Origin of the sequence: Streptomyces sp. NPDC032198, from assembly GCF_040636975.1 — a bacterium.
In the GTDB taxonomy this organism is placed as follows: domain Bacteria; phylum Actinomycetota; class Actinomycetes; order Streptomycetales; family Streptomycetaceae; genus Streptomyces.
Genome location: NZ_JBEZVL010000001.1, coordinates 823,199 through 880,481, shown reverse-complemented (window position 1 = coordinate 880,481; position 57,283 = coordinate 823,199). Strand labels below are relative to the sequence as shown.

At 71.8% G+C, this 57,283-nt stretch carries 44 protein-coding genes and 3 tRNA genes (2 of these 47 cut by a window edge); 19 read left to right on the top strand and 28 right to left on the bottom strand.

What is annotated here, in order from left to right:
- Positions 1 to 249, top strand: partial view of a pyruvate, phosphate dikinase gene (gene ppdK / locus AB0E78_RS04110; protein WP_361827917.1) — the 3' portion only. It extends 2,499 nt beyond the left edge of the window; the window shows 249 of its 2,748 coding nt (coding positions 2,500-2,748); its start codon lies off the left edge, out of view; its stop codon occupies positions 247 to 249.
- Positions 250 to 419: 170 nt separating this feature from the next.
- On the opposite strand, the gene AB0E78_RS04105 is transcribed toward ppdK, so the two are convergent.
- The 4 genes from AB0E78_RS04105 to AB0E78_RS04090 all read right to left on the bottom strand — a co-directional run bounded on the left by AB0E78_RS04105 (position 420) and on the right by AB0E78_RS04090 (position 8,020).
- A complete protein-coding gene (locus AB0E78_RS04105) occupies positions 420 to 974 on the bottom strand; it encodes a hypothetical protein (RefSeq protein WP_361827915.1) in 555 nt (184 codons plus the stop codon).
- Between the two features lie 10 nt (positions 975 to 984).
- Positions 985 to 5,445, bottom strand: a complete 4,461-nt coding sequence (locus AB0E78_RS04100; protein WP_361827913.1) for an RHS repeat-associated core domain-containing protein — start codon at positions 5,443 to 5,445, stop codon at positions 985 to 987.
- Positions 5,446 to 5,796: 351 nt separating this feature from the next.
- A complete protein-coding gene (locus tag AB0E78_RS04095; protein ID WP_361827910.1) occupies positions 5,797 to 6,162 on the bottom strand; it encodes a hypothetical protein in 366 nt (121 codons plus the stop codon).
- 10 nt (positions 6,163 to 6,172) lie between these two features.
- The gene (locus tag AB0E78_RS04090) at positions 6,173 to 8,020 is read right to left on the bottom strand and encodes an APC family permease (RefSeq protein ID WP_361827908.1); all 1,848 of its coding nucleotides are present in this window, start codon (positions 8,018 to 8,020) and stop codon (positions 6,173 to 6,175) included.
- A gap of 232 nt (positions 8,021 to 8,252) precedes the next feature.
- Between AB0E78_RS04090 and AB0E78_RS04085 the strand changes: the two genes are divergently transcribed.
- On the top strand, positions 8,253 to 8,822 hold the full coding sequence (locus AB0E78_RS04085; RefSeq protein WP_361827906.1) for a hypothetical protein: 570 nt from the start codon (positions 8,253 to 8,255) through the stop codon (positions 8,820 to 8,822).
- Positions 8,823 to 9,014: 192 nt separating this feature from the next.
- Here AB0E78_RS04085 and AB0E78_RS04080 read toward each other — a convergent pair whose 3' ends face one another.
- The 6 genes from AB0E78_RS04080 to AB0E78_RS04055 all read right to left on the bottom strand — a co-directional run bounded on the left by AB0E78_RS04080 (position 9,015) and on the right by AB0E78_RS04055 (position 15,754).
- A complete protein-coding gene (locus AB0E78_RS04080) occupies positions 9,015 to 9,953 on the bottom strand; it encodes an oxidoreductase (RefSeq protein ID WP_361827904.1) in 939 nt (312 codons plus the stop codon).
- An 81-nt stretch (positions 9,954 to 10,034) separates the two neighbouring features.
- Positions 10,035 to 10,829 (bottom strand): glucose 1-dehydrogenase, encoded by a 795-nt coding sequence (locus AB0E78_RS04075; protein ID WP_361827901.1) that lies wholly within the window; start codon positions 10,827 to 10,829, stop codon positions 10,035 to 10,037.
- Positions 10,830 to 10,932: 103 nt separating this feature from the next.
- Positions 10,933 to 11,517, bottom strand: a complete 585-nt coding sequence (locus tag AB0E78_RS04070) for a helix-turn-helix domain-containing protein (RefSeq protein ID WP_361827899.1) — start codon at positions 11,515 to 11,517, stop codon at positions 10,933 to 10,935.
- 49 nt (positions 11,518 to 11,566) lie between these two features.
- Positions 11,567 to 11,890 (bottom strand): nitrite reductase small subunit NirD, encoded by a 324-nt coding sequence (nirD, locus tag AB0E78_RS04065; RefSeq protein WP_361827897.1) that lies wholly within the window; start codon positions 11,888 to 11,890, stop codon positions 11,567 to 11,569.
- Positions 11,890 to 14,496: a nitrite reductase large subunit NirB gene (nirB, locus tag AB0E78_RS04060; RefSeq protein WP_361827895.1), complete on the bottom strand. Its 2,607-nt coding sequence runs from the start codon at positions 14,494 to 14,496 to the stop codon at positions 11,890 to 11,892. Before nirB ends, nirD begins: the two co-directional genes overlap by 1 nt.
- Position 14,497: 1 nt before the next feature.
- Entirely contained in the window at positions 14,498 to 15,754 is a 1,257-nt protein-coding gene (locus AB0E78_RS04055; RefSeq protein WP_361827892.1) for an FAD-dependent oxidoreductase, read from the bottom strand.
- Between the two features lie 471 nt (positions 15,755 to 16,225).
- Between AB0E78_RS04055 and AB0E78_RS04050 the strand changes: the two genes are divergently transcribed.
- The 3 genes from AB0E78_RS04050 (at position 16,226) to AB0E78_RS04040 (ending at position 18,754) form a co-directional block, all read left to right on the top strand.
- Complete coding sequence (locus AB0E78_RS04050) at positions 16,226 to 17,668, top strand: ferredoxin reductase family protein (protein ID WP_361827890.1); 1,443 nt, start codon at positions 16,226 to 16,228, stop codon at positions 17,666 to 17,668.
- Between the two features lie 11 nt (positions 17,669 to 17,679).
- Positions 17,680 to 17,871, top strand: coding sequence for a hypothetical protein (locus AB0E78_RS04045; RefSeq protein ID WP_361827887.1), 192 nt, complete (start codon positions 17,680 to 17,682; stop codon positions 17,869 to 17,871).
- 100 nt (positions 17,872 to 17,971) lie between these two features.
- Positions 17,972 to 18,754 carry a TSUP family transporter gene (locus AB0E78_RS04040; protein WP_361827885.1) on the top strand — a complete coding sequence of 261 codons (783 nt, stop codon included), beginning with the start codon at positions 17,972 to 17,974 and terminating at the stop codon, positions 18,752 to 18,754.
- A gap of 37 nt (positions 18,755 to 18,791) precedes the next feature.
- Here the strand turns inward: AB0E78_RS04040 and AB0E78_RS04035 are convergent, their stop codons facing one another.
- The 3 genes from AB0E78_RS04035 to AB0E78_RS04025 form a co-directional block, all read right to left on the bottom strand.
- Positions 18,792 to 19,556 carry a class F sortase gene (locus AB0E78_RS04035; RefSeq protein WP_361827882.1) on the bottom strand — a complete coding sequence of 255 codons (765 nt, stop codon included), beginning with the start codon at positions 19,554 to 19,556 and terminating at the stop codon, positions 18,792 to 18,794.
- A gap of 126 nt (positions 19,557 to 19,682) precedes the next feature.
- Positions 19,683 to 20,234 carry a hypothetical protein gene (locus tag AB0E78_RS04030; RefSeq protein ID WP_361827880.1) on the bottom strand — a complete coding sequence of 184 codons (552 nt, stop codon included), beginning with the start codon at positions 20,232 to 20,234 and terminating at the stop codon, positions 19,683 to 19,685.
- A 352-nt stretch (positions 20,235 to 20,586) separates the two neighbouring features.
- On the bottom strand, positions 20,587 to 21,372 hold the full coding sequence (locus AB0E78_RS04025) for an aminotransferase class IV family protein (protein ID WP_361827877.1): 786 nt from the start codon (positions 21,370 to 21,372) through the stop codon (positions 20,587 to 20,589).
- 124 nt (positions 21,373 to 21,496) lie between these two features.
- On the opposite strand from AB0E78_RS04025, the gene AB0E78_RS04020 reads away from it, so the two are divergent.
- Entirely contained in the window at positions 21,497 to 22,162 is a 666-nt protein-coding gene (locus AB0E78_RS04020) for an NAD(P)H-dependent oxidoreductase (RefSeq protein WP_361827875.1), read from the top strand.
- A gap of 19 nt (positions 22,163 to 22,181) precedes the next feature.
- On the opposite strand, the gene AB0E78_RS04015 is transcribed toward AB0E78_RS04020, so the two are convergent.
- Together AB0E78_RS04015 and AB0E78_RS04010 are read right to left on the bottom strand one after the other, a co-directional pair.
- A complete protein-coding gene (locus AB0E78_RS04015; protein WP_361827872.1) occupies positions 22,182 to 23,468 on the bottom strand; it encodes a HAMP domain-containing sensor histidine kinase in 1,287 nt (428 codons plus the stop codon).
- Positions 23,468 to 24,271, bottom strand: a complete 804-nt coding sequence (locus tag AB0E78_RS04010; RefSeq protein WP_361827869.1) for a hypothetical protein — start codon at positions 24,269 to 24,271, stop codon at positions 23,468 to 23,470. The genes AB0E78_RS04015 and AB0E78_RS04010 overlap by 1 nt, the downstream gene beginning before the upstream one ends.
- 174 nt (positions 24,272 to 24,445) lie before the next feature.
- Between AB0E78_RS04010 and AB0E78_RS04005 the strand changes: the two genes are divergently transcribed.
- Together AB0E78_RS04005 and AB0E78_RS04000 are read left to right on the top strand one after the other, a co-directional pair.
- The gene (locus AB0E78_RS04005) at positions 24,446 to 24,886 is read left to right on the top strand and encodes a gamma-glutamylcyclotransferase family protein (protein WP_361827866.1); all 441 of its coding nucleotides are present in this window, start codon (positions 24,446 to 24,448) and stop codon (positions 24,884 to 24,886) included.
- Between the two features lie 209 nt (positions 24,887 to 25,095).
- Positions 25,096 to 25,392: a DUF6355 family natural product biosynthesis protein gene (locus AB0E78_RS04000; protein ID WP_361827864.1), complete on the top strand. Its 297-nt coding sequence runs from the start codon at positions 25,096 to 25,098 to the stop codon at positions 25,390 to 25,392.
- A 68-nt stretch (positions 25,393 to 25,460) separates the two neighbouring features.
- On the opposite strand, the gene AB0E78_RS03995 is transcribed toward AB0E78_RS04000, so the two are convergent.
- A complete protein-coding gene (locus AB0E78_RS03995; RefSeq protein WP_361827861.1) occupies positions 25,461 to 27,587 on the bottom strand; it encodes a molybdopterin oxidoreductase family protein in 2,127 nt (708 codons plus the stop codon).
- 214 nt (positions 27,588 to 27,801) lie between these two features.
- A complete protein-coding gene (locus AB0E78_RS03990; RefSeq protein WP_361828537.1) occupies positions 27,802 to 28,413 on the bottom strand; it encodes an ElyC/SanA/YdcF family protein in 612 nt (203 codons plus the stop codon).
- Positions 28,414 to 28,741: 328 nt separating this feature from the next.
- On the opposite strand from AB0E78_RS03990, the gene AB0E78_RS03985 reads away from it, so the two are divergent.
- The 5 genes from AB0E78_RS03985 (at position 28,742) to AB0E78_RS03965 (ending at position 35,855) form a co-directional block, all read left to right on the top strand.
- A complete protein-coding gene (locus AB0E78_RS03985) occupies positions 28,742 to 29,668 on the top strand; it encodes a sirohydrochlorin chelatase (RefSeq protein WP_361827858.1) in 927 nt (308 codons plus the stop codon).
- Between the two features lie 56 nt (positions 29,669 to 29,724).
- Complete coding sequence (locus tag AB0E78_RS03980) at positions 29,725 to 31,062, top strand: deoxyguanosinetriphosphate triphosphohydrolase (RefSeq protein ID WP_361827855.1); 1,338 nt, start codon at positions 29,725 to 29,727, stop codon at positions 31,060 to 31,062.
- A 144-nt stretch (positions 31,063 to 31,206) separates the two neighbouring features.
- A complete protein-coding gene (locus tag AB0E78_RS03975; protein WP_361827853.1) occupies positions 31,207 to 32,469 on the top strand; it encodes an FAD-dependent oxidoreductase in 1,263 nt (420 codons plus the stop codon).
- A 43-nt stretch (positions 32,470 to 32,512) separates the two neighbouring features.
- Entirely contained in the window at positions 32,513 to 34,420 is a 1,908-nt protein-coding gene (gene dnaG / locus AB0E78_RS03970; RefSeq protein WP_361827850.1) for a DNA primase, read from the top strand.
- Positions 34,421 to 34,538: 118 nt separating this feature from the next.
- The gene (locus AB0E78_RS03965) at positions 34,539 to 35,855 is read left to right on the top strand and encodes an RNA polymerase sigma factor (RefSeq protein WP_361827847.1); all 1,317 of its coding nucleotides are present in this window, start codon (positions 34,539 to 34,541) and stop codon (positions 35,853 to 35,855) included.
- Between the two features lie 22 nt (positions 35,856 to 35,877).
- Here AB0E78_RS03965 and AB0E78_RS03960 read toward each other — a convergent pair whose 3' ends face one another.
- The 4 genes from AB0E78_RS03960 to AB0E78_RS03945 all read right to left on the bottom strand — a co-directional run bounded on the left by AB0E78_RS03960 (position 35,878) and on the right by AB0E78_RS03945 (position 41,494).
- A complete protein-coding gene (locus AB0E78_RS03960) occupies positions 35,878 to 37,788 on the bottom strand; it encodes an ABC transporter ATP-binding protein (protein WP_361827844.1) in 1,911 nt (636 codons plus the stop codon).
- Between the two features lie 14 nt (positions 37,789 to 37,802).
- The gene (locus tag AB0E78_RS03955; RefSeq protein WP_361827841.1) at positions 37,803 to 39,536 is read right to left on the bottom strand and encodes an ABC transporter ATP-binding protein; all 1,734 of its coding nucleotides are present in this window, start codon (positions 39,534 to 39,536) and stop codon (positions 37,803 to 37,805) included.
- A 153-nt stretch (positions 39,537 to 39,689) separates the two neighbouring features.
- Positions 39,690 to 41,129 (bottom strand): FGGY family carbohydrate kinase, encoded by a 1,440-nt coding sequence (locus AB0E78_RS03950; RefSeq protein ID WP_361827838.1) that lies wholly within the window; start codon positions 41,127 to 41,129, stop codon positions 39,690 to 39,692.
- A 62-nt stretch (positions 41,130 to 41,191) separates the two neighbouring features.
- Positions 41,192 to 41,494 (bottom strand): YtxH domain-containing protein, encoded by a 303-nt coding sequence (locus tag AB0E78_RS03945; RefSeq protein ID WP_361057864.1) that lies wholly within the window; start codon positions 41,492 to 41,494, stop codon positions 41,192 to 41,194.
- Between the two features lie 189 nt (positions 41,495 to 41,683).
- Between AB0E78_RS03945 and AB0E78_RS03940 the strand changes: the two genes are divergently transcribed.
- The 4 genes from AB0E78_RS03940 (at position 41,684) to AB0E78_RS03925 (ending at position 42,509) form a co-directional block, all read left to right on the top strand.
- A tRNA-Asn gene (locus AB0E78_RS03940) sits at positions 41,684 to 41,756 on the top strand.
- A gap of 5 nt (positions 41,757 to 41,761) precedes the next feature.
- Positions 41,762 to 41,834, top strand: a tRNA-Asn gene (locus tag AB0E78_RS03935).
- A gap of 176 nt (positions 41,835 to 42,010) precedes the next feature.
- Positions 42,011 to 42,084 (top strand) — tRNA-Ile (locus AB0E78_RS03930).
- Between the two features lie 191 nt (positions 42,085 to 42,275).
- Positions 42,276 to 42,509: a hypothetical protein gene (locus AB0E78_RS03925; RefSeq protein ID WP_361827835.1), complete on the top strand. Its 234-nt coding sequence runs from the start codon at positions 42,276 to 42,278 to the stop codon at positions 42,507 to 42,509.
- A 43-nt stretch (positions 42,510 to 42,552) separates the two neighbouring features.
- On the opposite strand, the gene AB0E78_RS03920 is transcribed toward AB0E78_RS03925, so the two are convergent.
- Genes AB0E78_RS03920 through AB0E78_RS03910 form a run of 3 tightly spaced genes read right to left on the bottom strand, consistent with a single transcriptional unit; the run spans position 42,553 to position 45,480 of the window.
- Positions 42,553 to 44,154 (bottom strand): GAF domain-containing protein, encoded by a 1,602-nt coding sequence (locus AB0E78_RS03920; RefSeq protein WP_361827832.1) that lies wholly within the window; start codon positions 44,152 to 44,154, stop codon positions 42,553 to 42,555.
- Positions 44,151 to 44,411, bottom strand: a complete 261-nt coding sequence (locus AB0E78_RS03915) for a hypothetical protein (RefSeq protein ID WP_361827829.1) — start codon at positions 44,409 to 44,411, stop codon at positions 44,151 to 44,153. Before AB0E78_RS03915 ends, AB0E78_RS03920 begins: the two co-directional genes overlap by 4 nt.
- Positions 44,412 to 44,442: 31 nt before the next feature.
- Positions 44,443 to 45,480 carry a rod shape-determining protein gene (locus AB0E78_RS03910; protein ID WP_361827826.1) on the bottom strand — a complete coding sequence of 346 codons (1,038 nt, stop codon included), beginning with the start codon at positions 45,478 to 45,480 and terminating at the stop codon, positions 44,443 to 44,445.
- Positions 45,481 to 45,730: 250 nt separating this feature from the next.
- On the opposite strand from AB0E78_RS03910, the gene AB0E78_RS03905 reads away from it, so the two are divergent.
- Positions 45,731 to 46,993, top strand: a complete 1,263-nt coding sequence (locus tag AB0E78_RS03905) for an MFS transporter (RefSeq protein WP_361828534.1) — start codon at positions 45,731 to 45,733, stop codon at positions 46,991 to 46,993.
- Between the two features lie 3 nt (positions 46,994 to 46,996).
- Here AB0E78_RS03905 and AB0E78_RS03900 read toward each other — a convergent pair whose 3' ends face one another.
- From AB0E78_RS03900 to AB0E78_RS03885, 4 genes are all read right to left on the bottom strand, one after another.
- Entirely contained in the window at positions 46,997 to 51,139 is a 4,143-nt protein-coding gene (locus AB0E78_RS03900) for an SAV_2336 N-terminal domain-related protein (protein ID WP_361827824.1), read from the bottom strand.
- 113 nt (positions 51,140 to 51,252) lie between these two features.
- Positions 51,253 to 52,269, bottom strand: a complete 1,017-nt coding sequence (locus AB0E78_RS03895) for a MoxR family ATPase (protein WP_361827821.1) — start codon at positions 52,267 to 52,269, stop codon at positions 51,253 to 51,255.
- A gap of 51 nt (positions 52,270 to 52,320) precedes the next feature.
- A complete protein-coding gene (locus AB0E78_RS03890; protein ID WP_361827818.1) occupies positions 52,321 to 54,030 on the bottom strand; it encodes a trypsin-like peptidase domain-containing protein in 1,710 nt (569 codons plus the stop codon).
- A complete protein-coding gene (locus AB0E78_RS03885; RefSeq protein WP_361827816.1) occupies positions 54,027 to 54,404 on the bottom strand; it encodes a CU044_2847 family protein in 378 nt (125 codons plus the stop codon). Before AB0E78_RS03885 ends, AB0E78_RS03890 begins: the two co-directional genes overlap by 4 nt.
- Before the next feature lie 252 nt (positions 54,405 to 54,656).
- Between AB0E78_RS03885 and AB0E78_RS03880 the strand changes: the two genes are divergently transcribed.
- On the top strand, positions 54,657 to 57,283 hold the 5' portion of the coding sequence (locus AB0E78_RS03880) for a S8 family serine peptidase (protein WP_361827813.1). Its footprint extends 1,099 nt past the window's final position; only the first 2,627 of its 3,726 coding nucleotides appear in the window; it begins with the start codon at positions 54,657 to 54,659; its stop codon lies beyond the right edge, outside the window.

Genomic DNA, 57,283 nt, shown 5'->3' with positions numbered 1-57,283 from the left:
TCGCCCTTCGAGACCATCGACAAGGACGGCGTGGGCAAGCTGGTGAAGGACGCGGTCAAGGCCGGCCGCGCCACCCGCCCCGACCTGAAGCTCGGCGTCTGCGGCGAGCACGGCGGCGACCCGGAGTCCGTGCACTTCTTCCACGAGGTGGGCCTGGACTACGTCTCCTGCTCCCCGTTCCGCATCCCGGTGGCCCGCCTGGAGGCGGGGCGCGCGGCGTCGGAGTCGGCGGGCAGCGACCACCGGTAGGTCTCTCCCGGCCACCGGTCGAACTCCGGGGCCGACGCCGTGTCCCCGACCCTCACCGATGCGGCATCGGCTCCGGTTCACCAAGAAGGGGCAGCTCCCTGTGCGGGGGAGCTGCCCCTTCGGGCGTTCTCCGAGGGGGCAGCCCAAGGCCCCTACCGGCCCCCACCGGCTCATTCCGTTCTCAGCTCGCGGCTTCCGGCCCGGTTCTTCGCGATGTTGCGTGTCTTCTTGGTGCGGGCCGAATCGGCGACCACGGCGAGTACCGCCGGCGACGTCGACCACTCGGCGAGGTGGCGCTGCATCCAGTCCGTGACCTCCGCCAACTCGGCCGGTGTCGGCACGTGACCGTCCTTGACGGACAGGTAGAACAGCCAGTCGTGGATACGGCGGCGGATGAACTCGCGGTGTCCCTCAACAGGAAGCCGGTCGATCTCCGGCAGGAGTCCGTCCGACCACTGCCGGAACTCGTCAGGACCGGTCACCTCATACGCGATCTCGTCCACGAGGGCGACCACCGCCGTCCTGGCCCCATGGTCGTTGGGGTCGCGCAGGATCGTGGCCACGATCGCTCGGTCCCGGTCGCGGCTCGGCGAGGCGGCGATCGCCGAGACGACGCGCAGGTACGCGGACGTGCGGGCGTGCTCGTCCGCGACGGCCTCGTCGACGTCCACGTCGTCGATGCCGGCCTCCGCCAGCAACGCGGCCACATCGGAATGCAATGTCATCGCTTCATCCCTACTTGCAGGGTTTCTTGGCGGCATCGGCGGCCTCGCGCTGCTCCTTCGCAGCCCGCTCCTCCGCCTGACTCCGCTTGCCGAGCTTCCTGACGGCGGTCCTGATCTGCGGCTTGAAGTGCTCCACCGCCTGTCGCTGCTTGCTCGAAAGCTCCGGTTGATTGTGGAGGGGCTTGCCGTTCGGTCCGATTCTGACCTCGCGACCCCCGCCGCCGGTGACATGGGCGTGCGCCGGCTTGTCGACGTCGTACTCGTGCACGACGATCTTCACGCCGTTCTTGCTCACGTCGAGGAGGGAAAGGCCGAGCGGGTCGATCCACGTGAACGGGTTGGGCACGTAACTGTGCGGCGCGAAGCCACCGGCGAGACCGATCGGGTCCGAGGAGAGGTAGCGGGCGGTCTCGGGGTCGTAGTGCCGGAAGTAGTTGTAGTGCAGCCCCGTCTCGGGGTCGTAGTACTGGCCGGGGAAACGCAGGGGGGTGTAGGCGGTGGCGCCCCGGTTCCAGACCGTGGTGCCCCAGAGGGTGGTTCTGCTGCGCCAGGCGATGTCGCCCTGCTCGTCGAGGAGTTCGGTCGGGGTGCCGACGAGGTCGGTGACGATGGCGTAGAAGCGGGCGTCCACTTCTTCGTCGGTGAGGTGTTTGCGCTCTGTCTGGGCCAGGGGGAGCAGGCCGTCGTGGTCCCAGGTGAGGGTCACTGATTCCGGTGCGCCCGGGGTGTGGCTCGTCTGTTCGCAGAGGGTCATGTCGTCCCAGGTGAAGTGGACCTGTTCCGCCACCCCCTGTTCCGTCAGGCGCTCCTTGGACACGCGGCGGCCCAGGGGGTCGTAGACGTAGCGCCACCTCGTGCCGTCGGGGGTCACCACGGAGGTGAGGCGGTCCTCCGCGTCCCACGTGTAGTGCCAGGTGTCGGGCTTGCGGGACAGGCGGGTCTTCTGGCGCAGGGTGGTGCGGCCCGCCGTGTCGTGTTCGTAGCGGACGTTGCCTGCCGCGGTGATGCGGGTGCCGGTGTAGGTGCGGGGGCCCGTCGCCTCTTGGCCCGGCATGGGGGCCGGCCAGGAGGCGTCGGTCTGGTTGCCCGCGTCGTCGTAGGCGTAGGTCTCCGTCCAGCCTGCCGCGCGGACCGCTGTGACGCGGCCTGCCGCGTCCAGGTCGAAGCGCCGCGCGCCGTTGAGCTGGTCCTCCATGCCGGTCAGATGATCGTCGGCACGGTACGTGTACGCACGGCGCTGGATACGCGTGCGGGCCGGGCCCATCAGCTCCTGTTCCGCCAGGCGCCCCACGACGTCGTACGCGTTCGTCAGCGTCAGGGCCTCGCCGACCGTGCGGGTGAGTTCCCGTCCCGCCCCGTCGTGCGTGAACGCCAGCCTCTGCCCGGCCGTGGCCAGTTCGGTGACGTGGCCTGCCGCGTCGTACGTCCAGGTGCTCGTCGCGCCGGACGGCGTGGTGCGGCTGGTGCGGCGGCCCAGCACGTCGTAAGTGTGGGTCAGGGTACGCCCGTTGACCGTTTCGGAGAGCAGACGGCCTGCCCCGTCCCTCGCCAGGGTCAGTGTCACGTCGGGGCTCACCGCCTCGGTGAGGGCCCCTGTCGCGTCGTAGGTGTAGCGCGTGATCGCGGTGCCTGCCACGTTCTGCGTGACCGTCCGGCCCAGCGCGTCCCGTTCGAAGGTGATCACGTCGCCCATGGCCGTCGTACGGGCAGCCAACTGCCCCGCCGCGTCCAGGGTGTACGTCAGTGTGTGGTCGTCGAAGTCCGTCTCCGCCACCAGGCGGCCCGCCGGGTCGTACTCGTAACTCCAGGTCAGGCCCTGCGGGTTGGTGACCTTGCGGAGCTTGAGCTCGGTGTCGTGGTCGAACTCGTAGCGGGCGCCGTCGGGGTCGGTGCGGGCCGCGATCAGGTCGAAGTGCGTGTACTTGTGTGTCGTGGTCGCGCCCATCGCGTCCGTGTGCGAGACGCAGTTGCCCTCGATGTCGTACGTCCACGACTCCGACGAACCGTCCGCCTCCATGCGCCGCGCAAGCTTGCCCTCCGCCGTCCACTCGAGGCGCGTGGTCGCGCCCGTCGGGTCCGTGATGGCGCGCGGGCGACCGAAAGCGTCGAGGCCGTAGCGGGTCACGGCGCCCAGCGGATCCGTGACGTCCAGTGGCAGGCCCGCCGCGTTGCAGCGCAGCCCGGTGGTGTGTCCGAGGGGGTCCGTGATGGTGGCCACGGCTCCGGTGGCGTCGTGGGTGAAGTGGTGCGTCGTGCCGTCGGGGGCGGTCACGCTGGTGCGGTTGCCGCGCTCGTCCCATGTCTGACGCTGGACGGCGCCGTCCGGGCCGACGAGCTCGACCAGCAGGTTGAGGTCGTTGTACGCCGCGTTGGCGCTGGTGCCGTCCGGGCCGCGTGTGGCGGTCAGATTGCCGTGCTCGTCCCAGGTGTTCTCGGTGCGGTGCCCCAGCGCGTCGGTGCGGACGAGCAGGTTGTTCCACCTGTCCCACTCGGTGTGGACGGCGCCGCCCAGCGGGTCCGTCTCGGACAGGAGCTGGTCGAGGTCGTTGTAGCGGTAGACGGTGGTCTGGCCGAGGGCGTCGGTATAGCGGGTTTCCTGCTCGTCGGGGCGGTACTCGATGGTGCAGGACAGGTGCCCGGCGGTGCTCTCGCCACGGACGCAGCGGTCTTCGGCGTCGTAGGTGAAGCGGTACCAGGTGCGGTTGCTGTCGGTCCAGGACGTGATGCGGGCGCGGTCGTCGTAGTCCAGGTGCAGCTTCGGCCCGGCTGAGTTGTGGACTTCGGTGAGATTGCCGAGGTTGTCGTAGGTGTAGGCGGCTACGAGGGTGGCGGCGGGGGCGTCCTTGGCGGTGGTGACGGTGGTGGTGCCGGGTTCGGCGCCGGTGCCGGTTTCGGTGGCGGGGGTGAGCAGGCGCAGGGCGGTGATGCGGCGGTCGTCGGTGTCCACCTTCAGGTGGTAGCCGCCGGTGTGGCGTATCGCCGTGGGGGCGCCGGTGGGGTCGATGTCTATGTCGATGCGGTTGCCGTTGCGGTCCGTGATGGCTCGCAGGGGCAGGGTCTCGGGTCCCTCTCCGGCGGGGGCAGCAACAGGGGCGGGGAGGAAGTGGCGGGTGTGGCCGGTGTGCGGGTCGGTGATGCGCAGGGGGGTCCCGGGGGCGCCGTCCCAGTCCAGCGGCCAGCGCGGGCCTGCCACCGGCAGCACCGAGGCGCCGGGGGTGGGCGCCGGATAGAGCAGGATCATGCCGTCCTCGGTGGCGAACGCGGCGCCCTCGTGGTCGAGTTCGAGGCGCTCGTCGAGCGTGGAGGCCCAGGACGGACCGAACCAGCGGCCCGACTCGTACGTGGAAAGGTGCGTGCGCCGCAGGATCAGCGGGAGCAGACCCGGCAGTTCGACGTCGGTCTTCTCCATGATCATCTCGCCGGAGACCATGTCGATGGGGTCGCCGTTCTTGCAGCGGCTCTTGGCGGGCTTGCTGGTGGCCAGGTCGTCCCCGCCGCGCCGCAGACCGTTCTTGAGGCCCTTGCCAAGCCCCTTCATCCCGGCCTTGAGGCCCTTCATACCCTTGGCGAGCTTGCCCAGGCTGGTGAGGCCCTTCATGCCGGGGATGCAGTCGAGGGCGGCGAAGGCGACGTCGAGTAGGCCTGCTTCCCCCTTCGCGTATTTATTGAGGGTGTCGGCGAGGACGACGAGGGCGGCGATGAGGACGATCGCGCCGAGGATCGGGCCACCGATGATCATGGCGATGACGCCGAGGACGGCGACGACGACCTTGCAGACGGCGACGATGGTGTCCCAGTTGTCGGTGACCCAGTCCCCGACCTCCTCCCACCACTTGCGATTCTGGATACCGGCGTCGGAGGCGTCCTCGAGCTTCTTCTTCGCCGTTCCGGCCGCGTCCTGACGCATCTTGCGGGCGTCCTCGGCCATCTTCTTGGCGGCGTCGAGGGAGCTCTGGGCGGCGTTGACGTCGGACTTCGCCGCCGTCTGGGCCTTCTCGGCGGAGTTGGCGTTGCGGGTGGCGGCCTTGACCTTGTCGGGGTCGGGCTTGGGAACGTCCTTCTTGCCCTCGTCGTCCTTGTACTTGTCGGCTTCCTTGCCCGCCTTGTCCATCCAGGAGTCGGCGGAGGTCAGGCGGGACTGGGCGGCGGAGAGGCTCGTCTGCGCCTCACGGCCCTTCGCGAGAGCCTTGTCGGCCAGGGCCTGGGAGCGTTCGAGTTCGGGCCAGTAGGTGGACAGGGCGTCGCCGGCCATCTCGTAGCTCTTCTTGAGCTTCTTCAGCTTGCCCGGCGCGGACTCGAACTCCGAGGTGAAGGACTCGGCGGTCTTGCCCGCCCAGGTGAGGATGGCGTCCTCACCGGCCATGCCCTTGATGTCCCGCAGGACCTTCGAGACGTCGTCGGCGAAGTCGTGCAGGTTCTTCGCCAGGTTGCGAACTCGGTCCGGATCACCGGGGGTTGGGTCCTTGTCCAAGTCAAGGACATGCCAATCCGCCGGACGATTCCCCGCCATGTTGCAACCCCCGTCGCGCGTACATCACCATCAGCCTTGTGCGCAGATGAAAGTACAAGGCGCAGCTGTTCAGCGGAAACATACCTCGGGCAGCGATCGCGCCCGGCCCGTGGCAGCCGTTGCCGGCTGGCCCGCGAACGCGCCGGTTGTGGCGAATACTGACGACTTGGCCGACTGGGGGCACCAAACGGCCGACCCACCTCCGTCGTGCCGTCGTGCCGTCTAGCCGTCGTGCGAAGGGGGCTGAGATCCGCCCCCAGGGCTAGTCCCCCCAGAGCTGGTCGGTGCTCTCCAGCAGGGCCTTCAGCTCCGTCAGGCGTTCGTGCCAGAACTTCTTGTACGCGGCCACCTCCGCCGCGTCCCGCAGTTTCTCGTGGCCGACGGCCACCGTCGGCCCGTGCTGCTCTGGCCCGCCTCGCGAAGGCCGCGCTCCTGTTCGTAGCCGACGGCCACGGACTGGGCGTACCAGCCGTCGGTGCCGTGCTCCTCGCGGATGTGGCGGGCGACCTCCGTGTGGTTGTGGGAGGTGCCGTCCCAGGCGTCCAGCAGCGCGAACCACTGCGTCCAGGTCTTGCCCGTCGCCTCGCGCAGGGCCTCCGCCGACAGCTTCTCCGTGATCCGCTTGCCCGCAGCCCCCGCACCGCCCCCCTTGCCCGCGTCGCCCGTGCCTCCGCTCATGGCGCCGACGCTAGGACCGCGTGCGCCCCGTCGCAAGGCGGAACCGCAGGCGGCAGATCACCGCGTCCGTGTCCCGGCGGACCGCGTGGGCGAGGACCGTGCCGCGCTGGTTCTGGAGCAGGCGCTGCCAGGCGTGGGCCGGTTCCACCTCGGGGATCAGGACGGTGACGCGGGTGGTGGGGTGGTACGTGTAGATCCTCTGTACGTACGCCGACACCGGGCGGCCGACCGAACGCGTCAGGGACGACAGCTCCACCAGGTCGATGCCCGGGTTCCACAGCTCCCAGTCGCGGCGCAGCGCCTCCGTGGCGCGGCGGTCATCGGGGTCGGGGTGGGTGACCGTGACCGCGCGCACCTCGTCGCCGAGGGACACCGCCGCGTTCAGGGCCTCGCCGGTGAGGCGGGACAGGTTCGAGACGGGGACGATGACCAGGGAGTGGTCGCGGTGCGGGGGCGCCGGGACGCGGCCCAGGCCCAGTTCGTCGCCGATCCGGCCGTAGGCGCGGTGCACGGCCTCGAAGCAGAGCACGATCGCGGGCAGCGCGAGCACGATCAGCCAGGCGCCCTCGGTGAACTTGGTGGCCGTGACGACCACCGCCGAGATGCCGGTCAGGACCGCGCCGAAGCCGTTGAGCAGGGCCTTGGCGGGCCTGCCCGCCTTGCGCCAGTGGAGCACCATTCCGGTCTGGCAGAGCGTGAAGCCGACGAAGACACCGATCGCGAAGAGCGGTACGAGCGTGTTGGTGTCGCCGCCGGAGAAGACGAGCAGCCCGGCCGACACGGCGGCAAGCGCGAGGACGCCGTGCCGGTGGACCTGGCGGTCGGCCTTCAGCGCGAAGACGTGCGGGAGGTAGTTGTCCCGGGCGAGCAGGCTCATCAGGACCGGCAGGCCGCCGAAGGAGGTGTTGGCGGAGAGGGCGAGCAGGATCATCGTGGCGAACTGCACCACGTAGAAAGCCCAGTTGTGGCCCAGTGACGCGTCCGCCAGCTGCGCGAGGACCGTGACGCCCTCCACCGGCTGGAGCCCGAAGCGGGAGATGAGGACGGACAGGCCGATGAGCATCACGCCGAGCAGCGCACCGAGCGCCACCTCCGCGTGCTGGGCGCGCCTGACGCGCGGCGCGCGGAAGGACGGCACGGCGTTGGCGATGGCCTCGACGCCGGTGAGTGCCGAGCAGCCCGAGGCGAACGCCCTGAGCAGGAGCAGCGCGCCGACGGTCGTGGCGTTGTCGGCGAGGACGGAGGCGTGGCCCCCGGCGGCGGCCGTGCTGACCGGTCCTTCGCGGAACAGGCCGACGGCGACCATGGTCAGGATCGCGCCGACGAATATCGCGGTCGGGGCGATGAAGACGCGCGCCGAGTCGACGATGCCGCGCAGATTGACGCCCGTCACGACGACGAGGACGGCCAGGCACAGCGCCACCCGGTCGCCGTACAGCTCCGGGAACGCCGAGGTGAGCGCCGCGACGCCCGCGGTGACGGCGACGGCGACGTTCAGGACGTAGTCAAGGACGAGTGAGGCCGCGGCGACCAGACCCGCGCGGCGGCCCAGGTGGGCCTTGGCCGCCGCGTAACTGCCTCCACCGTCGGGGAAGGCGGCGATCACCTGACGGTAGGAGGCGACGAGCACGGTGAGCAGCGCGGCGATCCCCAGGGTCACCGGCAGGGTGAAGCCGAGGCCGTGGGCGCCGGCCGCCGCGAGGACCAGGACGATGGCCTCGGGACCGTAGGCGACCGAGGCCATCGCGTCCAGGGAGAGCGCGGCGAGGCCCTGGAGGGCGGTCAGGCGGTGGCGGTCGCCGGGGCTACCCGGGTCCGGGGTCCTGAGGGCTTCCGGGGTCTCGGAGACGGTGGTCATGGGCGGGCCCCTCCAGGCGGGTTCGTTCGCTTGAGCGATGCCCAGCCTGGGCGGGCCCCGGACGGACCGCGTGCCCTATTGGCGGCTCCTTGGCGCGTACGGCGTGGATCTTCACGCCCCTTTGACGGGGCGCCGACCGAGGCGTCAGCGGTCCGTCAAGGGGAGCGGGGGAGGAGTATGCGGGCCGTCAACACCGATGACTCCGCGCGCAGTCCGTCCTACGGTGCCGCACATGCGACATGAGATGTACGGGGACCGGGGCGGGGACGGGGATGTGCGCGCCGGGGGTGTACGGGACGGGGACGGTGTCGTGGCCGACCGGCGCTGGGCGGCCGATGTGCGGGCCGCCGTCTTCTGCGCCCTCGCGCTCTTCGTGCTGATCGTCCTCGTCGACTGGGCGAACGGCACGTTGGGAGTGCTGCGGGGCGTGCTGTGGGCGGGGCTCTCGGCGCTGCTCTATCTGATCCTGCACCCGGTGCGGGTGACCGCGGGGCCGGGGTGGCTCGCCGTCCGGGGTCTGCTGCGGCACCGGCATGTCTGTACGGGGCTGTTGACCGCCGTGCGGCACAGCGAGGGGGTCGCGGCGCGGCTCGTGCTGTGCGACTCGCTCGGGAACCGGGTGGAGGTGGATCCCCAGGTGCTCGCGGAGAATCCGCTGCTGCTGCATCGGCTGGACGCGGGGGCCCGGGATGCGCGGGCGTGCGGCCTGCTGCGGACCGGCGCGGAGGTGCTCGGACGGCTGGTGGCCCGGCTCGACGGGGATGGGGCCAAGGGGGTCTTTGAGGTGTCGGGGCTGCGGTGAGGGGCGGCGCCGCCGGGGCGTTTACCGTCCGGTGCGAACTCCGGCCGTGGGTATCCGGTGCGAACTCCGGCCGTGCGTATCCGGTGCGCAATCCGGCCATGGGTCATGCCTTTGCCGTTCTCCGGAGCCGGTGTGCAGTTCGCCTTTTCCGGCAGGCATTTCCCGTCCTTTTCGGCGGGCATTTCCCGTCGCTCACCCCTTCAGCGCCGGATACCGCACCCCCGTCAACCCCTCCGAAGCCACCCACAGCCGCTCCGCCGCCGTGTCGTTCAGCGTCCACTTGGCCCGCCAGGACCGTCCCGGCGCCCCCTGCCAGCCCAGCACCCGAGGCCCGGTGAACGAGTCGGGGCGGACGCCCGGCGCCGTGGCCGCGTACAGCGTCGGCAGTGCGCCGGACGTCGCGGGCTGGGCCAGGACGCGGTTGCCAAGCCACATCACGCGCTCGGCGATCTTGCGCCCCTCCATCTTGGGCCCGGCGGCCTGGAGGTTCGTCTCCGCGTAGCCGGGGTGCGCCGCGGCGGCCACGACGTCGGAGCCGGCCGCCGCGAGGCGCCGCGCCAGCTCGTGGACGAAGAGGAGATTCGCCGACTTGGAGCGGCCGTAGGCGATCCAACGCCGGTAGTTGCGCTCGCTGTTGAGATCGCCCATGTCGATGTTCCCCAGGGCGTGGAACGCGCTGGAGACCGTGACGATCCTGGCCCCCGGCGTCCTGAGGAGCCGGGGCAGCAGCAGACCGGTGAGCGCGAAGTGGCCCAGGTGGTTGACGCCGAACTGCGTCTCGAAGCCGTCCGCCGTCTGCCGGTAGGGCAGCGCCATCACGCCCGCGTTGTTGACGAGGAGATCGAGGCCGCCGCCCTCGTCGTCACGCTCGTACGCCTCCGCGAACAGCCGCACCGATCCCAGGTCCGCCAGGTCGAGGCGCCTGAACTCCGCCTCAGCCGACGGCACTTCGGAACGCAGCTGCTCCAGCGCCCGCGTGCCCCGCTCCTCGCTGCGGCAGGCGAGGACCACGCGCGCGCCACGGCGGGCGAGTTCGCGTGCGGTGACATAGCCGATGCCGCTGTTGGCGCCGGTGACCACGGCGCCGCGGCCGCTCTGGTCGGGGATGTCGCTCGCGTTCCAGCCCGTCATGACACAGCTCCTCTGCTCCCTCTGCCTGGGTGCACGCCTGTTCCTACTCAAGAGTAGGTAGGGCGAGCCTAGGGCAGGGCGTCAGGCTGCGGCACCCCCGTCGATCACCAGATCCGCGCCGACCACCGAAGCCGATTCGTCCGAGGCGAGGTAGAGCACGGCCGCCGCGACCTCTTCGGTCGACGAGACGCGGCCGAGCGGCGTCGCGCCCCTCATCCGCTCGGCGCGCTCGGCCTCGCTCTCGCCCGGGCGCAGGGACATGGTGGTGTCCGAGGAGCCGGGGCTCACCGCGTTGATCCGTATGCCGTCCCCGATGTACTCGATCGCGGCGCCCTTGGTCAGTGCGGAGACGGCTGCCTTGGTGACGCCGTATCCGATGGCGCCCGGAAGGCTGGTGTGGGCGCCCAGGTTGGAGGAGATGTTGACGATCGCCCCGCCGTCCGGCTGCGTGCGCATCTGCTTCACCTCGGCCTGGAGGGCCAGCAGCACGCCGGTGACGTTGATGTCGAGCATCGTCCGCCAGTCCTTCTCCGGCAGCGCCGCGACCGGCTGCCCGGCGCGCAGGACGCCCGCGTTGTTGACGGCCACGTCCAGGGAGCCGAACCGCTCGACGGTGGCGCCGACGAGCGCCGCGAGGTCTTCGGAGCGCGAGACGTCGGCGGTGACGGCGAGCGCCGTGCCGCCCGCCTCCTCGATGAGCCCCACGGTCTCCTTGAGCGTGACCTCGGTGCGCCCGGCGACGACGACGTTCGCGCCTTCGGCGGCGAAGGCGAGCGCCATGGCACGGCCGAGGCCGGAGCCGCCGCCGGTCACGAGGGCCGTGCGGCCGGCGAAACGGGTACGTGCCGCAGAAGTCGCTGAAGTCGCTGCAGTCATGGCAGAATCCTTTTTCTTGAACGATCGGTTCAGTATGAGGACAGGAAAAAAGAAGGCCAGGGGAGGGGCCGAGCGGAAAGGCCGGTCGAGCAGTGCTCAGTGCTCAGTCGAGCAGGCTCAGCGCCTGCTCCGTCGCGTCCCGCACCCGCGCGGGGTCCTTCGACGCCTTGCCGATCACGCGCAGCCCCTGCATCAGGGTCAGCAGCATGCGCGCGAGGGCGAGCGGGTCGCGCTCCTCCGGGAGTTCACCCTGCGCCTGTGCGCGGACGAGCGCCGAGTGCAGCAGCGTTTCCATGTACTCCCAGTTGCGCTCGACGCAACGGGTGGCGGCCTCGTCGTGCGGGCCCAGTTCAGCTGCCGTGTTGGTGATGAAACAGCCGTTCAGGCGCTTCTCGTCGGAGGCCGCCTCGCCCCCGAACCGGCGCACCACCTCGCGGACGGCGGGCAGCGCGGGCCCCGGCTGCGAGAGCTCACCGAGCAGGCGCGGGTTCTGGAGCGCGGCGTACCGGTCCAGCGCCTTCAGGTACAGCTCGTGCTTGTTGCCGAACGTCGCGTAGATGCTGGCGCGCCCGATGCCCAGCTCCTCGACGAGGTCCGCCATCGACGTCGCCTCGTAGCCGCGCCGCCAGAACAGCTCTAGGGCCGACTGGAGCGCGGCGTCCGGATCGAATTCCTTGGTCCTGGCCACGAGAGGAGAGTAAGCAATACTGGAACGGTCGGTCAAGTAAAGTTTCTGGTCAGGCGAGCCGGACCCTGTGGGTCTCCACCGTCACCGAGTCGTCGTCCAGGCACCGGCCCGTCTCCAGGTCGAACCGCTGCTTCAGGAGCGGTGACGCGACGAACGGCCGGCCCGCCGCCGCGCCGAGCAGCCCGCGTGAGAGCACCGCCGCCCCCGTGAACGGATCGCGGTTGTCGATCGCGTACGCGCGGCCCGCGCGGTCGATGAAGAGCGCGGCCTGGCGGCCGTCGGGGAGCAGTGCGGCGATGCCGCGTCCAGGCGTCAGGTGCGCGCGGTCGCAGACCTCGAACCAGTCGTCTTCCAGGTGGAGTTGAATGCTCATCAGAATGCAGCACCTTCCAGGTCGCGAGGGCGGGAGCCGATGGAGAGCAGCGGCAGGTCCGGCTTGATCTGGTCCCGTTCCGGGACGAAGCTCACGGTCGGGTCCGGTACGTCCGGCGCGTTCACGAAGGACACGAACCGTGCCAGGCGCTCGGGGTCGTTGATGGTCGCGGACCACTCGTCGCGGTAGTGCGCGACATGGTCGGCCATCAGGGCCTCCAGCTCGTCGCAGAGCCCGAGCGAGTCATGGACGACCACGTCCCGTACGTGATCGAGGCCGCCCTCGATCCGCTCCAGCCACGTCGAGGTGCGCTCGAGGCGGTCCGCCGTACGGATGTAGAACATCAGGAACCGGTCGATGAGGCGCACCAGTTCGGCGTCGGACAGGTCCTGCGCGAGCAGATCCGCGTGGCGCGGGGTGGCGCCGCCATTGCCGCCCACGTAGAGGTTCCAGCCGCTCGACGTGGCGATGACGCCGAAGTCCTTGGACTGGGCCTCCGCGCATTCGCGGGCGCAGCCCGACACGGCCGACTTGAGCTTGTGCGGGGAGCGCAGGCCGCGGTAGCGCAGCTCCAGGTCGATCGCCATCCGGACCGAGTCCTGGACGCCGTAACGGCACCAGGTCTGTCCGACGCACGACTTCACCGTCCGCAGCGACTTCCCGTACGCGTGGCCCGACTCGAACCCCGCGTCCACCAACCGCGTCCAGATAAGCGGCAGTTGTTCGACGCGCGCGCCGAACATGTCGATGCGCTGGCCACCGGTGATTTTGGTGTAGAGGCCGAAGTCCCTTGCCACCTCACCGATCACGATCAGCTTGTCGGGGGTGATCTCGCCGCCGGGGATGCGCGGCACGACCGAATAGGAGCCGTTCTTCTGGAGGTTGGCGAGGAAGTGGTCGTTCGTGTCCTGGAGGGAGGCCTGCTCGCCTTCGAGCACGTAGCCGTCGGCGCCGATCGTCGGGGCCAGCGAGGCGATGATCGAACCGACCGTCGGCTTGCAGGTCTCGCAGCCCTCCGTGCCACGGGCGGACTCGCGGCCGTGGGAGTCCAGGAGCCGCCGGTAGGAGGTGATCCCCAGGGTGTGGACGATCTCGTACAGCTCCTGGCGGGTCTGGGCGAAGCAGCCGCACAGGCCCTTGTCGACCTCGACGCCCGACGCCTCCAGCTCGTCGTTGACCAGCTGGCCGAGCACCTTCACACAACTGCCGCAGCCCGTACCGGCCTTGGTGCACTTCTTCACCTCGGGCACGGTGGTGCAGCTGTGCTCGGTGACGGCGCCGCGGATCGAGCCCTTGGTGACGTTGTGGCAGGAACAGATGACCGCGGAGTCCGGCAGCGAGGACGGGCCGAGCGCCACCGGGCCACCCGCGCCCGCGGGGAGCACCAGCTGCTCGGGCGAGACCGGCGGGACGCTGCCGGTCATCGGCCGCAGCACGCCGTACGCCTCCGCGTCGCCGACCAGGACTCCGCCGAGCAGCTCGCCGCCCGAGCCGATGACCAGCTTCTTGTACGTGCCCGAGCGCGAGTCCGAGTAGACGACGTCCAGGCAGTCCGGGGTCGCGCCGTGCGCGTCACCGAAGGAGGCGACGTCCACACCGAGGAGCTTCAGCTTCGTCGACAGGTCGGCGCCGGTGAAGCTCGCCTCCTCCGTGGCGATCGCGGCGGCGACGGTCTCGGCCATCTCGTAGCCGGGCGCGACGAGTCCGTAGACCCGGCCGTCCGACGCCTGGGCGCACTCGCCGATCGCGTACACGGCCGGATCGCTGGTGCGGCACCGCTCGTCGACGGTGATGCCGCCGCGCTCACCCACCGACAGGCCGCAGTCGCGGGCGAGTTGGTCGCGGGGCCGGACTCCGGCGGAGAACACCACCAGATCGGTGGCGAGTTCACTTCCGTCCGACAGCTTCATCCCGCTGACGGCACCCTCCGTGCCGACGATCTCCTGGGTTCCGACGCCGGTGTGCACGGTCAGGCCCATGCCGGTGATGGTGCGCAGGAGGGCCGCGCCACCACCCTCGTCGACCTGTACGGGCATCAGCCGCGGCGCGAACTCCACGACGTGCGTGGCGAGTCCGAGGCCGCGCAGTGCGCCCGCCGCCTCGAGCCCGAGCAGCCCGCCGCCGACGACGGCACCCGTCGTGGCGTACGTCTTGGCGTACTCCTCGATGGCGAGCAGGTCCTCGATGGTGCGGTAGACGAAACATCCGGTGGTGTCCTTGCCCGGCACCGGCGGCACGAAGGGGAAGGAGCCGGTCGCGAGGACGAGGGTGTCGTACGCGAAGGTCTCACCGGAGCGCGAGGTGACGGTCTTCGCCTCGCGGTCGACGGCCTCGGCGGGCTCGCCGACGCGCAGGTCGATGCCGTGCTCGGCGATGAACTCCATGTCGGTGAGGGAGAGTTCGTCGGGAGTGCGGCCCGCGAAGTACGAGGTGAGCTGTACGCGGTCGTAGGCGGGCCTCGGCTCCTCGCACAGGACGACCACGCGGTGCGTGTCGGTGAGTCCGCGAGCGGCGAGGGCCTCCAGGAAGCGCTGGCCGACCATGCCGTGCCCGACCAGCACGATGGTGTGGTCGCGCGCGCCGTGGCGGGGGGTGTCCGTGGGCATCTCAGAGGCCTCCGTCGTTGGTGAGCAGGTGGAGCAGGGGGCTGCCGTCGTCGGGCAGCAGGTCGTCGGCCTCCCAGGCGCGGGCGAGCGCGCCGACGGCGGTGAGCTCGCCGAGCAGTACGCCGCCGACGAGCCGGTCGCCGCGCACGACGACCTTGCGGTACGTGCCACGGGTGGCGTCCGCGAGCTGGACGACGTCGTCGTCGGGCCGGTGCTCGGGGTCGCCGAAGGCCGCCAGGTCCAGGGGAGCGGAGCCGGGGTGTCCGTTGTGCAGGGTGAGACGGGTGAGGGCGCGGGTGCCGGAGTAGGGGCGCGCGTCCCGCGGGGAGATCAGGGCGTCCGCGAGGGCGTCGGCCTGTTCGAGCGCGGGCGCCGCCAGGCAGCGGGCCTCACCGGAGTGCTCGGCGCAGTCGCCGATGGCGCGGATGTGCGGGTCGGAGGTGCGCAGCTCGTCGTCGACGACGATGGCGCGGCGCACGTCGAGGCCCGCGGCCTGCGCGAGCCCCGTGCGGGGGCGGACGCCGCAGGCCAGGACGGTGAGGTCGGTGCCCAGTACGTAGCCGTCGGCGAGCTCCACCGACCGTACGGCCCTGCCGGCCTGCCGCACCCCGCGCACACGGCACTCGGTGTGCACCTCCACCCCGAGCTCGGTGAGATGCCGGTGGACCAGCGCGCTCGCGGCCGGGTCGAGCTGCCGCTCCATGAGGCGGTCGCCCTGCTGGGTGAGGACGACCTGGGCGCCACGGACGGCGAGTGCGCGGGCCGCCGATACGCCGAGGAGTCCGCCGCCGATGACGACGACGCGGGTGCCCGGCCCCACGGCCTCGGACAGGGCGAGGCAGTCGTCCATGGTCCGGAACGGGTGCACGCCGCGCGGCAGTTCGGCGGCGCCGGGTTCGAAGAGTCCGCGCAGGGGAGGGAGCACCGGGTTCGAGCCGGTCGCGAGGACGAGGGTGCCGTACGGGACGACGCTGCCGTCCGCGCAGTGCACGAGCCGGTCCGCGGGGTCCACGCGGACGGCGCGGGTGCGGAGGAAGTCGCCGGTGGCGGGCGGGAGTCCGATGACCTCGGGGCCGAGCCGTCCGGAGAGGACGTCGGCGAGGAGCACGCGGTTGTACGGGGCGTGGGGTTCCTCCCCGATGAGGGTGAGGGTGGTGTCGCCGGACGCCCCGAGCCGCTGGGCCAGGCGGACACCGGCCAGTCCGCTGCCGATGACCACCACGGGGGCGGTGCTGGGGCTCGGGGTGGAAGAGGTCATGTACGGCAGAGTGCGGGGGCGGTGTTACCCGGCGGCATCTTGACTGTTTCCCAGGAGGAACGCTGCCCTCAGCGGGCGCCGGGGCGGGATGTGAGGCTGCCGGGGGCGGCCCCTGGGGTGCCACTCGCCCCGCAGTCACCTCGGCCCGAACAGGCCTTTCCCGCCCACTCGCCCGATCGCCCCGCATCCGACCGTTGCCGAACAGGCCTTTCCCGCCCACTCGCCCGATCGCCCCGCATCCGACCGTTGCCGAACAGGCCTTTCCCGCCCACTCGCTCGATCGCCCCGCATCCGACCGTTGCCGAACAGGCCTTTCCCGCCCACCCGTCCGATCGCCCCGCAGCGTCATCGATCAGCCGAATACTGCCCGGGCTTAACCCCCGTTGAGCCGATCCTCAAGCCCGCCTTAAGGATCAACCATAACTCGCTGACCAGCCACTTCCACCGGCGCCCCGCGCCTAGTCTGCGGCGGTGACCACCGAGGCAGCCGAATCCCGACTCGACGCGTACCCCGCACTGTCCGCATACCTGCGGCAGACGGAGGGGCCGCCGATCCCGCAGACGGCCCCCCAGACGGCCCCCCAGACCGCCGCCACCCCCGTCCCCCCGATCCGCCTCACCCCCACCGCCCTGCGCACCGGCATCCTCGCCGTAGGCATCGCCGTCACCGCGCTCTGGGGCACGCAGGCCGAACCCTCGGCCCGGCTGGACGTGCTCTTCGCGACCGGTGCCCATCTCAGCGGGCTGCTCGCCGGGTACGGCGTCCTCGTCATGCTCTTCCTGATGGCCCGCGTGCCCGCGGTGGAGCACGGCGTCGGTGCCGACCGGCTCGCCCGGCTGCACGCGCTCGGCGGCCGCTACGTGCTCACCCTCTGCCTCGGCCACGCCCTGCTCGCCCTGTGCGGCTACGCCGCCCACGCCGGCACCGACCTCCTCAGCGCCACCCTCGACCTGCTCGGCTACCCGGGCCTCGCCCTCGCCGCCGTCGGCACGTCCCTGCTCATGGCCGTCGGCGTCACATCGGCGCGCGCGATGCGGCGCCGCGTCCCGCACGAGACATGGCGGGCGGTGCATCTGCTGACGTACCTCGGCGCCGCGCTCGCGTTCGTGCACCAGCTCGCGGGGCCCGACGTGGCGGGCAGCATCCTGACGGTGTGGGTGTGGTCGATGCTGCACGCCACGGTGGCGGTGCTGCTCGTCTGGTACCGCGTCGTCGTACCCGTGCGGCAGGCGCTGAAGCACAGCCTGCGCGTCATCGGCGTACGCGACGAGGGGCCCGGTGTCGTGTCGGTCGTGATGCAGGGCATCGGGCTCGACGAGCTGCGCGCCGAACCCGGACAGTTCTTCCGCTGGCGCTTCCTGCGGCGCAGGCTCTGGCACACCGCGCTGCCGTTCTCGCTCTCCGCGCCCGTGCGCGACGACACCCTGCGGATCACCGTGAAGGCCATCGGCGACCACACGCGGCGGATGCGGCGCCTGAAGCCGGGGACGCGGGTGCTCGCCACGGGGCCCTTCGGGGCGCTGACCGCTCACCGGCGTACGAGGCGGAAAGTACTGCTGCTCGCGGGCGGCGTGGGCATCACCCCGATGCGGGCACTGTTCGAGACGCTGCCGGGCGGGTCCGGGGACATCACGCTCCTCTACCGGGCGGGCAGCGCGGAGCAGCTCGTGCTGCGGGAGGAGCTGGAGGAGATCGCCCGGGGCCGGGGAGCGGGGCTGCACTATCTGCTCGGGCGGTCCGACGCCTCCTTCGACCCGCTCGCCCCGCAGGCCCTGCGCAATCTCGTCCCCGACCTCGCCGAGCACGACGTGTATCTGTGCGGACCCCCGGGGATGGCCGCTTCGGCCACCACCGCGCTCGTACGGGCCGGGGTGCCCCAGGAGCGCATCCACGCCGAGTGCTTCACCTTCTGAGAGGGGCTGACATGGGACGTCACCGCAAACCCGTGGGCCCGGTCCTCGGCCCGACACTTCAGGCGCGCCGCAAGCTGGCGACGGGCCTCGCCGGTGCGAGCGCGCTGGTCGCCACCGTCCTCGCCCTCACCGTCGACCCGGCGGCGCCGCCCGCGCCCGACCGCACCCCGGCCGGGGCCCCGGCACCTCAGGCGGCGCCGTAGGGGCGACGAAGACCTCCGCCGGAACCCGAAACCTCTGAAGACCCTCAACTCTCCCGGAATTCGTGGACGGCGTGATCGCCCGCTCCATAAGGTCGCGATCATGCCCGACATATCCCTGACCACCGTCGTCGTCCTCTGCATGGCCGCCCTAGCGGCCGGCTGGATCGACGCCGTGGTCGGCGGGGGCGGCCTCCTGCTGCTGCCCGCGCTGCTGCTCGGGCTGCCGGGTTCGACCCCGGCGGCTCACGCCCTGGGGACGAACAAGGCCGTCGCCATCGTCGGGACGACCGGCGCCGCGGTGACGTATGTCAGGAAGACACCCGTCGACGTGCCCACCGCCGTACGGATCGGGCTCGCCGCGCTCGCCGGGTCCATGGGCGGCGCCTTCTTCGCCGCCGGGATGAGCACGGAGGTGCTCAAGCCCGTGATCATGGTGGTGCTGCTCGGCGTCGGGGCCTTCGTCATCTTCAGGCCCGCGTTCGGCACCGCGCCCTCCGCCCGGCCGGCGTCGCCGAAGCGCATCCTCGCCGCCATCGGCCTCGCGGGTCTCGGCATCGGGTTCTACGACGGGCTCATCGGGCCCGGCACCGGCACGTTCCTGGTGCTCTCGCTGACCGCCGTGCTCCATCTCGACCTGGTGTCCGCCTCCGCCACCGCCAAGATCGTCAACTGCTGCACCAACGCGGGCGCCCTCGCGATGTTCGCCTGGCAGGGCGCGGTCCTGTGGCAACTGGCCGCACTGATGGCCGTCTTCAACCTCGCGGGCGGCATGTTCGGCGCACACACCGCGCTGAAGAAGGGCAGCGGCTTCGTCCGGATCGTGCTGCTCACCACCGTCTTCGCGCTCGTGGCGAAGATGGCGTACGAGCAGTGGATCGCCTAGGACATCGCCTCGCCCAGGACGGCGCCTCGCCGGAGGGTCAGCGCACGCTCGTCAGGTGGGCGAACACCACGACGTTGCCCTGATAGCCGGTCTTCCGCGAGTAGTTGCCGCCGCAGGTGATCACCCGCAGCTCCGGCCGGTCCGCGGCCCCGTACACCTTGTCGTCCGGGAAGTTCTTGGCGTCGTAGACCTCGTTCGCGTCGACCGTGAACACCGCGACGCTGCCGTCCCTGCGCTCGACCTCGATGGTGCGGCCCCTGGTCAGGCGCCCCAGGTCGTAGAAGACGGAAGGGCCTTCGGCGTTGTCGACGTGCCCCGCCACGATGGCCGTGCCGCTCTCGCCGGGCGTCGTCCCCGACTCGTACCAGCCCGCCAGGTTCGTCTTCTTCGGCGGCGGTACGTCGAGGCTGCCCTGCCGCGTGAGGCCGAGCCCCATGAGCGGCGCGTCGACCCGGATCGCGGGGATACGGATGCGGTCGGGCGGGGACGGCGGGAGCGCGGCGGAGGTCTGCGCGCGGCCGGACGGGGGGTGCGCCGACGCGGCCTGCTCGGCGGACGGCTGGGGCGGCGGGTGCGACTCGGTGCCGTTGTGCAGCAGCCAGGCCCCCGAGCACAGGGCCAGGACGGTGACCGCTCCTATGGCGGAGTTGAGGATCCGTCGGCCGGGCCGCTTCCCACCGGCTCGCTGCCCACCGGCTCGCTGCCCACCGGGCCGCTTCCCGCCCGGCCTCTTTCCGCCCGGCTTCTTCTCCCCGGGGTCCGTCTGCCCGGGGTTCGTCTGCCCGGTGTTCTTCCTGCGCATCACTCGACTCGTCCCCCTCAGGGTTCGGGGAGGCCGGTCCCCGCTTCCCTCTCCGGGTCCACGAGGGACAGGCGGACCCGGAGAGGGAGGGGGCTGGCGGTACCGGTGGACAGCGGAGGGTGTCCGTCAGATCCTGTCGCCTCTCGCCCGGCGATGCAGGAGCCAGGTACCGCCCGCGGCGGCGACGGCAAGCGCCGCCACACCCGCCGCGGTCTGCACGGGGTCGGGGCCGAGAGCGCCGCCGACCCCCGTCTTCACATGTCCCTTCGGGGTCACCTGCCGCTGCTCACGGGCGGCGGCGGTGGAGGTGATCGTGACGACCAGGTCGCCCGCCAGCTGCTTGCCGTCCGCGCCGGAGCCGGAGCACTTGGCGACGATCTCGTACGTGCCGGGCTGGGCCGACGGTGGCACCTTGAACCGACCGCTCGCGCTCTCCTCCTCCGCGCCCGGCGCGAGCGTGAAGGTGCCGGCGCCGACCGCGCTGGCGTCGCCCGACGCGGTGCCGCCCCTGCCGCAGGCGGCGGTGTTCACGGTGACCGTGGAGCCGGGCATGACGGTGGACGGCTGGATCTCCAGGCCTCCTCCGGCGGCGAGGGTCGCGGCGGCGGCCTGGGATGCCATGAGACCCGCCGATGCGACGGCGAGCGCGGCGGTGGTCAGCAGGCGGGCTTTGCGCATCGTGCTTGCTCCTCCGAGGGACCATCAGAGGGCACGGCCCGCGGCACCTCCAAGTGCCGCTGCGTCGGTCGAACCCCGCTCTACCGAGGTAAGTGGCACTCGGCGGCGCACGCCTCCTGAAGGCCCGTCAGAATCTCTGCGCCGGAGCGGCTTCTGACACTTCGACGGGAACATTCCAGCAGGTCACCCGGCGTGTCGCGGAGAAGTGTCCGAAGGGGGCGCGGGGCGCCTGTGAATGGGTGACCCCGGGGGCCGAGTGGGCGTGCCGCGGCGGGCGCCACACTCTCCGCCGGACGGCCCGCCCCGTGCACCTGAGGCGGACTCACCTGAGGAGGCCTCACCTGAGTCCGCCTCAGACGGTGTCCCAGGGGACGTCGGCGTAGAGACCCGCCAGTGTCGCCATCAGCTTCTCGTCGACGGCGAACTCCGTGCCGTCGATCCGCCGCACCGGCGCGATGCCCCGCGCATTGGTGACGAAGGCGGCCGTGTACGAGGAGAGGTCCGCGAGCGTGACCGGGGCCCGGCGGGTGGGAAGACCGGCGGCCGGGAGCCGCGGTTCGAGCAGCTGCATGGTGATGCCGTGCAGGCAGGGCGCGGCGGGCCAGACCACCTCCGAGCCGTCGTAGAAGCCGATGTTCGTGACGGCGCCCTCGCTGACCGTTCCGTCGGGCGCGGTGAGCAGCGCGTCGTCGAAGCCGGCCCGCCGGGCGAGCTCGCCGTGGCGGGCCTGGCCGAAGCCGCCCAGGTGCTTGATGTGCGGGAAGGGCCGCTGGTAGGGGACGGACCGCAGGGCCTGCGCGCTCTCGGACACCGTGCCGGGCTCCCGGACGGTGACCGTCACGGACGGCTCGCCCTCGGGTGCGTGGACGTGGACGCGTACGGAGGCGTCGGCGATGTCGTCCCGGAGCACGTGCCGGACGAGCTCGCGGACGTGCTCCCCGTCCAGCTCCCGGCCGAAGAGCTCGCGGGTGGCGGCGTCGAGCCGGCCCAGATGCAGCTCGAGCCCACGCGTGGCACCACCTCTGACCTGCATGGCGGTGAAGTGCCCCACGCCACCGAGCGCGGCCCACAACAGCCGGTCGGCGGTGGCGGCCTGCCCGTCGATCTCAAGGCGCTGCAGAGGCGAGGGAGTCGTCATGGGGATCACGGTACGACGCGGGGGGAGAGGTGCGGGAGGGGCGGGCGAGGCCTGCGCGCACCCCACCGAACCCGCTGCCGGAGCCGCTTGACCTCAACCATGGTTGAGCATCGAGGCTTTGGTCATGCCCCAGAACACGAATGCCGCTGATTCCACGTCCGCCTCTGCCATCTCTGTCACCTCAGCCGCCTTTGCCACCTCTGCCTCCACCCCCGCGCCCCTTCGCGTCGCCGTCATCATCGGGAGCAATCGCGAAGGACGCTTCGGGCCGATCGTCGCTGATTGGCTGCTGGGCCACATCCGGGAGCGTGCGGACTTCGAGGTGGACGTCGTCGACCTTGCCGAGTCCCGGCTGCCGACCTCGCTCTCCTTCAACCCGTCGCCCGAGACCCTCGCCGAGCTCGGCAAGGTCACCCCGAAGCTGGCCGCCGCCGATGCCTTCGTCGTGCTCACCCCGGAGTACAACCACTCGTACCCCGCGTCCCTCAAGAGCCTCATCGACTGGCACAACGCCGAATGGCAGGCCAAGCCCCTCGCCTTCGTCTCCTACGGAGGGCTCTCCGGCGGTCTGCGTGCCGTCGAGCACCTGCGTCCCGTCTTCGCCGAGCTGCACACCATGACGATTCGCGACACCGTCTCCTTCCACAACGCAGGCGGCCTCTTCGCCGACGACGGCACCCACAAGGACCCGACGGCCGCGAACGCCGCCGCCAAGTCGATGCTCGACCAGCTCCAGTGGTGGGCGTGGGCGCTGCGCAGCGCCAAGGAGGTCCGCCCGTACGGGAGCTGATGGCGCGAGCGGTGCGCGGCTAGACCCGCGGCAGGTGTACTTCCGCCACCGCGCCGCCGCTCTCCGCGTTGCGCAGCTCCACGCGCGCGCCGATCACCTGTGCCTGGCCGAACGCGATCGTCAGACCGAGGCCCGTGCCGTGCCCGCGCTCGGTGGTGCCGGTCTGGAAGCGCTGCGGGCCGTCCCTCAGGAGGTGTTCGGGGAACCCGGGGCCGTGGTCGCTGACCGTGACCACCGGCCCGGCCACCCGTACGTCGACCGGGTCGGCCCCGTGCCTGCGGGCGTTGGCGACGAGGTTGGCGATGATCCGCTCCAGGCGGCGCGCGTCGGTGCGTACGAGCGCGTCGTCGTCCGGGCCGCCCGCCGCCACGAACCGGACCGGGCAACCCGACCGCTGCACGATCCCCTCGGCGAGCGAGCCCAGCGGGTGCGCGTCCAGATCGGGTCGCTCCACCTCCGCGTCCAGCCGCGCCACTTCGAGCAGATCCTCGGTGAGGGTGCGCAGGGCGAGCACCCGGTCGCGCACGAGTTCCGTGGGGCGGCTCTGCGGCAGCAGCTCGGCCGCGGTGTACAGACCGGTCAGCGGGGTGCGCAGCTCGTGGGCGACGTCCGCGGTGAAGCGCTGCTCGGCCTCGATGCGCTGTTGCAGGGACGCCGCCATCGTGTCGACCGCGGTGGCCAGTTCGGCCACCTCGTCCTTGCCCGGCCGGCTGCCCGGCGGTCGCGGATGGTCGATACGGGCGTCCAGCTCGCCCCCGCTGATGCGGCGCGCGGTGGCCGCCGCGGTCCGCAGCTCGCGGCTGAGACGGCTGGCCAGCGCGGCGCCGCCGAGCGCCGCGAGGATGACGACGACGGCCCCCGACGCCAGCAGCTGCCGGTCGAACTCCGCCATCTCGGCGGCCTGTTCGGTCAGCGGCTCGCGGACGGAGAGCACGTGGTCGCCGACCGGGCGCGCCGCCCACACGGCGGGCTTGTCGGCGCTCATGTCAAGGTACGTGGTCCGCTGCCCGTCCAGGGCCGCGGTCCGCAGCGACGCGGGCAGATCGGGTGCGTCGAGGGCGGCGTCCATGCCCTCGTCGCCGGTGTCGACCTGCCCCGTCAGCTCGTACAGCTGGCGCACCCGCACCAACTGCGCGGTGGCCCCCGACCTGGCGCCCGCGGAGACCTGTTCGAGGCGGGCCTGGTGGACGAGGATCCCGATGGCGACGGCGACGACCGCGCAGCCGAGGGCGAGCAGCGCGGCGATCTTCCAGCGCAGGCCCAGGGAGTTGAGCGTGGCGCGGGTGCGCTGGACGAGGGTCCTCATCACTGCCCGCCCCGGCCGTCGGAAGGCTCCGTGCCGTCGGAAGGCTCCGTGCTGCCGGACGGCTCCGCGCCACGCGAAGACTCCATGCCACCCGAGGGTTTGATGCGTCCCGGCAGGTCCGGAGCCGGTTTCGTCGGCTGGGAGCCGTCGGAATCCGGTGTCTTCTTGTAGCTCTTGTTGTCGCTCACCGTGGACATCCGTACGCCGTCCCAGTGGTAGCGCACGGCCTGCTGGCCGCCGTCCGCGCACGAGCTGCGCACCAGGACGTCCTGGCCGAGCGTCTCGATGCTCACGCGCTTCCCGGCCGTGAACAGGATCGGATAGACTCGGCCGTCGCGCTCCTTGTAGACGGCGAGAACGCTCCGGCCGCTCTCCGTGTCGGCGGCCACGAGCAGCTCGGGCCGCCCGTCGCCGGTCAGGTCCGTCAGCAGCGGCGGCCTGATCCCGGCCTCCCCGGGGCGGTCGATCTCGCCGCGCTCGGCGAGCGGCTTCATCCGTGGATCAGCCCGCAGGACCTTGCGGAAGTCCTCCGTGCGGAGTCCGTCCTTGCCCAGCTTCGGCAGTCCCTCCAGGGCTTCCGGCGGGGGCTGGTGGGTGGCGGTGTCGGCGCCGGGCGCCTCGGACGACGTGCCGGACCAGGCGGGCCAGAGCGGTTCGGGGCGGGGCTGCACGGACACGGACGGCGCGGGCTCACCGGGGCCGAGCCCGTCCACGCTGCCGCATCCGGCCAGCACTACGGCCGCCGTGGCGGTGAAGAGGGCGGCGCGGCGCAGGGCGCGGCGGCGGGGGCAGGAAAGGTTCATGGCCCTACCGACGGTAAGAAGCCTCCATCACGGAAAACAGGAGGTTGTGTAACAGGAAGGGTCGAACGGGGGGGAAACGCGGAAATCGGGACCTTCGGCCAGGGCCGGTGTCCCCTGCCGCTCCTGCCGCTCCTGCCGTCCCGCCGTGGGGTCGGTCCGGCGAGAATCGGGCGCATGATGAGACCGGAGGGGGATCGGCTGCCGTTCTTCGTGTACGGGACGCTGCGGACGGGGGAGCGCAATTATGACGTCCACCTGCGCGGCAGGGTCGAGGCGGAGTCGCCCGCCCGGCTCCCGGGGGCGGTTCTCTACGAAGGGCCCGGCTATCCGTACCTCCTGGAGGACCCCGAAGGTGGCCCCGTGTGCGGCGAGTTGATCGCCGCGCTGCCGTCCGCGTACGACCGGCTCCTCGCCGATCTCGACGCACTGGAGGTGTACGCGCCGGGTGACCCCCGCAACCTGTACGAGCGCGTCGTGCGCGAGGTGACCCTCCTGGACGGGTCGACGTCGCGCGCTTGGGTGTACGTGGCGGCGGTACGGGTGGCGGCGGGGCTGCGGGCTTCGGGGGCGGTGATCGAGGGAGGGGACTGGGCGGCGTTCCGGGCGCACCGCTGAGGAGGTGATGGTGGCGCGCGTGCCAGGCCGCGGTGCGAATCACGCAGCTCAAACGCCTGCGCACTCGATCCGGTGGACTCCGTCACCCGTGCGAGCGACCCCCGCGAACGGCCATGATCGCGGAGGGTCGCTGTTGTGGCACTCTCCGTGTGCACCAGTCGGTGCGTGAGTCGGTGCGTGAGCACCACGTCCTCAGCAGGAGTTGCCCCATGAGCCTTCGCCGTTCGCTGCCGGTCCTCGTCGGCGCCGTAGCCCTCACCCTCGGCCTCCCCGTGGCGGCCGCCGCGTCCGCTCACGCGCCGACCGCCGTCATGAACCCCTGCGGGTTCTACGAGACCGGCAGCGACGCGTTCTACAACCACTGCACGGGCGACGGCTCGAACGTCGTCATCAAGGTGGAGGTGGCGATGGCCCCCGATTACGAGCGCTGTGTCGGCCCGGGCCGGAGCTGGCTGGGTTCGGCGAGCAAGATCCAGGGCGCGCACTACACCGGCCGCACCTGCTGATTTCCGTACGCGCATGACGGCGGGCCGGGAGAGCATGCATCCCGGCCCGCTTCTCGCGCCCGGTGCCGCTAGGGCCGCTCGGCCCGCTCCAGGCGCACCGCGCACACCTTGAACTCCGGCATCCGGGAGACCGGGTCAAGTGCCGGATTGGTGAGGGAGTTGGCCCGGCCCTCGCCCGGCCAGTGGAACGGCATGAAGACGGTGTCGGAGCGGATCGTGCTCGTGATGCGCGCCGGGGCCACGGCCTTTCCCCGCCGCGAGACGACGGTCACCGGCTCGCCCTCCTCGACCTTCAGTCGCGCGGCGAGCCGCGGATGCAGCTCCACGAAGGGCCCGGGAGCGGCGGAGTTGAGCTCGTCGACACGGCGCGTCTGGGCCCCCGACTGATACTGCGCCAGGACCCGCCCGGTGGTCAGGAGCACGGGATACTCCGCGTCCGGCTCCTCGGCGGCGGCCCGATGCACCACCGGCACGAACCGAGCCCGCCCGTCCGCGGTGGCGAACCCCCCGAGAAAAAGCCGCGGAGTCCCGGGATGCACCCCGTCGACCCCGTCTTCACCTCCGCTCTCACCGCCGTCCTCGCCCGCCGGACAAGGCCAGAACACGCCCTCCCCGTTTCCCTCCCGCAGGCGCGCGTACGAGATGCCCGAGTAGTCCGCCGGGCCGCCCGCGCTCGCCCGGCGCAGTTCCTCGAAGACTTCCTCCGGGTCCGTGGGGAAGCCCTTCTCGTGGCCGAGGTGGGCGGCCAGGCCGTGCAGTACGTCCAGGTCGCTTCGGACGCCGGCGGGGGCACTTATCGCCTGGCGGCGCAGGAGGACCCGGCCCTCCAGGTTCGTCACCGTTCCCGTCTCCTCGGCCCACTGGGTCACCGGAAGGACCACATCGGCCAGGCGGGCCGTCTCGGAGAGGACGACGTCCGCCACCGCCAGGAAGTCGAGGGACCGCAGCTTCTCCTCCACGTGCGCGGCGCGCGGTGCCGAGACGACCGGGTTCGAGCCCATCAGGAGCAGCGCCTTGATGTCCCCGCCGAGCGCGTCGAGCAGCTCGTAGGCGGACCGGCCGGGGCCGGGGAGCGAGTCGGGGTCGACGCCCCACACCCCCGCCACGTGCGCCCGCGCCGCGGGGTCCGTCAGCTTGCGGTAGCCGGGCAACTGGTCGGCCTTCTGGCCGTGTTCGCGCCCGCCCTGCCCGTTGCCCTGCCCGGTCAGGCAGCCGTACCCGGCCAGCGGGCGGCCCGCGTTGCCCGTCGCGAGGCAGAGGTTGATCCACGCGCCCACCGTGTCCGTCCCCTTGGACTGCTGCTCGGGCCCGCGCGCGGTGAGCACCATCGCGGCCTCGGCGTCGCAGAACATCCGCACCGCGTCCCGGAGCTGCGGCACGGAGACGCCGCTGATCCGCTCCACGTGCTCCGGCCAGTGCGCCATCGCCGCCGCCCGCGCCTCCGTCCAGCCGCTGGTCCGCTCCTCGATGAACGCCTCGTCCGTCCGCCCCTCCGCCACCACCAGATGCAGCAGGCCGAGCGCGAGCGCCAGGTCGGTGCCGGGACGCGGCGCCAGATGCAGGTCGGCCTGCTCGGCGGTACGGGTCCTGCGCGGGTCGACGACGATCAGCTTGCCGCCGTTCGCCTTCAGCTCCGTCAGATACCGCAGCGCGGGCGGCATCGTCTCGGCGAGGTTCGAGCCGACGAGGATCACACAGCCGGTGCGCGGAATGTCCTCGAGAGGGAACGGCAGACCGCGGTCGAGCCCGAAGGCCCGCTGCCCCGCCGCTGCCGCCGACGACATGCAGAACCGGCCGTTGTAGTCGATCTGCGACGTCCCGAGCGCCACCCGCGCGAACTTCCCCAGGGCGTACGCCTTCTCGTTGGTCAGACCCCCGCCGCCGAACACCCCGCAGGCGTCCGCGCCATGCTCCGTACGCGTGCGGGAAAGACCTTCGGCGACGCGGCCGATCGCCTCCTCCCAGGTGGCCGGTTCGAGCCGGCCCGTGGCGTGGGACCGGATGAGTGGCTCGGTCAGGCGCACTCGGGAGGAGAGCACAGCGGGCGCCGTGCGGCCCTTGCCGCACAGCGCGCCCCCGTTCACGGGGAACCCCGGACGCTCCACGACCTCCACCCCGCCGGGCCCTGTGGCCAGGCCCATCCCGCATTGCAGCGCGCAGTACGGACAGTGGGTCGGTGTCGCCGTGGTGTGCATGCGGTCCAGCGTCCGCCGGGCTTGTTACGCGCCCCGACGCGCTCGCGTTACACACGCGGTAAGCCGACCTCAGCGAGCCCCGCCCCCCACTGTGAGCCCGGTCGTGCCCCGTCAGGGGCGCGGAGAACCGCGCGAGGACGGACCACGACCGGCACCCGGCGGCCGGCGGGAGCAGCCAGACGCACCCCCGCTCAAGGCCCAAGGGCCAGGTCCGTCAGCGAGGTGAGGCAAGAGCCCGGTCCACGCCGGGCTCCCGGGGCCCCAGGAACCGCGGATCCGGTTGAAACGCCGAGTCCACCGCCGCCTTGCCCGCCGCGAACAGCTCCCTCGCGCCGCCGTAGTACCAGGTCGCGTCGTGCTTGGCGTCGACCCCGACGCCGTACGACGCGACGCCCGCCGCGCGGCAGAGCGCGACGGCCCTGCGTATGTGGAAGCCCTGGCTGATCAGCACCGCCCGGTCGACGCCGAACACCTTCTTGGCGCGCACGCAGGAGTCCCACGTGTCGAAGCCCGCGTAGTCACTGACGATCCGCCGCCCCGGCACGCCGCGCTCGGTCAGATACGCGCGCATGGCGTCCGGCTCGTCGTAGTCCTCGCGGCTGTTGTCGCCGGTGACGAGGACGACCTCTATCCGCCCCGCCTCGTACAACTCCGCCGCCGCGTCGAGCCGGTGCGCGAGGTACGGAGACGGCTCGCCCTCCCACAGTCCGGCGCCGAAGACGACCGCGACCCGCGTGCGCGGCACGTCGGCCGTGCTGTGCAGCCGCCCCTCCGCCGTCACGAAGAGCCACGTCGCGGGCAGCAGCGCCACCACGCACACGGCCATGAAGGCCTGCACGGCCCGCCGCTGTCCCCGCCGCGTGCGCGGCAGCCGCAGGCGGCGCAGCCGGGCCACGCATCTGCCGGTCAGGGCCCGCACCCCTGACGGCCGGGCCGTCCCCGTCCGCCGCATCCACCCCGGCCGTTCCATCCCGTTCCCCCGTGCCCCAGGCCGGATCCCCCCGATCCGATCGCTGTCCCCAACGGTAAGCGACCGCACCGACAACCCCGCCGAGCCGTACTGACAAGCTCGCGCCGCCGCCGGTGAGCCAGGCTGAAACGGCCCGTGACCGGCGCGCAACGCGAACGCAATACGGCGCGGCCATCCTCGGTCCATGACGCCGTCGAACCCTCTTCGCGATGAGTCCGGCAGCACCCCTCTCGAAAGTACGGCGCACCTCATGGACCGCATCAACAGCCAGCTCGTCAGCCAGCTCACCCTCGTCTCGCTCGACGGCAGGCGCCGCCCCGCACCGGCGCCCGACCTCGTCGTGGTCGCCCACGGCAGCCGTGACCCCCGCGCTCTCGCCACCGTCACGGCGCTCCTCGACATCGTCCGCGAGCTGCGGCCCGGGCTCGGCATGCGCCTCGGCCACATCGAGCTGAACGAACCGCTGCTCGGCGACACCCTCGCCGAGGCCACCGGCTCCGCCGTCCTCGTGCCGCTGCTGCTGAGCCGCGGCTACCACGTCAAGCACGACATCCCCGAGGCCGCCGCCCACGCCCCGCACCTCGACACGCGGGTCGCGGCCCCGCTCGGCCCGCACCCCCTGCTCGTCGACGCGCTGCACGACCGGCTCGTCGAAGCGGGCTGGCCCACGGGTGCCGGCCAGGCGGCTCGGCGCACCGGCGGTGTGGTCCTCGCCGCAGCGGGCTCTCGCGACCCGGACTCCGCCACGGACACCCGGCGTACGGCGGACCTCCTCGCCCAGCGGCTCGGCGTACCGGTGATCCCCGCGTACGCCACGCCGACCCCGGCCGCCCCGCTCAGCGTGTCCGCCGCGGTGCGGGCCCTCGCCGCCCGTGGTCGCCACCGCACCGCCGTGGCCTCGTACTTCACCGCGCCGGGCCGCTTCGCCACGCAGTGCGCCGATGCCGCCCCCTGGATCGCGGCGGCCCCGCTCGGCGCCCACCAGGCGATGGCCCACCTCCTCCTGCACCGCTACGACCAGGCCCGCGCCACCGCGTCGGCGACCGCCCCGGCCGCCACCGCGACCTCACCCGCCCCACAGGCTCCGCCCCGTCAGCTGGCCTCCGCCTGACGGTCGCAGAGGCCCCTGAAGCCCTCTTTGTCACTGCTTGCGTTTACTGTCGGTGCATGGAAGGCACTGCACCGAACACGCACGCCGACGAGGCATCCTTTGGCGCGTCCCAGGAAGCGGTCTATGACAAGGCCGCCGTCGAGCGATGGGCCGCCGAGCCGGACAAACGGCCGGGGCGCACGGCCTTCCAGCGCGACCGCGCGCGCGTCCTGCACTCCTCCGCGCTGCGCCGGCTCGCGGGCAAGACCCAGGTGGTCACCCCGGGCACGCGCAGCAACGAGGCGTGGGACGCCAGCGCCCGTACCCGTCTGACGCACTCCCTGGAGTGCGCCCAGGTCGGCCGCGAGCTCGGCGCCGCCCTCGGCTGCGACCCCGACCTGGTGGAGACGGCCTGCCTCTCGCACGACATGGGCCACCCGCCGTTCGGGCACAACGGCGAGCAGGCGCTGAACGAAGTCGCCGAGAGCTGCGGCGGTTTCGAGGGCAACGCCCAGTCGCTGCGCCTCCTCACCCGCATCGAGCCGAAGCGCTTCGTCCGCAGCGAGGAGACGGACGAACTGGTCAGCGTGGGGCTCAACCTCACCCGTGCCGCCCTGGACGCCGCCACCAAGTACCCCTGGCCGCGCGGCGCCCACCCCACCGACCCGGATTCCCCCAAGTTCGGGGTCTACGAAGACGACAGGCCGGTCTTCGACTGGGTCCGCAAGGAGGCCCCGGGGCGCCGGACGTGCTTCGAGGCCCAGGTCATGGACTGGTCGGACGACGTGGCGTATTCGGTGCACGACATCGAGGACGGCCTGCACGCCGGGCACCTCGACCCGAACCTGCTGCACGCCGAGCCCGAGCGCCGGGACATCTTCGCCGTCGCCATCGGCCGGTACGTGCCCGCGGACACCGACCCCGAAGAGCTCTCCGAAGCCCTCGACCGTCTCCTGGACCAGGAGTGGTGGCCGCATGGGTACGACGGCTCGGCGATCGCCCAGGGCCGCCTGAAGGACGCCACCAGCCAGCTCATCGGCCACTTCTGCCTCGCCGCGGAGAGCGCCACCCGCGCGCGGTACGGCACGGGCCCCCTGACGCGGTACGCCGCCGAGCTCGTCGTCCCGCGCGAGGCCCGCCACGAGTGCGCGGTCCTCAAGGCCGTCGCCGACCGCTATGTGATGCAGCGCCCCGCCCAGGAGCGGCTCCGCGCCGACCAGCGGATCGTCGTCGCCGAACTGGCCGAGGCGCTCACGGCCCGCGCCCCCGAAGGACTCGACCCGCAGTTCCGCGCCCTTTACGACACGGCGCGCGACGACCGCGCGGCCCTGCGCGTGGTCGTCGACCAGATCGCGTCCCTCACGGACGCCGCCGCGCGCTCCCTGCACGCGCGGCTCACGGCAGGACACCCTTGACACAGAGGGCCCTGACATATGCGGAATGAACCGATCGACCACGGGGCGTGACGAAAACTGGCCGGATCGGGTCGCAACCCCTTCCCCCATCACGCTCCGTGCGGGACGCTCCCCCCTGACGGCAAGGCTTTGAGGAGGCATCAAGTGGTCGACGCGGATCAGACGTTCGTCATTGTCGGAGGAGGTCTCGCGGGCGCGAAAGCGGCCGAGACACTCCGGTCCGAGGGCTTCACCGGCCGGGTGATCCTCATCGGCGACGAACGCGACCACCCGTACGAGCGCCCACCCCTGTCGAAGGGATATCTCCTGGGCAAGGAGGAGCGCGACAGCGTATTCGTCCACGAACCCTCCTGGTACGCGCAGTCGGACGTCGAGCTGCACCTGGGCCAGACCGTCGTCTCCATCGACCGCGAGGCCAAGGCCGTCCGTCTCGGTGACCGCGACGTCATCCACTACGACAAGCTGCTTCTGGCCACGGGCGCGGAGCCGCGCCGCCTCGACGTCCCCGGCACCGGCCTGGTGGGCGTGCACCACCTGCGCCGCCTCGCGCACGCCGACCGGCTGCGGCAGGTTCTGGCCAGTCTCGGCCGCGACAACGGCCACCTGGTGATCGCCGGAGCGGGCTGGATCGGCCTGGAGGTCGCCGCCGCCGCGCGGACGTACGGCGCGGAGGTCACCGTCGTCGAAGCGCAGGCCACCCCGCTGCACGCGGTCCTGGGCCCCGAGGTCGGCCAGATGTTCACCGACCTGCACGCCGAGCACGGCGTGCGCTTCCACTTCGGCGCCACCCTCACCGAGATCGCGGGGGAGGACGGTCTGGTCCTCGCCGCCCGCACGGACGACGGCGAGGAGCACCCGGCGCACGACGTCCTCGCCGCGATCGGCGCCGCCCCGCGCACCGGGCTCGCCGAAGCGGCCGGTCTGGAAATCGCCGACCGGGCGCACGGCGGCGGTGTCGTGGTCGACGCCTCCCTGCGGACCTCGGACCCGGACATCTTCGCGGCGGGTGACGTGGCCGCCGTCCAGCACCCGCTCTTCGACACGAGGCTGCGCGTGGAGCACTGGGCGAACGCCCTGAACGGCGGCCCGGCCGCGGCCCGCGCCATGCTCGGCCAGGACGTCACGTACGACCGCGTGCCCTACTTCTTCTCCGACCAGTACGACGTGGGCCTGGAGTACTCGGGCTGGGCGCCGCCGGGGACGTACGACCAGGTCGTGGTCCGAGGTGACGCGGGGAAGCGGGAGTTCGTCGCCTTCTGGCTCAGCGAGGGACGGATCCTCGCGGGCATGAACGTCAATGTGTGGGACGTCACGGACACCATCCAGAAGCTGATCCGCGCGGGGGCGAGGCCCCCGGCCGAGTCCCTCTCCGACCCGTCCGTCCCCCTGGAGTCGCTGCTCGGGTGACGGGCCGGGCGGGAGTGTCACAACAGGGCCGTAGTATTCCTACGTGGCAGGCAGGATCAATGACGAGGACGTGAAGGCGGTTCGGGACGCGGTCCCGATCGACGCCGTGGTCTCCGACTACCTCCAGCTGCGGAACGCGGGCGGCGGCAACCTCAAGGGTCTGTGCCCCTTCCACGACGAGAAGTCACCGTCCTTCCAGGTCAGCCCGAGCAAGGGTCTCTTCCACTGCTTCGGCTGCCAGGAAGGCGGCGACACGATCGCCTTCGTGATGAAGATCGACCACCTCACCTTCTCGGAGACGGTCGAGCGCCTCGCCGCCCAGGCGGGCATCACCCTGCGGTACGAAGAGGGCGGCTACAACCCCACGAGCCAGCGCGGCGAGCGCATCCGCCTCGTCGAGGCCCACAAGATCGCCGCGCAGTTCTACGTCGACCAGCTGGAGAGCCCCGAGGCGGAGATCGGCCGCAAGTTCCTGGCCGAGCGCGGCTTCGACCAGGCCGCCGCCGCGCACTTCGCCGTCGGCTACAGCCCGGCGGGCTGGGACCACCTCACCCGGTTCCTGCGCGGCAAGGGCTTCACCGACAAGGAGCTCATCCTCTCCGGGATCTCCCAGGAGGGCCGCCGCGGCCCCATCGACCGCTTCCGCGGCCGTCTGATGTGGCCGATCCGCGACATCAGCGGCGAGGTCGTCGGCTTCGGCGCGCGCAAGCTGCGCGACGACGACAACGGCCCCAAGTACCTCAACACCCCCGAGACGCCGATCTACAAGAAGGGCCAGGTGCTCTACGGCGTTGACCTGGCCAAGAAGGAGATCGCCAAGACCTCCCGCGCGGTCGTCGTCGAGGGGTACACGGACGTCATGGCCTGCCACCTCGCCGGTGTCACCACGGCCATCGCGACCTGCGGCACCGCCTTCGGCGGCGACCACATCAAGATCCTGCGCCGCCTCCTGATGGACAACGGCTCGGCGCGGGTGATCTTCACCTTCGACGGTGACGCGGCAGGCCAGAAGGCCGCCCTGCGCGCCTTCGAGGACGACCAGAAGTTCGCCGCCGAGACGTACATCGCCATCGCGCCCGACGGCATGGACCCCTGCGAGCTGCGCCTGGCCAAGGGGGACGGCGCGGTCGCCGACCTCGTCGAACCCCGCACGCCGCTCTTCGAGTTCGCGCTGCGCCAGATCGTCGGGCGGTACGACCTGGAGACCCCCGCGGGCCGCGCCGCAGCCCTGGACGAGTCGGCGCCGGTCGTGGCCCGCATCAAGAACAGCGGCGCGCAGCACGAGGTGGCCGTCCAGCTCGCCGGGATGCTCGGCATCCTGGACACCCAGTTCGTGGTCAAGCGCGTCGCCCAGCTCGCGCGCTGGGCCCGTGACCGGGGCGGCCGGGGCCCGGCCCCGCAGCAGCAGCGCCCGCAGCACAACCAGCAGTACGGGGCGTCGGCGCCGTCCGGGCCCTCCGGCCCCGCGCTGACCCTGCGCAGCCCCGCCCACCGCACCGAGCGCGAGCTGCTCAAACTGGCCCTGCAGCGCCCGGAGCTGGTCTCCCCGGCCTTCGACGCGTACGGCGTGGACGAGTTCACCGCCCCTCCGTACGCGGCGGTGCGCCAGTGCATCGAGGAGGCGGGCGGCGCCGAGGCCGGGATCCCCGAGTCGCAGACCTATCTCGCCCGCGTCCTGGACGCGGCACCGGACGACACGGTCCGCGCCATGGTCACCGAGCTGGCCGTCGAGGCGATCCTGCGCAGATCGGTGGACGAGATGTATGCGGGCATCCAGCTCGTCCAGGTCCGGCTGCGCGCCGTCGACCGCCGCATCCGTGATGTCCAGGGCAGCCTGACCCGCCTGAGCGCGCAGGGCGACCCCGCGCAACTGACGGCCGTGCAGAACGAGTTGTGGGTCCTCCAGCAGTACGCGCAGGCGCTGCGCGAGCGCGGCGCGGACGCGCTCTGAGGTTCGGATAGCGCCCGGCTGGTTACCCGTCGGGTAACCACGCGGTCACGCACCGGTCTCAAAAAGTCACCGCACGCCCCTCGTGGCGGCCGTGTGTCGTACCCCACACTGGGTTCCGGTGCCTGAGTCCTCGGAGCGCGGCCGGCCCGCAGACAGCGGATGCGGTTCCGGTGAACCCGCGATTCCACACATCGTGTTCGGGACGGACAGCGGCGAGGCCGTCGAAGCCGATCCCGCTGTACCGCAGCCGCACGCCTCAGCAGCGATCATCATGGAGGTCGCCCCCGTGCAGACCCAGACCCTCAGCCAGACCGAGACCGCCGTTGCCGCGGAAGCGGCGGCGGTGGATACGGACGTCATCGCGGCCGTTCCGACGCAGAGTCACGCCGCACGGCACCCGGAGGCAGGTCCCGAAAGCCCTGAAGCGGAAGCCGCCCCCGAGCCCCCGGACGCCCCGGAGGCGCTCGAACCGGACAGCAGTGAGGTGCCCCAGCCGGCCCCCCGTAGCCGCGCCGACAGCGGCGGCCCGTCGTCCGACCTGTTCCGCCAGTATCTGCGCGAGATCGGCCGGATCTCCCTGCTCACGGCGGCGGAGGAAGTGGAACTCGCCCGCGGGGTCGAGGCCGGTCTGTTCGCCGAGGAGAAGCTGCGCCTCGCCACCGACCTCGACTCACAACTCGCGCTCGACCTCGACAAGTTGGTCGTCCTGGGCCGGATGGCCAAGCGCCGCCTGATCGAGGCCAACCTCCGCCTGGTCGTCTCCGTCGCCAAGCGGTACGTGGGGCGCGGGCTGACCATGCTGGACCTCGTCCAGGAGGGAAACCTGGGCCTGATCAGGGCGGTCGAGAAGTTCGACTACGCACGCGGCTACAAGTTCTCCACGTACGCCACCTGGTGGATCCGCCAGGCGATGTCGCGGGCCCTCGCCGACCAGGCCCGCACCATCCGCGTCCCCGTGCATGTCGTGGAGCTCATCAACCGCGTCGTCCGCGTCCAGCGCCGCATGCTCCAGGAGCGGGGGTACGAACCGACCCCCGAGGAGGTCGCCGCCCAGCTGGACCTGGCGCCCGAGCGGGTCAGCGAAGTCCTGCGCCTGGCACAGGAACCGGTGTCGCTGCACGCGCCCGTGGGCGAGGAGGACGATGTCGCGCTCGGCGACCTCATCGAGGACGGCGACGCGACGAGCCCCGTCGAATCGGCGGCCTTCCTCCTGCTGCGCGAGCACCTGGAAGCGGTGCTCTCCACGCTCGGCGAGCGCGAACGCAAGGTGGTCCAGCTGCGCTACGGCCTCGCGGACGGCAGGCCCCGCACCCTGGAGGAGATCGGCCGGATCTTCGGCGTGACACGAGAACGCATCCGCCAGATCGAGTCCAAGACCCTCAACAAGCTGCGGGACCACGCCTTCGCGGACCAACTGCGCGGCTACCTCGACTAGTTTGCCAGTCGGTACAGCCCGCCTAGTCGACCTCGGCCACGGCCTGCGCGAACTGAGCGGCATACAGACGGGCATAGGCCCCGTCCGCGGCCAGCAGGGCGTCATGCGTGCCCTGTTCGACGATCGCGCCGTCCTCCATCACCAGAATCGTGTCCGCGTCGCGGATCGTGGAGAGACGGTGGGCGATGACGAACGAGGTCCGCCCGTGGGCGAGCCGCGACATGGCCTTCTGGATGAGCACCTCGGTACGGGTGTCGACCGAGCTGGTCGCCTCGTCGAGGACCAGGATCACCGGGTCGGACAGGAACGCCCGCGCGATCGTGATCAGCTGTTTCTCGCCCGCGCTCACCCCCGTGCCCTCGTCGTCGATCACCGTGTCGTAGCCGTCGGGCAGCGTGCGGCAGAAGCGGTCGGCGTGTGCCGCCCGCGCCGCCTCCTCGATCTCCTCGCGGGTGACGTCCTTGGCCGCCCCGTACGCGATGTTCTCCGCGATGGTGCCGCCGAACAGCCAGGTGTCCTGGAGCACCATGCCGATGCCGGCCCGCAGTTCGTCGCGGGACATCTTCGCGATGTCGACCCCGTCGAGCGTAATGCGCCCGCCTGTGACCTCGTAGAACCGCATCAGCAGATTGACCAGCGTGGTCTTGCCCGCACCGGTCGGTCCGACGATCGCCACCGTGTGGCCCGGCTCGACCTTCAGGGACAGGTCCTCGATGAGCGGCTTGTCCTCCTCGTAGCGGAAGGACACCTTCTCCATCTCAACCCGGCCGCGCAGCTGGTCGGGACGCATCCCCGGCACCGGATCGGCCTCCTGCTCGTCCGCGTCGAGCAGCTCGAAGACCCGCTCGGCGGACGCGACACCGGACTGCACCAGGTTCGCCATCGACGCGACCTGCGTGAGCGGCATCGAGAACTGCCGCGAGTACTGGATGAAGGCCTGCACGTCACCGATCGACAGCGCGCCGGACGCGACCCGCAGGCCACCGACGACCGCCACGAGGACGTAGTTGATGTTCGACATGAAGAACATCAGCGGCTGCATGGCCCCGCTGTTGAACTGCGCCTTGAACCCGGCCTCGTACAGCGCGTCGTTCTGCTCGGCGAAGGCCTTCGCCGACTCCTCCTGGCGCCCGAAGACCTTCACCAGGGTGTGCCCGGTGTACATCTCCTCGATGTGCGCGTTGAGCTTGCCGGTGGTCTTCCACTGCTGCACGAACTGCGGCTGCGACCGCTTGCCGACCTTCGTCGCCACGAAGAACGACAGCGGCACGGTGATCAGTGCCACCAGGGCCAGCAGCGGCGAGACGTAGAACATCATCACCAGTACGCCGACGATGGTCAGCAGCGAGTTCACCAGCTGGCCCATGGTCTGCTGCAGGGTCTGGCCGATGTTGTCGAGGTCGTTCGTCGCCCGGCTGAGCACCTCACCGCGCTGCCGCTTGTCGAAGTACGCGAGCGGCAGCCGCGACAGCTTCGCCTGGACGTCGCCGCGCATCCGGAAGACCGTCTTGTTGATGGCACGGTTCGAGAGCCGCGTGGCCACCATCATCAGCAGGCCGGCGATCAGGAACGTGCAGAGCGCGAGGAGCAGCACCTCGCCCATGGCGCCGAAGTCGATGCCCTTGCCGGGCGTGAAGTCGACCCCGGAGAGCATGTCGGCCATGCCGCCGTCGCCCTTGTCGCGCAGGCTCTCGATGGCCTGGTCCTTGGTGATGCCGTCCGGCATGTCACGGCCGACGATGCCCGCGAAGAGCAGGTCGGTCGCCTTGCCGAGGATCTTCGGGCCGAGCACGCTGAGCCCCACGCTGAGCACTCCGGCGCCGAGCATCCCGTACATCGTGGCGCGTTCCGGCTTGAACTGCGTGAGGAGCCGTTTGCCGGAGCCCTTGAAGTCCATGGACTTGGAGTCCGGGCCCATCATGGGTCCACCCATGCCACCAGGGGGCATTACGCGGCCTCCGCTTCCGTCAGCTGGGAGAGCACGATCTCCCGGTAGGTCTCATTGCTCTCCATCAGCTCGTGATGGCGTCCCGTCCCCACGACCCGGCCCTCGTCGAGGACGACGATGCGGTCGGCGTCCCTGATCGTCGACACGCGCTGGGCGACGATCACGACGGTCGCCTCGGCGGTCTCGCGGCCGAGCGCGGCGCGCAGGGCGGCGTCGGTCGCGTAGTCGAGGGCCGAGAAGGAGTCGTCGAAGAGATAGATCTCGGGGCGCTGCACCAGGGTCCTGGCGATCGCGAGGCGCTGGCGCTGACCGCCGGAGACATTCGTGCCGCCCTGCGAGATGGGCGCGTTCAGGCCCTCCTCCAGGCTTTCCACGAAGCCCTTGGCCTGGGCCACCCGCAGGGCGTGCCAGAGCTCCTCGTCCGTCGCGTCCGGATTTCCGTAGCGGAGGTTGGTGGCGACCGTGCCGGCGAAGAGGTACGGCTTCTGCGGCACCAGGCCCACCGTCCTGGCGAGCAGCGCGGGCTCGATGGTGTGCACGGGCACGCCGTCCACCAGGACCTCGCCCTCGGTGCTGTCGATGAGCCGCGGCACGAGGCTGAGCAGCGTCGACTTGCCGCTGCCGGTCGAGCCGATCACGGCGGTCGTCTCACCGGGCCGGGCGACCAGGCCGACGGCCTTCAGGACGGGCTCCTCGGCGCCGGGGTAGCGGAAGCCCGCGTCGCGGATCTCCAGGTGGCCGTGGCGCAGCAGCTTCCGTACGGGGGAGGCCGGGGGCACCACGCTGCTCTCGGTGTCCAGGACCTCCTCGATGCGCTCGGCGCAGACCTCGGCGCGCGGCACCATCATGAACATGAAGGTGGCCATCATCACGGACATCACGATCTGCATCAGATACGCGAGGAACGCGGTGAGCGCCCCGATCTGCATGCCACCGCTGTCGATGCGGTGCGCGCCGAACCACACCACGGCGATCGACGAGACGTTCACGACGGTCATGACGATCGGGAACATCAGGGCGAGCAGCTTGCCGGTGCCGAGCGACACCTCGGTCAGCTCGGCGTTGGCCCGCCGGAAGCGGTCCTGCTCGTACTCGTCGCGGACGAAGGCGCGGATGACGCGGTTGCCGGTGATCTGCTCGCGCAGCACGCGGTTCACGGTGTCCAGGCGCACCTGCATGGTGCGGAAGAGCGGGCGGAGCCGCTTCACGATCAGGCTCACGCAGATCGCGAGGACGGGCACGACCGCGACCAGGACTCCCGAGAGCGGTACGTCGAGGCCGAGGGCCATGATGATGCCGCCGACGCACATGATCGGCGCCGACACCATCAGCGTGAACGTCATCAGGACCAGCATCTGCACCTGCTGGACGTCGTTCGTGGTCCGGGTGATCAGCGACGGCGCGCCGAACTGCCCCAACTCCCGTGCGGAGAACGACTGCACGCGGTCGAAGACGGCGGCCCGGACGTCGCGGCCGAGCGCGGACGCGGTGCGGGCGCCGTAGTAGACGGCGCCCACGTTGCAGACCACCTGGGCGACGGTGACGGCGATCATGATGCCGCCGAACGACAGGATGTAGCCCGTGTCGCCCTTCACGACACCCTCGTCGATGATGTCGGCGTTGAGCGTGGGCAGATAGAGCGAGGCGCAGGTCTGCAGGAACTGCAGCAGCACCAGCAGGGCGATGGGCTTCTTGTACGGACCCAGATGGGCCCGTAGGAGTCGTATGAGCACGGGGTCTCTCGAGAGGCGTGGACGGGGTTTCGGGCGGAGTCGCCCCCATACTCCGATACCGCACCCGGGCATGCGCAACCGATTAAGCCATGACCGGGTAAAAATGTTGCCCGAGTACAGAACGGCTCCCGGCGCCCCCTGACGGGGCGCCCCTCAGTAGCCGCTCGCCTCGAATGCCCCGGGATGGGTCTGCTCCCGCACGGTCCGGTACTGCTGTCGCACCGCCTGCCCCACGGCGTGCTCATCGCCCGGCTCGAATACCTGCGCGGTCGCCCCCTGCCAGTAGGGCAGTTGGCCGTTCAGCGCCCAGGCCGCCTGCCGCGCCGCACCGATCGCCGCGTAGTCCGCGGGCTGCGGCACCACGACCTGCGTGCCGAACAGCATCGGCGCCGCGGCCTGCACCGCCGGCAGCTCGGCCGCCGCGCCGAGCAGGAAGACCCGGCGCACCTCCACGCCCCGGCCCCGCAGCACGTCCAGCGCGTCCCCGAGCCCGCACAGCATGCCCTCGAAGGCCGCCCGCGCCAGATGCTCGGGCCGCATCGACTCCCGCCGCAGCCCGGTCAGGGTGCCCGCCGCGTGCGGCAGATTCGGCGTTTTCTCACCCTCCAGATACGGCAGGAGTACGAGCCCGTGCGCTCCCGGCGTCGACTTCATGGCCAGCTCCGAGAGCCCCTCCAGATCGGACACCCCGAGCATCTCGGCCGCGCCGCGCAGCACCCGCACGGCGTTCAGCGTGTGCACCACCGGCAGATGCATGCCGGTGGCGTCCGCGAGCGAGGTGATCGTCCCGCTCGCGTCGACCAGGGCCTCGTGGTGCACGGCCATCACGGACCCCGAAGCCCCCAACGAGACGACCGCGTCGCCCTGTTGGACCCCGAGCCCGAACGCCGCCGCCATCGTCTCGCCGGTCCCCGCCGAGATCAGCAGCCCCTCGGGCGTCGTCCCCGCCGCCTCGGCGGGACCGATCACCTCGGGCAGCATCGCCTGGTGGCCGAGCGCGAGCTCGACGAGATCGGGGCGGTACGTACCCGTCGCCGCCGACCAGTAGCCGGTCCCGGAGGCTCCGCCCCGGTCGCTCGTGCGCCGCGCGGGCCGCCCGAGCAGCTGCCACACCAGCCAGTCGTGCGCCTGCATGAGGGAGGCGACGCGCTGCGCCGCCTCCGGCTCGTTCTTCGCCAGCCAGCGCAGCTTCGTCACGGGGTGCGCCGCCTGCGGGACGCAGCCGACGGCCTGCGCCCAGGCCTCGCGGCTGCCGAGTCCGTCGATCAGGTCGGCTGCGGCGACCTGCGCCCGCCGGTCGTTGCCGACGAGCGCGGGCCGCACGGTGTTGCCGTGCTGGTCCAGGGGGACGACCGCGTTCTGCTGCGCGGAGACGCCGATCGCCTGCACGCCTTCGAGCAGCCCGCCGCCCGCTGCCTCACCGAGCGAGAGCAGCCAGGCCTGCGGATCCACGTCCGACGGACGGCCGCCTCCATCGGGGCCCTCCGTCGGATGCGGGGCATAGCCCTGCTTGAGTACGGCGCCCGTGTCCGCGTCACAGACCACGATGCGCGTGAAATCGGGCGAACTGTCCAACCCTGCGACTATCCCCATGCCAGGAATTCTGCCGCACCGCGCGACGTGTCCCGTACCTCAGCTCCCAGGAGCCGCCCCGGTCACGTATTGCTGGTGCCCCAGTCGTCCTCGCCACTGCCCTGCCCGCGCTCGCGCAGCGACCGCACCCGGTCGGCCACCGAGTCGGGGACCCGGTCGCCGACCTTCTCGGACACGGAGTGGAAGGCCTTGCCCGCCACGTCGCGGCCCTGCTGTGTCGCGGACTCCACCGTGTTGCGCACGGCCGGGTTCTGCGCGAACTCGCGGGCGGACTTCTTCAGCTTCTCGTAGCGTTCGCGGCCTGCCCGGGTACCGAGCACGTACCCGAGAGCCACTCCCGCGACGAATGTGAGCCGGTAGCGCATGGCTGCCACCCTTCCCTTGCCTCGGCATCGATCGTCTGTTCGCTCGTCTGTTGCCCCGTGGGGGCGGTGGGGATGCGGTGGGGATACCGATTGGCGGAGCACCCCCCTGCTTGCGCTAATGTATGTGTCGCAGCGACCGCCCGCCGCCTGGAGAGTTCCCAGGTAGCTGCGTTCGATGCAACGAGACGATCCCCTGTAGCTCAATTGGCAGAGCAGCCGGCTGTTAACCGGCAGGTTACTGGTTCGAGTCCAGTCGGGGGAGCTCGGTCTCCTGTAGCTCAATTGGCAGAGCAGCCGGCTGTTAACCGGCAGGTTACTGGTTCGAGTCCAGTCGGGAGAGCTGTGAGGAAGGACCCCTGGGATTGCCCTCAGGGGTCCTTTTTCGTGCCTGGTGGAACCATGCGGGCAGCACTGAGGTCCTCATGGTCGAGCGATGCCGACCATCCGAAGCAGGAGATCGTATGAGCGGCTATGCTGCGGCAGACGGCGCGCACAAATGTGCGCGACGCGCCGTTAGGGGCGGTAGCTCAGCCGGTTAGAGCAGCGGACTCATAATCCGTCGGCCGTGGGTTCGAGTCCCACCCGCCCCACCGAAGCGCTGGGGCGCAGGAACGATTCCACCTGCGTCAACAGCGCAAACCTCCCCGTCCTTCTCTTTGAAGTGACGCGCGGGTGAGCTTCAGGCCCGGGATCCGGGGCAGCAGGGCCTCATGAAGATATTGATCGTCCTGGTGGTCATCGGCCTGGCAGCGGCCTGGTACACGCAATCGCGGAAGCGGCGTTGAACGCGCACGCCGGATCCACGGCAGCCGCCCCGGTGGCCGTGCATCCCCCCTCAGGCACCGGAGGCCGCCGGGTGACGGTCCACGGGCAGATCCTCGGCCTCGCGCACTCGGACGCGGACGTGGTCGAGTTCCTGCGGGTGGCCGGGCTGCCGGACGCGGAGGAACTCCTGGACGATCCCGCGTGGGTCACGTGGCGCGGCGGCCCCTCACACCAGTACGAGGCGGCTTAGGCAAGGGCCCTGCCCAGGGCGGACGGCCGCCGTCCAGAGCCGTCTAGAGCGGTGCCTGCCAGGTGGTCGTCGTGCCCGATCCGACACCGTCCGTCGTGCCGTCGTCGTAGACCGTCAGACGTACCCCCGTCCGGCCGTCCGGCAGCGTCGCCCGCGCGTCCACCGCCACCTCGATGCGCGTCACGTCGGGGCGGCGGGACGCGGCGGCCAGGGCGCGGCGCAGGGCGGCGAGGAGATGGCCCGCCGCCGGGTCCGTGACGCGGGCGTCGACAGCGCCGGTGAAGTGCACGGAGGGCTGCACGCCGACCACGGCCGCCGCGCCAGCCGTCTCGCGGAGCACCTTGCCGCGGAACGTGGTCGGGGCGTCGGCCGGCGGCTGCTGGAGCGCGAAGATCGCCGTACGGACCTCCTGGATGGTCGACTCCAGCTCGTCCACGGCCTGGTCGAGCGTGGACTCCACCTGGGGCGAGGTGTCCCTGCGCCGGGTCGACTCCAGCATCATGCCGGTGGCGAAGAGCCGCTGGACGACGAGGTCGTGCAGGTCGCGTGCGATGCGGTCGCGGTCCTCGAAGACCGCGAGGCGCTGCCGGCTCTGCTGTGCGTCCGCAAGGACCAGGGCCAGGGCGGCCTGTGAGGCGAACTGCGTGGCCAGGAGACGCTCCACGGAGGTGTAGGCGCGCTCGCCCCTGCGGCGGGGCAGCGCGAGCGTCCCGATGAGCCGCCCGCCCGCCTGGAGCGGCAGCATCATGCTGGGCCCGAAGTTGGTCCGCACATGCGTGGTCATCCGGGGGTCGGTCGCGGAGTCCTCGATGAACACCGGCTCACCCCCGAGCAGTTGCTCGAGGACCGCGCTGCCGGGCTCGATGGTCGTGCCGATGAGGTCGTTCTGGAGGGCGTGGGGGTGCACCTCCGCCTCGCTCGGGGGTCTGAGGCCGTCCTCCGCCTCCGTCGCAGCCGCGACGATCCGCATGCCGCCCTGGTCCGTGGGCTGCAGGATCACCCCCGCCGAGGCGCTCGCGAGGATGCGGGCCTGCTCGGCGACCGTCATCAGGGCGTCGGCCGCCGGTTCGCCGGTGAGCAGGGCCGTGGTGACCGCCGCCGCGCCGTCGATCCACCGCTCGCGCTGCCTGGCCGCCTCGTACAGGCGGGCGTTGCCGATGGCGATGCCCGCCTGGCTCGCCAGGACGCGGAGCAGCTGGAGGTCGTCCTCCGTGAAGCGGCCCGCGCGCTTCTCGGTGAGGTAGAGGTTGCCGAACGCCTCGTCGTGGACGTTCACCGGCACGCCCAGGAAGCTGTGCATCTCCGGGTGCCCCGGCGGGACCCCGCACGAGCGCGGGTCCGCCGTCAGGTCGTCCAGGAGGAGCGGCCGCGGCTCGCGGATCAGGGTGCCCAGGAGGCCCGAGTGGCCGTCGGGGAGGGCGCCGATGCGTTCGCGCTCGGCCGTGGTCAGGCCCGCGGTGAACAGGTCGGTCAGCTTGCCGTGCCCGGGGTCGATGACGCCGAGCGCGCCGTACCGGGCGCCGGTCAGCTCGGTCGCGCTCTCCACGATGTGCTGGAGTGTGGTGTGCAGTTCGAGGTCCGAGCCGACGCCCAGCACCGCGTCCAGGAGGGGCACCAGGGGCAGCGGCAGGTCGTCGCCGTTCATCGCGCGGCGCCGCTCGGCCCCGGTCCCGCCCCGCCGCCCCGCGCCTTCTTGACCAGGCTCAGCAACGAGACCACCATCCACGCCCCCTCCAGAAGCAGAAATCCCCACTGACGTTCGTACAGAGCATCACCCGCGGTGAGCCCGGAACCGGTGAAGTTCAGCCAGAGGTAGGGCCAGGTGTCCGTGCCGAGCCTGCCCGCCTGGGCGAGGACGAAGGCGAGCAGGATCAGCGCGGAGCCGATCAGCTGCACGGTCATCGACATACGGGAGCTCTGCGGAAGCCCGGAGTCAGCCGGAGAGCGGGTTGAGGACCAGCGGCTGGATCTTGCCCTCCAGCATCGCCCCGAGCCCGAGCACGGCACACACGTCGGGCCGTTCGGCGATCTCCACCGGCATCCCCGTCGCGTCCCGCAGCATCTGGTCGAGCCCCGGGAGCAGCGCGCTGCCGCCGACCATCATGATCCCGCGATCGGCCAGGTCGGCCACCAGATCCGGCGGGCAGTCCCGCAGCACCTTGCCGATGCCGTCCAGTACGGCGGTGAGCGGGGTGTGGATCGCGTCGCGGACGGCGGCGGTATCCACGTGCACCGACCGGGCGAGCCCCGTGGCCACGTCACGGCCGTGGATCTCCGTCGACTCGGGCCCCTGTGACGTGAGGCCGTTGCCGCGCAGGGCGAGCTGCAGCGGACGTACCGACTGGCTGGGCAGCATCAGCTCGTGGTGGTGGCGCAGGTGCTGGACGATCGCGTGGTCGATGGCCTCGCCGCCGACCGGGATCCGCTGGGCCGTGACGATCGACCCCAGGGACAACACCGCGACCTGTGTGGTCGCCGCCCCGCACACCAGGATCATGGTCGCTTCCGGCCGCTCGACGGGCAGCCCGCAGCCGACCGCCGCCGCGATGAGGGTGTCCACCAGCTCGACCCTGCGCGCCCCGAGCCCGACCATCGTCTCGACGGCGGCACGCTGCGCCAGCGGGTCCGCGTCGTGCGGCGTGCAGGCGGCGGCGCGCAGCCGCGGCTTGCGGCGCAGGGTGCGGCGGAGCTTCTCGCCGAGGAGGTGGCGCAGCATGCGCTGGGCCATCTCGATGTCGACGACGGTGCCGCCGGAGACGGGCCGTACGACCCGGATGTAGCCCGGCGTACGTCCCGTCATCTGCTCGGCGAACTGGCCGACCGCGATGAGCGCGCCCGTCCGGGTGTTCACGGCGGCGGCGCTGGGTTGGTCGACGACGAGACCCGCGCCCTTCACGAACACCCGGGTCCTCGCGGCACCCAGGTCGACGGCGATGTGGCAGCGACGCAACTGCTCCAGACTGACGGTCATGGCAGATCCTCCCGAGAGCGCAGACCGTACGGACCGTCGGACGACGGTCCTGTCTCGCATCGTGCGGTGGCCGAGGGCGGAGCGCGCGTTGGGCTGAGCCGGGCGGGGTGCCGCCGCACGGGTGGTCTTGATCGCGTCTGGGACGACGCAGTTAGCATCGCGTGTGACGCATACGCCCCCGGAAGAAGACGAAGCCGACGGCTCCCACATACCCGAAGCCGACAACAACCCCCCGCTGCCCCCGCTACCAGTGGAGCCTCAGGGGTCCGTCACGAAAAGGCGGATACTCGCCGATCTGACTCCTTTGCGTACGTCCGTCGACTACCGCCGCCTCTGGTTCGGCAACACGATCTCCTGGATCGGCCAGGCGATGACCGCGCTCGCGGTCTCCCTCCAGGTCTACGACATCACGCACTCCAGCTTCTCGGTCGGCCTCGTGGGCCTCTTCTCGTTGGTCCCCCTCGTGGTCTTCGGCCTGTACGGGGGCGCGATCGCGGACACCGTGGACCGGCGGAAGCTGGGCCTCTGCTCGTCGCTCGGCTCGTGCGCCCTCTCGCTGGGCCTCGCGTCGGCCGCGTTCGCCGGCTTCCACCACGTGTGGTTCCTGTACTCCGTGGTCGCGCTGCAGGCGGTCTGCGGGGCGCTGAACTCGCCGGCGCGCTCGTCGATGATCCCGCGGCTCCTTCCGCCGGAGCAGCTGCCAGCGGCCAACGCCCTGTCGTCGATCACGACGACAGGAGGCGCGATGCTCGGCCCCATGCTGGGCGGGCTCATCGTCGGCCTGTGGGGCTATCAGGCGGCCTACACGGTGGACGCGGTGGCCTTCAGCGCCTCGCTGTACGCGATGTGGCGGCTGCCCGCGATGCGGCCCGAGGGTGCGGTGGAGGGGGTGCCCAGGAAGCGGGCCTCGGTCCTGGACGGCCTGCGGTTCCTGGCCACGCGGCCGAACCTGCGGATGACGTTCTTCACTGACATGTGCGCGATGGTGCTGGCGCACCCCCGTGCGCTGTTCCCCGCCGTGGCGGTGGTGTGGTTCGGGGGCGACGCGAAGACGGTGGGCCTGCTGGTCGCCGCGCCCGCGGTCGGCGCGCTGCTCGGCGCGGTGTTCTCCGGGTGGCTGGGGCGGGTCCGGCGGCACGGGCTGGCGATCCTCCTCGCGGTGGCCGGGTGGGGCACGGCGATCGCCGTCTTCGGCCTGACGCGGAACCTGTGGCTCGGGCTGTTCTTCCTCGCGCTCGCGGGCTGCGCGGACACCATCTCGATGGTGTTCCGGAGCACGATGCTGCAGGCGGCCGTGCCGGACGAGATGCGGGGACGGCTGCAGGGTGTCTTCATCGTGGTGGTGGCGGGCGGCCCCCGGCTCGGGGACTTCATCGCGGGGTCGGTGGGTGATCTGGGGTCCCCGGGCCTCGCGGTCGTGGGCGGCGGCATCGCGTGCGTCGTCGCCGTGGGGCTGCTGGCGCTGCGGTGGCGCAGGTTCGCCCGGTATGACGCTGGGGCGCCGGAGGCGTGAGGGTCATGTGGGGCGCCGGGTGACGTCCAGTTCCCGCAGGGAGCCGATGGTGCCGACGGCTCCGGCGGCCAGGAGCCCTCTGCCGGTCCGTTCGTCGGGGGCGTACCCGACGAACGGGATGCCCAGGCTCCGGGCCGCGGCCGCCTCGAGCACGGAGGCTCCGACCATCAGACACCCGTCCGGAGGCGAGCCCAGCTGTTGCAGCGCGCGGCGCAGGCAGTCAGGGTCGGGCAGCAGGAGCCGGAGGAACTCGCTGCGACCGTGGACTCCGCCGTCCGGGTGGGGGAGTTCATGCGCTTTCAGGTACGCAGCGACGGCGCGCGGCGAGACATCGGTGGCGATGGCGATACGGGGGCGGCCCGGCCGGGCGCGCAGCAGCCTGGTGGCGTGCGGCGTGGGCTTTCCGGTGCGGGCCGCCCGCGTCTCGATCCGCTCGAGCTGGAGGCTCATGTCCCGTGCGAGCTGCTGGTGGGTGGATCCTCCGTACGCGCGGAGCACGTCCAGGGGGTGCAGTCGGCCCTCGCTCCAGGTGCCGACGCCGTTCGGCAGCCCCGGCAGGGTGGCCTCGCCCGCCAGGGCCGCCTCGACGTCGCGCTGTTCGACGGCGAGCGCGACGAGAGCGCGGGCACCCTCACGGGCCGCCTTGCCCGGATAGAGGCTGATCAGGGTCCCGTCGAAGCCGAGGATCAGCGTGTCGACGGAGGTCGGCCAGGGAGTTGCCCGGGGGCCGGCGGGCGGTGTGGCCACCACCTCGCAGTACCAGTCGTCGGACTGTGGGACCGGTTCGAACCGGGCGTCGCCCATACGGCCCGAGCGGCGGAGCCTATCGTGCAGATCGTTGGAGACGATCACCAAGGCGCGGCTTCCAGGCCGGTCGAAGACGTGCCGCAGCTCGGCGGGGAACGTCAGGGGCGCCACGGTGGGGTCCGGCTCGTGGGTGACGGTGACACCCAGCCCGATGTCCGGCAACTGCTCGAAGACGCTCGCCAGTTGGTGGAGCGCCGCAGTCAGTACGTGCAGGACCTGGACCTCCGGTGCGACAGCCACGTCCCAGCCACGGGGGCGGGGCAGCAGCTCGAAGTGGTCGGGGCCGATGCCGCCGGTGATGAGCAGATGCGCGATCTCCCGGCCCAGCTTGTGCAGGATCTCCGACTGGAGGCCGGAGGGGCGGGTCAGATATTCGAAGGTGAGGGTCGTTCCTGGGGGCGTCGGCTGGTCGTCCGGCAGCTCACGGCTGACGCCGAGGTCGTCGAGCTGCTCGCCGGGGAGTTCTTCGTGGGGGGCGAGGACCTCGTCCTCCGTGTAGGGGAACTCCCGGAGAAGCTCGGCGAGTTCGTCGTCACTCCGGGCAGCAAAGCCCTGCTCCCGGTCCAGGTCGCCCCATGTATGCAGCAGGGACTGCCGCAACTCGGCGATGGTGGTGCGGGTGGCGAGGGCTGCGGGGCCGGGGACATCGGCCAGTGGGGTGCCGCGCCACAGGTCTAGGGCGGACCGCACGAGTTCCCGGGAGCGGGTGAAGTCCCCCGCGAAATAGGCGGCCTGGGCGTCCGCGGCCAGCCGCTGGCAGTGGAAAAGGTCGACGCGGTCGGGGCCTGAGGGCAGGGGGAGGGTGTAGCCGTCGTCCCCGGAGACGAAGGTCTCCGGGGCCAGCGTTCTGGCGAGGCGGCGCTCGCACGCGCGCAGGTCGCTGTACGCGGTTTCGTTGGAGGGTGGGCCCCAGATTCCCTCGATCACTTCGTCGTGCGGGACGAGGCGACCGCGTTTGAGTAGGAGCATGCAGAGGAGTGCTTGCTCCTCGGGGGATTCGATGTGCAGGGGGTGGCCGTTTTGGGTCACTTGGAGGGGGCCCAGGAGGGAGTAGGAACGGTCCTGCCGCGGGGGCTCCGTAGTGAGGTTGATCAGTTGGTCGATGCCGAGGCGTCGGCGCTCCGGTTCCTCGGATGCGAGGTCACGCAGGGAGTGCTGCATGCGGTATTCGATGTGCTCGGGCAGGGCCAGGTCGTCGAGCGCTAAGGGGAGTTGTTGCGCCGTCTGATGCCCAAGTCCGCCGCACATCTCGCCGACGACGCGGCTGAGGGCGTGAAGGTCGAACTTGGTACTCGAGTGCTGGGGGGAGGAGACCTCCAGGCCGGTCAGTACCGGGCCGCGCGTTGTGACGATGACGGACGAGGTGGAGATGGCGCCATGGGTCAGGCCTGCGGCATGCAGAGCATTGACTGCCCCGGCCAGCGGGGGGATCAGTGCCATGAGCTGGTCAGGGGGGAGGCCGTACGGAGAGCGCGAGAGCCGGTTGCGCAGGCTGTGCCCGTCGACGAACTCACTGACCAGGTAAGGTACGTCGCCCTCGACGCCGAAGTCGAGAATGGCCGCCACATTCTCGTGACGGAACCGGGAGAGCTCGCGCGCGCGGTCCTTGAAGCTCAGATGCAGCCACTGCGCAGGCTGCGGATAGCGCCGCACCAGTACTGTCTGATCGCCGTGCCTTGTGTCTTGCGCGAGCCATGTCGAGAAGCGTCCGGTTCCTCTCACTAGTCGGTACCGTCCCGCGACCAGGGGCGAAGCTCCCCCCAACTGCCGCACACTCTCCGGAGTGACCGTCGCGAAAGGCTCCCCCACAGGAGCCGCTCCCCCGCCGGGCGAAGACGCCACCGCCCGCAGCTCCCCGGGGGCCGTCCCCGCTCGATCGTCGATCAGTCCGCCCACCCGGGCGAGGAGTTCCCGCGTACGACCGCGAGCGGTACGCGGCAGAGTGCGCAGCAGCAACTCCCGCACCCCGTCGCGGAATTCGTACGACCCGGGGTCCGTGTCCGAAGCCAGCATCATCCCGCTGAGGATCACCTCCGCGAGGTGTTGCGGGCGCGGGTGTTCCTCCACCGCGGCCTGAACGAGCCGCATCACCCCCAACTGTGGCTCGCCCACGGCCAGATGGCCCGCCAGGCGGAAGGCCGCCGGGGACGCCGTCGAGCGGAAGCGGAGTACGAGGTCCTCGGCGCTGAGGTCGCCGATGTCCGAGGCACCGGCATCAAGCGCCGGAGGCTGCGGGCCGGGGCCGAGCCACCCCACCGCCCCCGGCAGCTGCGCCCCACCCGCGTCCGCCACCAGCGCAGACCAGTGGGCGAGCCACGGCCCGGCGGGTTCGAGGACCGGGATCGGCACCGCCCCGGCGGGCGGCGCCTCCGAGGCGGCGTACGGAGTGAAGGAGAGAGCCGCGGACGGTGCCGCGGGGGACGGTGCCGTGAGCGAGCCCGGAGTCGTGGGCAGCGCCGTGGCGCGCCAGAGGCGTTCCGGCAGTGGCTGGATCACGGCCACCGGCAGCTGCGCCGCCCAGCGCCGCAGCGTGCGGTACCAGCGGGTGCCGGCCGCGCCCTGCCGCCACTGCGGGCCCATGCAGTCGCTGATCACGAGGGTGACCGTGCGGCCCGACGCGGGGGCGTGGGCGGCCTGGGGCGGCACCGTGCCGTCCGGCTCCGCCCGGTGCAGCTCCACCGTGCGGAAGATGCCGGACTGGGCGAGCGCCGTGTGGAGTTCGTGGACCAGGGGGCGCCAGATCGGCATCGTGGGACCCGCGTCGTACACCAGGCACAGGCGCAGCCAGCGCTCTTCGGCGGGGCGCAGAACCGGAAGCCAGCCACGCGGGTGGCCGCCCAGGCGGGCGATGCGGTGGGCCGTGGCCTCCTCGTCGATGACCTGCCCCACGGGGGAGGGGACGCGGCGCTTCAGGGGACGCAGGGCGCGTTGCAGCGTGAGGGGGTGCGTCACCATCGGGGGGACGGGGACCCGGACCGGAGTGTGAGCGGTCGCGTCCGGCGCGCCCGCCGGGACCGCAGACGAGGCGGGCACCCCTGAGGCGTCACAGCCCGCCGGAGTCGGCAGCCGCAGCGGCACCCGGTCGTCCGGTGCGGGGGCAGGCTCGGGTTCGGCGGGCTGTGGGCGCGGCGGGTCCTCCGAAGGCGGCGCGGGTGGCGGCGTGGACGGCACGACGTCGGAGGCATCCGGCGGCGTCACCTCACCACCGCCCATCTGCCCCGCAAGCCACAGCAGTTCGGCCAGCTCGACCGATGTCGGACGTGCGCCGTCAGCCGCCTGGGCGAGAAGATCGGCGAGCCGCGCGACGGGGCCCCGGTGCGGGGGCGGGTCAGCGCGCATCGGGGCCCGGATCCGTGTCCTGCGGCAGGTACGCGATCAACTGCCGTGCGTCGCCCGCCGTCTCCGCGAGGAGATCGGCGAGTTGCGTCACAGGGCCCCGGTGTCGGGGCCGGTCAGAGTGCATTCGGGTCCAGGTCTGCGGCCTGGGTCAGATACGGCATCAGCTGGCGGGCGAGTTCGTCGCGGGAGGTTGCGTCGATGCCTGCCGCGCCGGTCAGGTAGATCGCGTTCAGGAGTTGGTCCGTGGCGAGTTCGCCGCCGGTGCCGCGTTCCAGGAAGCGGGCGATGAGCGTGCGGGCGTAGGCGTCGGGTTCGCCGAGGTGGGCCCGGACGATCTCCTCCAGGTGCTCGTCGCGCGGCTGGCGCAGGCGCAGCGTGACGCAGCGGCGCAGGAACGCGGGCGGGAACTCGCGCTCGCCGTTGCTGGTCAGGACGACGAAGGGGAAGGCCCGGCAGCGCACCCGGCCGCGCTCGACCCTCACCGGGTCGTCCGAGCCGTCGGCCAGGAGCTCGGCCTTCGGGGTGTGCTTGGCGATCCGTACCAGCTCGGGGATCTCGTACTGGCCCTCCTCCAGGATGTTCAGGAGGTCGTTGGGCAGGTCGAGGTCGCTCTTGTCGATCTCGTCGATGAGGAGCGCGCGGGGGCGGCGGTAGGGGAGGAGGGCGGTGCCCAGCGGGCCCAGGCGGAGGTGGTCCTCGACGCCCGCGCCGTCCCGGGCCGCCCGCGCCCTGGGTGCTCGCCCCGCCGCGTAGAGGCGCGACAGCGGGTCGTACTGGTAGAGGCCGTCGTGCAGGGCGCTGCGGCTCGTGATGTTCCAGCGCAGGACCGGGCCGAGGCCCAACTCCCTGGCCACCGCGTAGGCGAGGCTCGACTTGCCGCTGCCGGGAGGGCCCGTCACCAGGAGTGGTCGCCGCAAGTACAGCGCGGCGTTGACCAGTTGGACGCAGGTCTCCGTGGCCCGGTACGTGTGCGCCCGGTGCACGCGGTCCGGGGAGGTCGCCGAGCCGTCGTCCGTGGGCGTGTCGAGGACCGGGCCGCCGTCGAAGGCCCGCCAGGGCGGCGGCTCGGGCAGCTCGTTGATCCCGTCGTGGGGCTCGTTCGTACCGGTGTAGACGGGCCACAGGGACATGATCGGGGTTCTCCGTATTCGGGCGTCGGACTCAGGCGTACTGCGACGGGCTCAGGCGACGGGGGAGCGGTGGTGGGCGGCGGGTGCGTCGGGGAAGCAGCGCGGGTCGTCCCAGAGGAGCTGGACGCCCCGCGCCCAGTGGGTGTCCGGCTCGTCCGAGGCCTCCGCCGTCTCGCGCAACGTCAGGATGGTGCGGGGGAGTTCGGTAGGCGGGTGGCCTTCGACGTGGGCTGCGATGCGGTCGAGGAAGTCGGAGCCCGCGCAGCTCGTGTCGCTCCGGTGCCCGGGGTCGGCGCAGCCCGTGCGCGGCCACAGGAGGACCGGCACCGGCGCGGTCAGCGAGACGTCGAAGTGCGTCACCTCGGCGTCGGGCCCCGCACGGTCGCCGCGCGGCGGCGCCGCGAACCCCGCCAGATCCGCGCCGTCGCTCCGCAGCCGGAACCGCAGCTTGTTCGGCTTCTCCTGGGTGCCGCACTCGACGCGGTGCAGGACGGTCGTGCGGTGGTCGTCCAGGTGCTCCCACTTGCGGGCGAGGCGGTGCCGCAGGCCGCCCTTGCGACGGGACCGGTCGGTCACGACCAGGGGGTACGAGCAGCCGAGCGGGGTCGGGTCGTCGGCACCGCACTCCCACTGGGCCACCGGCCAGTTGAGCAGCGCACGCGGCAGCACGAAGGCCAGCAACTCGTCCGTACCGGGGGTGAGATGGGAGAAGGCGTCGTCGACGAGCTCCTGGACGTACGCGCGGACGTGACCGGCGGCCAGGGTGCGCGAGCCGACGGGGTGGCGCAGGCCCTCGCGGTACGCGGACACCTCGACCAGGAGCTGGTCGTCGCCCGCACCGCTGTGGTCGATCTCGATGAGGATGGGGGCCCAGTCCGGTAACGCGCCGGGCTTCGGCGGTGCGGGGGCCGACGGCGCTTCGAGCAGGCCCGCGAGACGGTCGGCGAGGCGCGCCACCGCGTCCGGGTCGTCGACCTCCGAGAGTACGTACCAGGCCGCCGACCAGAGGGAGCCGAAGCCCTCCGGCGGCACGGGCGGGCCGAGCGGGCCCACCGCGTCGCGGTACAGCCGCTCCGGGTCGCGGCCCACGCCGGTGTCCGCCGCCCGGTCCACCAGGGCGCGCAGCCGTTCCTTCGCGGCCCGCTGATGGCCGGGGGTGGGGACCAGGTCGCCGAGCGGGGGCCAGTAGCGGGCCATGACGGAAGTGGGCAGCATCCGTCCGTTGCGTACGCCGCTGGACGCGCGGGTGGCGGCCGACACCATGCCCACGACCCGGTTGCTGTCCGCGAGGGTCACCGCCGCGCCGCTGAACCCCGGTGCCAGGGGCTGGCCGTGGGCGCTCCACGCCTCCAGCTGGACCCACTCGTCGGCGATCCGCTGGGCGGCGGTCGCGCGGTACTCGGCGAGGGTGCCCTCGCGGTACCCCTTGGGGAATCCGTACACGAGGAGCCGGGGGCGGGGTTCCGTGTACGCGTCGTCGGGCGCCGCGAACTCGGCGGGCCGCACCGGCACCGCGCGCTCCAGCTCCAGGACGGCGAGGTCGCCCACGTCGTCGCCGCGCCCGTCCCAGCCGCCGTGCGCCCCGACGGCGGCACCCACCGCGCCGAGGTCCTCGCGGTGCGGGAAGGAGACGGTGACGGGCGTGCCGCCGCTGCCGCGGACGACGTGCGCACAGGTCAGCACGTGCCGCTCCGACACGAGGAACCCGGCGCCGACCTCGCTCCCGCACACGATGCGGGCATGCCACGATGCGCTGCTCATGGGGCGGGGGTGGCCTCCGGAGGGGCGGGGGCGGACTCCGGCGTCGCCACGGCGGTGCGGCCGTCCGGCGTCCACGCGAGGCGCACCACCAGGTGGCCCTCCGCCGTGCCCTTCACGATCACCGCGCCCGCTTCCGCCGACATCCGCACGCCGAACTCGATCTCCACCGAGTCCGGGCGCAGGGTCCCGTCGCGGAACACCCGCAGCGCGGACTCCGCCGCCGCGCGCGCCCCGGCGAGCGACTCCTCGAAGGTGCGGACCGCCCGGACCGGTCCTTCGCCGCGTGAGACGAGGTGCGAGCCGTGCACGTCCTCCACGTCGGCCAGCACGACATGCGTGCCGCCGTCGGTCGCGAACTCCACCAGATCGTCCATCAATGCCCCCGTCGAGCCCCTGCCGCGCCTGCCAACTGCATTGTTGCCGAAGGCCCTTGTGGCTGTCATCCAACTCCCGGGCAACGGACGCGCATCTCCCGGGCATCGGGAGCGCAGGCGCGGGGCTGGCGGGAAGGTGCCCTGGCGGCTTCCCGCCAGCACCTGGCAACACCCCGGCAACACCGGCCCCCGGACACTCTTCGCAGCACCCGGGAACCACCCCCGCCCGGGTCCGACGAAGAGAGGGCACCCATGACCCGATCACCCGCGTGGCGAAGAGCCAGGCTGCTGCCGGCCGTCGGCCTCGCGTTCGCGCTGCTGCCGACGGGGCAGGCCGCCACCGCGGCCCCTTCCGGCGTGCCGCAGGGGCGGGCCACCCCCGCTGCCCGCGCCGCGCACACCGTCACCCTGGTGACCGGCGACAAGGTCACCGTCACGGAACTCGGCGGCGGGAAGAAGACCGTCACCGTCGACCGGCCCGCCAGGGCCACCGGAGCCGTCCGGAGCGAGATCGCGGGGGGCCGCATCACCGTCGTACCGGACGAGGCGCGGCCCTATCTGAGTGCGGGCACCCTCGACGAGCGGCTGTTCGACGTGACGGAGCTGATACGGCAGGGGCTCGGGGACGAGAAGGGCCGTGCGCTGCCGCTCATCGTCACGTACGAGAAGGACGCGCGGCGTGCCGCGGGCCCGGCGGCCCCCCGGGGCGCGGACAAGGTCCGCTCGCTGCCCAGCGTGGGTGGCGTGGCGGTGACCGCGGACGAGCCCGGCACCTTCTGGCGGGATGTCGCGCCGGGTGCGGGCAAGTCGGCGCGCACGAAGGCCGGTTCGGGCGGCGGACTCGCCGGCGGTATCGACAAGATCTGGCTCGACGGGCGCGTCGATGCCGACATGGCGCGGAGCAACGAGCAGATCGGCACCCCCAAGGCCTGGGAGGCCGGGCTCACCGGCAAGGGCGTGAAGGTGGCCGTCCTCGACACCGGCGTCGACAGCGGCCACCCCGGCCTCAAGGACCGGGTGGACGCCACCAAGAGCTTCATCCCGGGCGAGGAGGTCGCCGACCGCAACGGCCACGGCACCCATGTGACCTCGACCGTCGGCGGCAGCGGTGCGGAGTCCGAGGGCAACAAGGAGAAGGGCGTGGCGCCCGGCGCCACCCTCTTTGTCGGCAAGGTGCTCAGCGACGAGGGCTCCGGCAGCGAATCGCAGATCATCGCCGGAATGGAGTGGGCGGCCAAGGACGTCGGCGCCAAGGTCGTCTCGATGAGCCTCGGTTCGCAGGAGGCCAGCGACGGCACCGACCCGATGGCCGCCGCCGTCAACACCCTCTCCAAGGACACCGGCGCTCTCTTCGTCATCGCCGCGGGCAACACCGGAGCCCCCTCGTCGATCGGCTCGCCCGGCGCCGCCGACTCCGCGCTGACCATCGGCGCGGTCGACTCCGCCGACCAGGCCGCGTACTTCACCAGCCAGGGCCCCCGCCACGGCGACAACGCCCTCAAGCCCGACCTGTCGGCACCCGGCGTCGACATCCTCGCCGCCCGCTCCCAACTGGTGAGCGGCGAGGGCTACTACACCGAGATGAGCGGTACGTCGATGGCGACCCCGCACGTCGCGGGCGTCGCCGCCCTGCTCGCCGAGAAGCACCCCGACTGGAGCGGTGCGCGCCTCAAGGACGCCCTGATGTCGACGTCCGCACAACTCGACGCGTCCGCGTATGAGTTGGGGTCGGGCCGGGTCAGCGTGCCCGACGCGATCGACGCGCGGGTCACCGCGAGTGGCAGCGCCGACCTCGGCTTCTACTCGTGGCCGTACGAGGACAACAAGCCCGTCACCAAGACGGTGACGTACACCAACACCTCGGCTGAGAAAGTCGAGTTGAGCCTCGCGGCCGAGGGTGCGGCGGAGGGTGTCGCGACCCTCGCCGACAAGACGCTCACCGTCCCCGCGCACGGCACCGCGTCGACCACGGTGACCGGCGACGGGGCGAAGGCGCCCGTCGGCAACGCCAGTGGCCGCATCGTCGCGAGCGCCGCCGGGAAGCCCGTCGCGCACACCGCGTTCGGCCTGGTCAAGGAGGAGGAGCGGTACACGCTCACCGTCCACGTCAAGGACCGTGACGGCGCCGCGACCGCGGCCGGTCTGGTCTACCAGCGGCTCGCGGAGCAGGTCGACCCCGTCCAGGCGGAGGTCGGTGACTCCGGAACGCTGGAGCTGCGCCTCAAGCCCGGCACGTACGCCCTCTCCTCCTTCCTCGACGTGCGCGGCGGCAAGGGCAAGGACTCCCTGGGCCTCGGCTTCCTCGCCGCACCGGAGATCGTCCTCGACAAGGACCGTGAAGTCACCCTGGACGGGCGGAAGTTGCGGGAGGTTGGCGTAGACGTCGGCAAGCGGACGGAGACCCGCCAACTCCTGATGGAGTACGACCGCCGGGCGAACGGAGCCGCTCTGCAGGGCGCGGTCCAGGTGCCCGTCAAGTACGACAGCGTCTTCGCCGCCCCCACCGACAAGGTGAATGAGGGCAGCTTCGAGTACCGCACCGTCTGGCGCCTCGGCAAGCCGGCCCTGGACGTGAAGGGCCTCGGTCAGGTCGTCGCGCAGCCCGGCGGCACGGTCGGCGACGGCCGCAGCAAGCTGCCGATCGTGGACGTGGGCGGCGGCACGGCGGCCGAGTACGCGGGCAAGAACGTGCGGGGCAAGGCCGTCATCGTGCGGCGCACCCCTGGCTCGGACACGACGCCCGCGCAGCTCGGGCAGGCCGCCCAGGACGCGGGCGTGAAGGCTCTGTTCGTGACGGACGACGCGCCGGGCAGGCTCAACGCCTGGTTCGGTACGGACGACAACGCGGACCGGCCGCTCCGGATCGGCACGGTCGACGC

Bases quoted from the DNA above. Each gene is read 5' to 3' on its own strand.
- AB0E78_RS03895 (WP_361827821.1), bottom strand. From the start codon at position 52,269: ATGTCCCTGTGGCCCGTCTACACCGGTACGAACGAGCCCCACGACGGG.
- AB0E78_RS03920 (WP_361827832.1), bottom strand. From the start codon at position 44,154: ATGAACGGCGACGACCTGCCGCTGCCCCTGGTGCCCCTCCTGGACGCG.
- AB0E78_RS04090 (WP_361827908.1), bottom strand. From the start codon at position 8,020: ATGACCACCGTCTCCGAGACCCCGGAAGCCCTCAGGACCCCGGACCCG.
- AB0E78_RS04005 (WP_361827866.1), top strand. From the start codon at position 24,446: ATGATGAGACCGGAGGGGGATCGGCTGCCGTTCTTCGTGTACGGGACG.
- AB0E78_RS04105 (WP_361827915.1), bottom strand. From the start codon at position 974: ATGACATTGCATTCCGATGTGGCCGCGTTGCTGGCGGAGGCCGGCATC.
- AB0E78_RS03900 (WP_361827824.1), bottom strand. From the start codon at position 51,139: ATGCGCGCTGACCCGCCCCCGCACCGGGGCCCCGTCGCGCGGCTCGCC.
- AB0E78_RS03960 (WP_361827844.1), bottom strand. From the start codon at position 37,788: ATGGGTGGACCCATGATGGGCCCGGACTCCAAGTCCATGGACTTCAAG.
- AB0E78_RS03890 (WP_361827818.1), bottom strand. From the start codon at position 54,030: ATGAGCAGCGCATCGTGGCATGCCCGCATCGTGTGCGGGAGCGAGGTC.
- AB0E78_RS03910 (WP_361827826.1), bottom strand. From the start codon at position 45,480: ATGACCGTCAGTCTGGAGCAGTTGCGTCGCTGCCACATCGCCGTCGAC.
- AB0E78_RS04035 (WP_361827882.1), bottom strand. From the start codon at position 19,556: ATGCGCAGGAAGAACACCGGGCAGACGAACCCCGGGCAGACGGACCCC.
- nirB (WP_361827895.1), bottom strand. From the start codon at position 14,496: ATGCCCACGGACACCCCCCGCCACGGCGCGCGCGACCACACCATCGTG.
- AB0E78_RS04040 (WP_361827885.1), top strand. From the start codon at position 17,972: ATGCCCGACATATCCCTGACCACCGTCGTCGTCCTCTGCATGGCCGCC.
- AB0E78_RS04020 (WP_361827875.1), top strand. From the start codon at position 21,497: ATGCCCCAGAACACGAATGCCGCTGATTCCACGTCCGCCTCTGCCATC.
- AB0E78_RS04075 (WP_361827901.1), bottom strand. From the start codon at position 10,829: ATGACTGCAGCGACTTCAGCGACTTCTGCGGCACGTACCCGTTTCGCC.
- AB0E78_RS03980 (WP_361827855.1), top strand. From the start codon at position 29,725: ATGGAAGGCACTGCACCGAACACGCACGCCGACGAGGCATCCTTTGGC.
- AB0E78_RS04080 (WP_361827904.1), bottom strand. From the start codon at position 9,953: ATGACGGGCTGGAACGCGAGCGACATCCCCGACCAGAGCGGCCGCGGC.
- AB0E78_RS03950 (WP_361827838.1), bottom strand. From the start codon at position 41,129: ATGGGGATAGTCGCAGGGTTGGACAGTTCGCCCGATTTCACGCGCATC.
- AB0E78_RS03945 (WP_361057864.1), bottom strand. From the start codon at position 41,494: ATGCGCTACCGGCTCACATTCGTCGCGGGAGTGGCTCTCGGGTACGTG.
- nirD (WP_361827897.1), bottom strand. From the start codon at position 11,890: ATGAGCATTCAACTCCACCTGGAAGACGACTGGTTCGAGGTCTGCGAC.
- AB0E78_RS03985 (WP_361827858.1), top strand. From the start codon at position 28,742: ATGACGCCGTCGAACCCTCTTCGCGATGAGTCCGGCAGCACCCCTCTC.
- AB0E78_RS04055 (WP_361827892.1), bottom strand. From the start codon at position 15,754: ATGACCTCTTCCACCCCGAGCCCCAGCACCGCCCCCGTGGTGGTCATC.
- AB0E78_RS04095 (WP_361827910.1), bottom strand. From the start codon at position 6,162: ATGAGCGGAGGCACGGGCGACGCGGGCAAGGGGGGCGGTGCGGGGGCT.
- AB0E78_RS03885 (WP_361827816.1), bottom strand. From the start codon at position 54,404: ATGGACGATCTGGTGGAGTTCGCGACCGACGGCGGCACGCATGTCGTG.
- AB0E78_RS04085 (WP_361827906.1), top strand. From the start codon at position 8,253: ATGCGACATGAGATGTACGGGGACCGGGGCGGGGACGGGGATGTGCGC.
- AB0E78_RS03990 (WP_361828537.1), bottom strand. From the start codon at position 28,413: ATGGCCGTGTGCGTGGTGGCGCTGCTGCCCGCGACGTGGCTCTTCGTG.
- AB0E78_RS04010 (WP_361827869.1), bottom strand. From the start codon at position 24,271: ATGAACCTTTCCTGCCCCCGCCGCCGCGCCCTGCGCCGCGCCGCCCTC.
- AB0E78_RS04045 (WP_361827887.1), top strand. From the start codon at position 17,680: ATGGGACGTCACCGCAAACCCGTGGGCCCGGTCCTCGGCCCGACACTT.
- AB0E78_RS04015 (WP_361827872.1), bottom strand. From the start codon at position 23,468: ATGAGGACCCTCGTCCAGCGCACCCGCGCCACGCTCAACTCCCTGGGC.
- AB0E78_RS04030 (WP_361827880.1), bottom strand. From the start codon at position 20,234: ATGCGCAAAGCCCGCCTGCTGACCACCGCCGCGCTCGCCGTCGCATCG.
- AB0E78_RS03915 (WP_361827829.1), bottom strand. From the start codon at position 44,411: ATGACCGTGCAGCTGATCGGCTCCGCGCTGATCCTGCTCGCCTTCGTC.
- AB0E78_RS03995 (WP_361827861.1), bottom strand. From the start codon at position 27,587: ATGCACACCACGGCGACACCGACCCACTGTCCGTACTGCGCGCTGCAA.
- AB0E78_RS04025 (WP_361827877.1), bottom strand. From the start codon at position 21,372: ATGACGACTCCCTCGCCTCTGCAGCGCCTTGAGATCGACGGGCAGGCC.
- AB0E78_RS04000 (WP_361827864.1), top strand. From the start codon at position 25,096: ATGAGCCTTCGCCGTTCGCTGCCGGTCCTCGTCGGCGCCGTAGCCCTC.